The following is a 56687-nucleotide window of genomic DNA, read 5'->3' as shown; positions in this document are numbered from 1 at the left end:
GCGTCACCGAAGGCAGGTTGCGGATCTCCGCATACATCTGCTCCTTGCGGTGCTGCAACGCGACCGCCTCGGCGAAGGCCATCTGGATGTCTTCGGCCGGGCGGATGAAGACCTGCCCATGGTCGCCGTCGACGATCAGCTGGTCCAGCGGCTCGATCCGGTTCAGCGCGTCGGCCGCCTGCACCACCGGGATGTTCAGCGCGCGGGCGACGATGCAGACATGGCTGGCCGGCGACCCTTCCTCCAGCAGCAGGCCACGCAGCCGGGTGCGGTCGTAATCCAGCAGTTCCGCCGGCCCCATGGAGCGGGCGACCAGGATCATGTCGTCCGGCAGGGTGGCCCCGTCGGTGCCGCTGGTCTTGCCGGCCAGATGTTGCAGCAACCTGTTGGTCAGGTCCTCGAAATCCATCAGCCGTTCCCGGATATAGGGATCGGTCAGATGGCTCATGCGGGCGCGGGTGTCGTTCTGCACCTGCTGCACCGCCGCTTCCGCCGTCAGGCCGACGCGGATCGCCTCGCGGATGCGCGACAGCCAGCCGCGGTCCTCGGCGAACATCCGGTAGGTTTCCAGGATGTCGCGCGGTTCGCTCAAGCCCGCCAGCGACGCCGCTTCCAGCAGATCGTCGATGGCGCTGTGCATGGTCTGAAGCGCGGTGTTGAAGCGCTCCAGCTCGGCGTCGGCGTCCTCCGCCACCATCTGGCGGACGGTCAGCTGCGGCCGGTGGATGACGGCCAGCCCCATGGCCAGCCCGGCGCTCATCGCCGTGCCGGACAGGCGGGCGGGCAGCAGCACGGGATCGCCGGTGGTGGTGACCTCCACCGGGTTGACCAGTTCGCTCTGGGCCACCAGTTCGGCGACGACCATGGCGATGGTCTGGAGGGTTTCGACCTCCTCCTCGACATAGCGGCGGCGGTCCTTGTGCTGGATCACCAGCACGCCGCGCACCTTGCTGCCGCGCAGGATCGGCACGCCCGCCAGCGACTGGAACGGGTCCTCCCCCGTTTCCGGGCGGTAGGCGAAGCTGGGGTGGGAGGGTGCGTTGTCCAGCGCGACCGGACGGGCGTGGCCGGCGATGTAGCCGACGATGCCCTCGCCCACCCTGAGCCGGGTGTTGTGGACGGCGGTCTTGTTCAGGCCTTCGGTGGAGAACAGCTCCAGCACCTCGCCGGCCCGCATGATGTAGCAGGAGCAGACGTCGGCCTTCATCTCCGCCGCGATCAGCGTGACGATCTTGTCCAGCCGGTCCTGCCCCGACCCCGATCCGGCCATGATGTCGCGCAGCCGGGCGAGCAGCCGGCGCGACGAGGTGCCGTCGAACCGGGGATGCATGCCCCCGCCCATACCGCCGCCCATACCACCATCGCCGGCTGCCGTGTCGAGGGTGTCCGTCATATCGCTACAGCGCTCCCACGGGCGGCTCCGCCATCACTCCCGCCACTTCCCCCAACGATGCCTCATCACTCGCCCGCCGTGCCAGCGCCGATTCGGCCTGGGCGATCAATTCGGCAAGGATGTCCGCCACCGGTTGTTCGCGGGTGACCAGACCGACGCTCTGCCCGGCCATGAGGGAGCCGTTCTCCACGTCGCCCTCGATGACCGCGCGGCGCAGCGCACCGGCCCAGAAATGTTCGATCTCCAGCATGCCTTCGTCGCGGCTCATGACGCCGGAGTCGACCCTGGCGATGATGTCGCGCTGGAATTCCATGAAGCGCTTCGATGCCTCGTTCGCCAGCGCCCGCACCGGGATCACCGGAAAGCGCGGGTCGATCTGCACCGAGGGCTGGGCGTCGCGGGCGGAGGCCCGGATGAAGGCCTGCTTGAAATTGGGATGGGCCACGCATTCGGTGGCGCAGACGAAGCGGGTGCCGACCTGCACGCCGGCCGCCCCCAGTTCCAGATAGGAGAGGATGGCCTCGCCCCGGCCGATGCCGCCGGCGACGAACACCGGCACCTCGCGCAGGTCGGGCAGGATTTCCTGGGCCAGCACGGTGGTGGAGACCGGACCGATATGGCCGCCGGCCTCGGTTCCCTCGATCACCAGTGCGTCGGCGCCCTGCTTCACCAGCCGGCGGCCGGCCCCCAGCGTGGGGGCAAAGGCCATCGCCCTGGCCCCGCCGTCCTTGATGCGGCGCAGGGTGGCGCCGGTCGGCAGGCCGCCGGCGACGACCACATGGCCGACGCCCTGCTCGCGGCAGACATCGATCAGCTGGTCCAGCGCCGGGTGCATGTTGATGACGTTGACGCCGAACGGCTTGTCGGTCAGCGCCCGGGTGCCGGCGATCTCCACCGCCAGCTGGTCCGGGGCCATCGAGCCGCAGGCCAGCACGCCGAAACCGCCGGCGTTGGAGATGGCGGAGACGAGGTGGCGTTCCGACACCCAGCTCATGGCTCCGCCCATCACGGCGGTGCGGGTGCCGAGGAAGTCCCGGCCCCGCTGCCAGAGCCGGTCGAGCCGGGCCGATGCTGCCGCCGCGTATGATGTGGCGTCGGTCATGGCCGGCCCTTTCCTGCTGTTGCGGTCCCCGGCACCCGGGTCCCCACCTGCACTCAGGCGGCGTCCAGGCCGTAGGCGGTGTGCAGGGCGCGCAGCGCCAGCTCCGCATACTCTTCGGCGATCAGGACCGAAATCTTGATCTCCGAGGTCGAGATGACCTGGATGTTGATGCCCTTGTCGGCCAGCGCCTTGAACATGCGCTGGGCGACGCCGGCGTGGCTGCGCATGCCGACGCCGATGACCGACACCTTGACCACGTTGGCATCGGACACGATGCGCTTGTAGTTCAGGGTGGACTGCGCGTCCTCCAGCACCTTCACGCCGCGGGCCAGATCGGCCTTGCCGACGGTGAAGGTCATGTCGGTGGACTTGCCGTCTTCCGACACGTTCTGGACGATCATGTCGACGTTGACGGCGTTGTCGGTCAGCGGACCGAAGATGGCGGCGGCGACGCCCGGCTGGTCGGCGACGCCCACCAGGGTGATCTTCGCCTCGTCGCGGCTGTAGGCGATGCCGCTAACAACTTCCTTTTCCACGATCTCGTCCTCGTCAACAACCAGGGTTCCGGGAAGCGAGCTGCCCGCCGCCGCTTCGAAGCTGGACAGCACCTGCACGCGCACGCGGTGGTTCATCGCCATCTCAACCGAGCGGGTCTGAAGCACCTTAGCCCCCTGCGAGGCCAGCTCGAGCATCTCCTCATAGGTGATCTTGTCGAGCTTGCGCGCCTTGGAGACGATGCGCGGGTCGGTGGTGTAGACGCCGTCGACGTCGGTGTAGATGTCGCAGCGGTCGGCCTTCACCGCCGCAGCCAGCGCCACCGCCGAGGTGTCGGAGCCGCCGCGGCCCAGCGTGGTGATGCGGCCCTCGTTCGACACGCCCTGGAAGCCCGCGACCACGGCGACTTCGCCGGTCTGCAGGGACTTTTCCATCTCGCTGGTGTCGATGGAGACGATGCGCGCTTTGCCGTGCGTGTCGTCGGTGCGGATCGGAATCTGCCAGCCCGCCCAGGAGCGGGCGGGAATGCCGAGCGACTGCAGGGCGACGGCCAGGAGACCGGAGGTCACCTGCTCGCCGCTGGCGACGACCGCGTCGTATTCGCGCGCGTCATGCAGCTTGTCGATGTCGTTGCAATATTTGACGAGCTGGTTGGTCACGCCGGACATCGCCGACACGACGACGGCGACCTGATGCCCCGCCTTGACTTCCTGCTCGACCTTCCGGGCCACGTTCTTGATGCGGTCGATGTCGCCGACCGACGTGCCTCCGAACTTCAGGACGATCCGCGCCATACCTCACACCATGTCTGGCCGCCCGGTCATGCCATCTGGATCATGCCATCTGGATCATGCGGGTCGGCGGAGCGCACCCCCGCTCCACCGTTGCCGGCGCGGGGCGGCGTATCCATACTCCGTCAGTGGAAGCGAGGCAAGTTGCCCGCACCCGTCCCGCCACCCTGTTTACGGATTTTCACCATGACCGCCTCATCCTCCGCCTTCCCGCACGCGTCCGCAACCGCTCCGGCGGGTGGAGTCGGGGGTGGAACCGTGGACCCGGAGGATGTCGCCCGCTTCTCCGCCATCGCCGCCGAGTGGTGGGATCCGACCGGCAAGTTCAAGCCGCTGCACCGGCTGAACCCGCTGCGCCTGACCTACATCCGCGATGCCGTGTGCAAGCGTTTGGGCCGCGACCCCCTGGCGCCCAATCCGCTGGCAGGCCTGCGCGTGGTCGACATCGGCTGCGGCGGCGGCCTGCTGGCCGAACCGATCGCGCGGATGGGCGCCACCGTGGTCGGCGTCGACGCGTCGGAGAAGAACATCAAGACCGCCGCCACCCATGCCGCCGAGACCGGCACGACCGTCGACTACCGGGCCACCACCGCCGAGGCATTGGCGGCCAGCGGCGAAAAGTTCGACGTGGTGCTGGCGATGGAGGTGATCGAACATGTCGCCGACGTGAACCTGTTCGTGAAGTCGCTGTCCGACCTGCTGGCCCCCGGCGGCGTCCTGTTCCTGGCGACGCTGAACCGCACGCCGAAATCCTTCGCTCTCGCCATCGTCGGGGCGGAGTACATCCTGCGCTGGCTGCCGCGCGGCACCCACAACTGGCGCCAGTTCCTGCGCCCGTCCGAACTGAACGCCGCCGTACGCACGTACGGGCTGAGCGTACGCGACCTGACCGGCATCACGTACAACCCGCTGAGCGACGAGTTCCGCCTGAACGCGCGCGATCTGGACGTGAACTACATGGGCTGGGCGGAGCGGGGATGAGGACCGCCGCTCGACCAAAGACGATGCCTCCTCGCCTCGACCGTCATCCCCGCGAAGGCCGGAATCCAGCCGTCTCAGGGACTTGAACCGCAAGCCTGGATCCCCGCCTTCGCGGGGATGACGACCGAAGAGAGTGCGCTTTTATAGAGCGCGGCTTGCTTTCAGTCCTCGTACACAGATTCCAGAGGAACGGTCAGGTCCAGAGAGGCCAGCATGACCGGCCCGTCGCGCACCACGTCGACGGTCCAGCCGGCACCGTCGCGGCGGTACACCTCCACCAGGCGTTCGGTCTGCGAGACCAGGACGATTTCGCGCAAAGACGGAATTTTCTGGTAGTTGGTCCGCTTCTCGCGGCGGTCGATGGCCTCGGTGCTGTCGGAGAGAACCTCCACGACCAGCACCGGGTCCTTGACCACATAGGGATCGTCGTCGCCACCGGCGCAGGTCGCGACGAGGTCGGGATAGTAGAAGGCGTTCGCCGCCTCCACCCTGACCTTCACGTCATTGGCGTAAGCCTGGCAACCGCGGGCGCGGGCGGCCTGCCGCAGGGCGACGAACAGGTTGCCGACGATGGTCGCATGCCGGCGGCTCGCCCCGACCATGGCGAAGATCTCGCCGTCGACATACTCATGGCGGGCCTCAGCCGTCCGCTCGGCGGCGAGATAGTCCTGCGGCGAAATCCACGGCTTGCGCGATATGCCCGCCATGGCCTTGGCCCCCGTTGGTCGTGTCGGCTTGTCGGTATCCTACCAGCCCGTCCGGCCCCACACCACTTGGTGCATCCGACCCGAAAGAAAAAGGGCCGCGCACAGCCCGTGCAGCGGCCCTTTCGGCATCCTGTTCCCGCACTGGCGGCCGGTCAGTTGGACGGGCTCGGCTCGTGCTGGGTCAGAAGCGCGTACATCGCGTCGCCGGATTGGGCTCCGCGCAGCTTTTCGCACATGGACTGGTCCCGCAGAAGGCGCGAGACGCGGGCCAGAGCCTTCAGATGGTCGGCACCCGCCTGTTCCGGGGCGAGGAGGAGGAAGATCAGATCGACCGGCTGCTCATCGATCGCGTCGAAATCGATGGGCCGCTCCAAGCGGGCGAAGACGCCGTGGACGCGGTCCAGGCTGGACAGCTTGCCGTGCGGGATGGCGATGCCATGGCCCACGCCGGTCGTGCCCAGCCTTTCGCGCTCCAGAAGCACGTCGAAGATCGCCCGCTCGTGCTGACCGGTCAGCTCGGACGCTTTGCGCGCCATCTCCTGCAGGGCCTGCTTCTTGTTGCTGGCCTTCAGGTTCGGGAGGATGGCGTGCGGAGAGATGAGGTCGAGCATGACGCTTCTAGACCAGGGGTACGGGTCGGCGCCGTCAGGCGCCGGCCTTCTCCGCCGGATCGACCCAGCCGATGTTCCCGTCGGCGCGGCGATAGACCATGTTCAGGCGGCCATGCGCACCGTTGTGGAACATCAGGGCGGGGGCCTGCGCCAGCTCCAGGCGCATCACCGCCTCGCTGACCGACAGGGTGGCGATGCTCGTCTCCATCTCCGCCACGACCATCGGCTGATGGGCGCCGTCGGCAACCGTCTCGACCTCGTCATGCTGCTCGTCGGCGTCGGCCTCCAGCACGCGGTAGTTCGCGGGCATGGCGGCGCCGTTCTCGGCCGCGTGGTGGTCGCGCAGGCGGCGCTTGTAGCGGCGCAGGCGCTTCGCCAGCTTCTCGCAGGCGATGTCGAAGGCCGGATACGGCTCGGTGGCGTCACCGGCACTCTGCAGCATGATGCCGCGGCCCACATGGGCCTGGATGTCTGCCTTGTAGAGGTGCGCGTCCTTGGTCAGGATCACGGTCGCTTCGATCGGCTTGTCGAAGTACTTGCCGACGACGGCGCTCAGGCTATCGGCCACATGGGTGCGCAGAGCGTCGCCCACGTCGAGCTGCTTGCCTTTGACGGTGAGTTGCATGGTGGAACGTTTCCAAAAAATTGGTCCGCTGGGGACGGTGTAGAGACGACGTGTGGAGATGCGGTCCACCGCGTGCGGGCCGGGACGATAGGCAAGGGCTATCGGACTGTCAATCGAGCCCTCCCCCGCCCGACCTGCCTACATGCGTGACATCTTGGCACGGCGTCGCTGCACCGATGACGGTATTTTCATCGCTTCACGATACTTCGCGACCGTCCTTCGCGCAATGTCGATCCCTTCGGCACGGAGAATCTCCACCAGTTTGTCGTCCGACAGCACGTCGTCCGGCTTCTCGGCATCGATCATCGTCTTGATGCGGTGCCGAACCGCTTCGGCGGAGTGGGAGGCTTGGCCGTCAGCACTCTGGATGGCGGAGGTGAAGAAGTATTTCAGCTCGAAGACGCCACGCGGAGTCGCCATGAACTTGTTGGTGGTGACGCGGCTGACGGTGCTCTCATGCATGCCGATGGCCTCGGCGATGTCGCGCAGGATCAGCGGCCGCAGGTGTGAGACGCCATGGATGAAGAAGGCATCCTGCTGGCGGATGATCTCGCTCGCCACCTTCAGGATGGTGGTGGCGCGCTGGTGCAGCGACTTGACCAGCCAGTTCGCCGACTGGAACCGCTCGGAGAGATACTCCTTGTCGGCCTTCGACTTGGCGCTGTCGGAGATGCGGGCGAAATAGCGGTGGTTGACCAGCACCCGCGGCAGCGTGTCCGGGTTCAGGTCGATCAGCCAGCCGCCGCCGGGATTGGCGCGCATCAGGATGTCGGGGGTGACCAGCTGGGCCGGGGTATGGTCGAAGGCCAGCGCCGGCTTCGGGTTCAGCTTGCGGATGTCGGCGACCATGTCGGCGACGTCCTCGGCATCGACGCCGCAGACCTTCATGATGGCAGGCAGGTTGCGGGCGGCCAGAAGCTCCAGGTTGTCGAGCAGCGCCGCCATCGCCGGGTCCAGCCGGTTCTTCTCGCGCAGCTGGATCGCCAGGCATTCCTTCAGCGACCGCGCGAAGATGCCGGGCGGGTCGAAGCGCTGGCAGGCGGCCAGAACCCGCTCCACCCGGTCCGCCCCGCAGCCCAGCTGCTCGGCCAGCGCCTGGGCGTCGAAGCCGACCAGCCAGCCGGCCTCGTCCAGCATGTCGATCAGGGCCAGCCCGATCAGCTGGTCGCCCAGGTCGGGCAGGTCGATCTTCAGCTGCTCGGTCAGGTGGTCGCGCAGGTTCTTTTCGCTGGTCAGCGTCGCTTCGAGGTTGCTGTCGTCATCGTCGAAGCCGCTGCGTCCGCCGCGCTCGCCATAGGCCCCGTAGACCTCGCTGCCGCCGTCCGACCCGTCGGAAAAGCGGTCGTCGCCGTAGACATTCTCGAAATCGGTGTCGAGCGGCGCCTCCGACGAAGAGGCCAGCGTGTCGGAGGACGTCATCTCCACCGTGTCGCGGGTGCGCCCGTCGGACGGGGCCAGACCCGGCCCGTCGTCGCGGCCGTTCAGCCCGTCGATGCTGAGGCCGTTCGCCTCCATGCCGCCGGGACCGTCGAGCCCACCCGGCGCCTCGCCGCCGGCCCCGTCGCCCACAGGGTCGCTGCCGCCGTCACCGGGGCCGCTGTCGCGCTCCAGCAGAGGGTTCTGCTCGATCTCGCGGTCGACGAAGTCCGACAGTTCGATGTTCGACAACTGCAGCAGCTTGATCGCCTGCTGCAGCTGCGGCGTCATCACCAGGGTCTGGGCTTGTCGAAGGTCGAGACGTTGAGCAAGCGCCATGGCTGTTGAACCGGGACCAGTGGAAACGGAGGGCTACAGACTGAACCGGTCGCCGAGATAGACCCGACGCACGCCCTCGTGCGCCACGATCTCGTCCGGTTGTCCCTCCATTAGTACCACACCATCGTGCAAAATATATGCCCGATCGACGAGGTCGAGCGTTTCACGCACGTTGTGGTCGGTGATCAGCACGCCGATGCCGCGGTCGCGCAGATGTCCGACCAGTTCGCGGATGTCGTTCACCGCGATGGGGTCGATGCCGGCCAGCGGCTCGTCCAGCAGAATGAAGTGCGGCTGGCCGGCCAGGGCGCGGGCGATCTCCACGCGCCGCCGCTCGCCGCCCGACAGCGCCAGTGCCGGCGAGCGGCGCAGATGCGTCACCGAGAATTCGGCCAGAAGTTCGTCCAGCATCGCCTCGCGCGCGTCGCGGTCGCTCTCCACCACCTCCAGCACGGAGCGGATGTTGTTCTCCACCGTCATGCCGCGGAAGATCGAGGCCTCCTGCGGCAGATAGCCGATGCCGAGCCGGGCGCGGCGGTACATCGGCAGCGCGGTGATGTCCTGGCCGTCCAGCGTGATCGTGCCGGAGTCTGCGGCGATCAGGCCGGTGATCATGTAGAAGCAGGTGGTCTTGCCGGCGCCGTTGGGGCCGAGCAGCCCCACCGCCTCGCCGCGCTGGACGCTGATCGAGACGTCGCGCACCACCGGCCGCTTCTTGAAGGACTTGCCGAGATGCTGCGCCACCAGCCCTTCGACCGGGACGGATGCTGCGGGAGTGCTGCCGGCGGGGGCGGCGCCGGGTCCGTTGGCGGTCAGCACGGTCACGGCTTCTTGCCTGCCGCGCCGGGCTGGTCGCCGGCCTTCTCGGCGGGGATCAGCAGGCCGCTGACCCGGCCGCCGGCATCGCGGCCGGCAATGACGCGGTTGATCTTGGTGTTCATGTTCATCTCGGCGGCTTCGCCGTTCAGCTGGTTGTCGCCGCGGGTGATGCGGACATTGCCGATCAGCACCGCGACATTGTCGGCCACCGAATAGACCAGCTTGTCCGACAGCGCCACATCGCTGGGCGTGGTGACGATGACGCTGCCGGAGCCGTCGATCCGCTCCATCTGGGTGGTGCCGTCCGGCAGCTTCTTCAGCCGGCCGATCAGCACGTCGGCGCGCAGCCGGTCGGTGCCGCGCACCGCCACCGCGTCGCCGCGCGCCACCGTCAACTCGCGCGCCTCGTAATATTCCAGGCTGTCGCGGGCGGTGATCACGTCCTTGGTGGTGACCAGCTTCAGATCCTTGCCGGTGACGACGGCGACCTGCTTGTCGACGTCATAGACGCCATGGTCGCCGAACACCTGCTGGGTCGGGCTGACGATGCGGACATTGCCGTCGGCCACCAGCTGGAACACCTCGTTCCCCTTGCCGGGCACCTCGCGGTAATAGGCGGTCAGCACGTCGGCGAAGACGGTCGAGTCGTTGCGCTTGGCCGAGGCGTTGCCGCGCGCCACATAGGCGCGCACGTCCTGGTGCCATTCGATCGCCTGGTCGGCGTTGATTTCCACCGGCTGCTTGCCGCCCATGCCGGGCAGGCCCTGGGCCATGGCGGGAGCGGCGAGCAGCAGCCCGGCGGCCAGCGCCGCGGCGGCCGGGATCGCCGACAGGGAGAAAACGGTTCTGGACGGCGACCGTTTGGACGTCACGGCTTCTTGCTCCCTGGGCGTTCGGCGGCCTGGACCTCGGCCTTCGACTGGTTGAGGAAGACGACATTCTTGCCGCGGTCCGTCATGCGGAAGCCCTTGGCGTTGATTTCGCCCTGCGGACCCTGGCCGGCCACCGCCTGATCGCCCCAGGCGTTGCCCTTGCGGATGTCGGCCTCGGCCTCGCTGGTGGTGAATTCGTTGCCGTCGTCGCGCAGGACATGGACGTTGCCGCGCATCAGCAGGATGCCGGTGACCTGATTGTACCAGCCCTTGTCGGACCGCATGGTCACCCAGGTGCCGGTGCTCTCGGTCATCTCGGCCTGCGGGTCGTCCAGCAGGACGATGTCGGGCTGGTCGGTCGATTTGTCGGCCTTGGCCGCCACCAGCGAGAAGGGCTGGTTGTGTTCGTCCAGACTGAAATAGCGCGGCTTCAGCATCTCGCTCTGCCCGGCATCGGCGGAAATGCGCGGAGTCGGCGGACTGTTCAGGGACGGCCAGGCGGCCAGCAGTGCCATCATCGCCAGCGCCGCCGCCGGAAGCGCGAACTTCAAGGCCGAGACGAAACGGCTGTGGAACCGGCTGACCGGGCGCGTGTCGCGCCGCCGGTGCGCGCGCAGCACGGCCGGCGGCTCCGCCGGGCCCTGGGCGGGAGCGGACGCGCGGCGGTCCTGCCCGGTTGCAGACGGTGCTGCAGGCGGGGCGGTTCCGGTGCGGTCGGGGCTGCGCAGGTCGTCCAGGCTCAACTCTCTGTCCCTCCGGCTCGGCGCTTGGCTTCCATAATGGACAAGAACGCGGTCAGGCGGCACCTGCGCGCAGGCAATCGTGGATGTGCACGATGCCCAGCGGCCGGTCGTCCTCGATCACGAACAGGGTGGTGATCTTCTTCTCGTTCATCTCCCGCAGCGCCTCGACGATCAACGCCTTCGGGCGGATGGTCTTTGGCCGCGGCGACATGATGCTGTCGGCGCGCTCTGCCAGAAGCTCCGGCGTCAGATGACGGCGCACGTCGCCGTCGGTGATGATCCCGACCAGCGCGCCCGCCTCGTCGGTCACCCCGACGCAGCCGAGCCGCTTGGCCGTCATCTCGAAGATGACGTCGGACAGCGGCGAGTCAAGGCGGCACAGGGGCAAATCGGTCCCCTTGTGCATGATGTCCGTCACCTTCAGCAGGGCGCGGCCCAGCTGTCCGCCGGGGTGGAACTCCCGGAAATCGGCGGCGGAGAAGCCGCGCCGTTCCAGCAGCGCCACCGCGATGGCGTCGCCCAGCGCCAGCATCATGGTGGTGGAGGTGGTGGGCGCCAAACCCAGCGGGCAGGCCTCCGGCACCGGCGGCAGGATCAGCGCCACGTCCGACTGCTCGGCCAGCGAGGAGGCGGCCCGGCGGGTCATGCCGATCAGCGGGATGCCGAAGCGGCGGGTGAAGGCGATGATGTCGGCCAGCTCGTGCGTCTCGCCCGAATTGGACAGCGCCACCACGGCGTCGTTCTTCGCGATCATGCCGAGGTCGCCGTGGCTCGCCTCGCCCGGATGGACGAAGAAGGCCGGCGTGCCGGTGGAGGCCATGGTCGCGGCGATCTTGCGGGCGACATGGCCCGACTTGCCCATGCCGGTGACGACCACCCGGCCTTCGATGCCGTTCAGCAGGTCGAGCGCCCGCAGGAAGGCTCCGTCGAGGCTGTCCGCCAGCGCCACCAGCGCATCCGCCTCCGTCCGCAGGACGCGGGTGGCGCAGGCGAGGTCGCGGTTCTCCAAGGCACTCGTTTCGGTCGAAGCGGCGGTCAGGCTGGACGTGATAGCGCTGGTCAAGGCGGTCATGCCTTCCGTTCAAAGGCCCGATAGGCAGGCCGTTCACAAACACGCGCCCGCCCGGATGGCTCCCGGCAGGCGCGTCGTGCAGTATGCCCGCCGGGGGACGCCGGGTCAAATCCACGCCTGGTCAGGGGAGGGGGCGCTCTCCCTCTCCCCCCCGGAGAGGGTCGGGGTGAGGGGGATGCACGGGGTGGACTCTCGGTGATGGGCTGCCGCGCGTCCCCCTCACCCTAACCCTCTCCCCGCTTTCGGCGGACCGGAGGTCCGCCTGTCGCGTCAGCGCAAACGTCGTTTGCGCGAGAGCGGGGGAGAGGGGACTTTCGCGTCACCGGGCGCTCAGTGCGCCAAAATGTCCGGGGTTTCCCAGCCGCCGAGGTCCAGTTCGCCGCGGGCCGGCAGGAAGTCGAAGCAGGCCTGGGCCAGATGGGTGCGTCCCTCGCGGGCCAGCATGACGTCCAGCTTCGCCTTCAGGTCGTGCAGGTGCAGCACGTCCGACGCCGCGTACTTCATCTGGTCGGTGGTCAACTCGGGCGCGCCCCAGTCGGAGGACTGCTGCTGCTTGGAGATTTCCACCCCCAGCAGGTCCTTGCACAGATCCTTCAGGCCATGGCGGTCGGTGAAGGTGCGGACCAGCTTGGAGGCCACCTTGGTGCAATAGACCGGCCGGCAGTCGACGCCCAGATAGGCCTTCATCACCGCCACGTCGAAGCGGGCGAAGTGGAACAGCTTGGTCACGCCGGGATCGGTCAGCAGTCGCTTCAGGTTCGGCGCCTCATACTGGCCGGGACGGAACTGCACCAGATGGACCGCACCGTCGCCTGCCGACAACTGCACGAGGCACAGGCGGTCGCGGTGGGGGTTCAGCCCCATGGTCTCGGTGTCGATGGCCACGCAGTTGTCGCGGGCGCCGGCGGCGAGGTCGAGGCCGTCGGGGAGGTCGCCGTCATGAAGGTCGATGGGCATGGTCGTTTCCCGGTGGTCAGGCCCCCGGCCACGGACCCTAGAAACGACGAACGCCGCTCTGCACTGCCTCCCTCTCGATCGAAGGAGCTGTGCATGCGGCGCAGCCGGGTAGAAAGAAATGGTGCCCAGGAGAAGACTCGAACTTCCACGACATTTCTGCCACAGGTACCTGAAACCTGCGCGTCTACCAATTCCGCCACCTGGGCTCGGTGCTCGGTGTGTGGGCGGTTGTTTAATGATCCGGCCGGGGGGCGTCAACAGCTTTTTTCCGACCCCTTCATTTTTTTGTCGCATCGCGGGTTTTCACCCCATCGCCGGCCGGCGCGGCAATGCAGTCCCTAGATTGGCGGCGGCCCATTCGCTATAAGCATGCCCGCAGTTCCAGCAGTCCTCATGGCGACACACAGTCGGACGACGCGCGGGGGCGCGCGGAAGCGGGTCAGCCGCCGCGTGAAAGCCCCGGTTACGGCGCGCAACGACACGGGAGACGGTCGATGTCCTATCGCACTCAGGTTATCACGGTGTTCGGCGGTTCGGGCTTCATCGGCCGCCACCTGATCCGGCGCCTTGCCAAGTCCGGCGCCCAAATCCGCATCGCCACCCGCAATCCGGGCAAGGCTACGTTCCTGAAGACGGCCGGCGCCGTCGGCCAGATCGTCCCCTTCGCCACCGACTGCACCAAGGACGAGTCGGTCGCCCGCGCCGTGCAGGGCGCGGACGTCGTCATCAACCTGCTGGGAGTGCTGTACGAGCGCGGGAGCCAGAGCTTCCAGGGCGTGCATGTCGATGCCGCCGCCCGCATCGCCCGTCTGGCCGCCGCCAACGGCGTCAACCGGCTGATCCACGTCTCCGCCATCGGCGCCGACGCCAATTCCCCCTCCTCCTACGCCCGTTCCAAGGCGGCCGGCGAGCAGGCGGTGCTGTCCGCCTTCCCGGCGGCGACGATCCTGCGCCCTAGCATCGTCTTCGGACCGGAGGACAACTTCTTCAACAAGTTCGCCGCGATGGCGCAGAAAGCCCCCGCCCTGCCGCTGATCGGCGGTGGCAAGACCCGTTTCCAGCCGGTCTATGTCGGCAATCTGGCCGACGCCGTCGTCGCCTCGCTGGAGAACGACGCCAGCCGCGGCAAGACCTACGAGCTGGGCGGTCCGCGCGTCTACACCTTCCGGGAACTGCTGGAGCTGACCCAGCGGGACATCCAGCGCCACCGCCCGCTCGTGACCATCCCCTGGGGTGCGGCCGAATCGCTGGCCGGCATCCTGGAGAAGGTGCCGGTGCTGGCCCCCGCCCTGACCCGCGACCAGGTGGCGCTGCTGAAGCAGGACAACGTCGCCTCCCCGACCGCGCTGGGCTTCAAGGACCTGGGCATCACCGAGCTTGCCACCTGCGAGGTGATCCTGCCGACCTACCTGTCGCGCTTCATCGTCGGCGGCAAGTACAGCGGCCTGACCGGCAACGCCCACTGAGCGGCGGAGCCCCTCCCGTGACTTCCGAAAGCCCCGGCCCCTGCGCCGGGGCTTTCGCATTGGAGCTTTTGCCTTGAACGGGCTGCGCGCGCTTGCCTCCTTCCTCAGCGGCGCCGTCATCGGCACGCTGGGCGGCCTGATCGGGCTGGGCGGGGCCGAGTTCCGGCTGCCCCTTCTGGTCGGCGCCTTCCGCTTCGCGGTGCTCGACGCCGTCATCCTGAACAAGGCGATGAGCCTCGTCGTCGTCGCCGCCGCCCTTCCCTTCCGTGCCGGCGCGGTCCCGCTCGGCCTCGTCGCCGCCAACGGGACGGTGATCGTCAACCTTCTGGCCGGCAGCCTGCTGGGCGCCTGGATCGGTGCGGGCTGGGCGGTGCGGATGGACGCCGCCCGGCTGCACCGGGTGATCGCCCTGCTGCTGGTGCTGATCGCCGGCGTCCTGCTGTTCGGCCATGGCGCGGCGGGCGGCGGGGCGCCTGCGGTGGGCGGTTTGGCGCTGGTCGCCGCCGGGACCGCCGCCGGCTTCGCCATCGGCGTCGTCGCCTCCATCCTGGGCGTGGCCGGCGGCGAGCTGCTGATTCCGACGCTGGTCCTGCTGTTCGGCGTCGACGTCAAGCTGGCGGGCAGCCTGTCCCTGGCGATCAGCCTGCCGACCATGATCGCCGGCTTTTCCCGCTACGCCCGCGACCGCAGCCTGTCGGTGCTGGCCCGCAACCGCGGATTCGTGCTGCTGATGGCGGCGGGATCGCTGGCCGGCGCCTTCATCGGCGGCCGGCTGCTGGGCGTCGTGCCGGAGTCGGTGCTGCTGCCGGCCCTGTCGGCGATCCTGCTGCTGTCGGCCGCCAAGATGTGGCGGCACTGAGAGTTTCGTGGCAGCACGTCTGCGGAGTTCCGCCCGCTTGCGGCATGGCACGCCTGCCGCTTCCCTGCTTGATTTCCCCGCCGTCCGCCGTCATGTCGGCAGTTCAACAGAGACGGGACGGGCGATGACAGGGGCAGAGGATATCCGCGGCGGCGCGGGTCGGGTGGTGGAGCAGGCCGCCGCCGCGCGCTGGGCGACCGTCACCGCCTTCTTCCTGAACGGCACCGTCTTCGGCGTCTGGGCGACACAGATCCCGCTGCTGAAGAACCGGCTCGACCTCAGCCCCGCCATACTGGGGGTGGCGCTGCTCTGCCTTGCCGTCGGCGCGCTGACCGCGATGATCGCCAGCGGGCCGCTGCTGGGGCGGCTGGGCAGCGCGCCGGTGACGCGGGTGACCGCCCTGCTGTTCGCCGCGTTCCTGCCCCTGCCGGCACTTGTGCCCGACGTGGTGACGCTGTGCATCGTGCTGGCGCTGTTCGGCGCGTCGGGCGGCACCATGGACGTCGCCATGAACGCCCAGGGCGCGCTGGTGGAGCGGCGGCTCGGCCGGCCGATCATGTCCTCGCTGCATGGGATGTGGAGCCTCGGCGGGCTGGCGGGTGCCGGCTTGGGCGGGCTGCTGCTGCCGCTGATGGCGCCGGCGGCGCAGGCCGCGCTGGTGTCGGTCGGGCTGGTCGCGCTGTTCCTCGCCTTGCAGGGCCGGTTCCTGCCCGACCGCAACGCCTCGTCCGGCGGGTTGGTCCTGCCCGACCGCAAGACCCTGCTGCTCGGCCTGCTCGCCGCTCTGTCCTTCATGAGCGAGGGCGCCATCCTGGACTGGAGCGCCATCCATCTGCGCGACGATCTCGGCGCCCCGGCCTCGCTCGCCGGCATGGGCTTCGGCGTGTTCTGCGCCGCCATGGCCGCGGGACGCTTCAGCGGCGACCGGCTGCGCCACCGCTTCGGCGGGGCGACGCTGATGAGCGGCGGCGGGCTGCTGGCCGCGGCCGGGCTGGGGCTCGTGCTGGCGGCCGGTGTGGTGGCGGACGGATCGCCGCTGCTGGCGATGGCCGGGTTCGGGCTGACCGGGATCGGCCTGTCGAACATCGTCCCGGTGCTGTTCAGCACGGCGGGCGCGGTGGACAGCGGCCGCGCCGACCATGCCGTCGCCGCGGTGTCGACCATGGGCTACACCGGCGTGCTGGCCGGCCCGCCGCTGGTCGGCTTCATCGCCCAGGCGACCAGCCTCGCCACCGCCTTCGCGCTGATCGCGGTGCTCGCCCTGTTCGTGGCCGTCGCCGCGGCGCGGGCGGTGCCGCGGTCGCACTGATCCGAGGGGCCGAGGCCGCGACAAAAGTAAAGTGGCAGCGTTGCCTATTTGACAGGCGGCGACACCATTTCCTATTGTTTGGGAATCACCCGCATTTCGGAGCGGCTCGGCCGACGTGGTGTTTTGAACGCCCGATATCCGCATCTCATAGGGAGTTGGCAGTGGTTCGGAACAAGCAGCTGCGCGACGAGATGATGCTCTGCTTCCAGGGAAGCCCGACCGGCCACGAAAGCTCGGACACTCGGGATGAATGCGGTTCGTCGGCACCGACGCTTGTCCGTCCCTCGAAGCCGCTGAAGGCCCAGCCCCTCGTTCTGCGCAAACGCAGCCCACGTTCGATACCGGACGGCTCCCCCGCAGTTCCTCCCGGCTACCGTTTGGCCACGCGGGAGGAGCTTTACGATACCGGCCGCGGTCACTTCGACCCGAGCGAAGTGAGCGTTTGTCCGCCGCAGAGCCGCGAAGAGATCGAGGCACTTGACCGTGTTGTCGCCATGCTTGAGGCGCAGCCTCGCTGAACGAGGTGTGAGCGGAGTCGTCTCTCAGTGCCGTCTCTTGGTTCCGGCGGCACGTGGGGCGTGCAGAGCGCGGCTTGGATGCGGCCCTTCGTCGCCAAGGCCAATGCCCATTGCAATCGGCGGAGACTTCCGGAAGAGTCCTTGCAAGACTCCGGCAATCCGCATGCATGATGATCAGACCTGTCCTTGTAGACTACAACGGCATCGCGTTTCCGGCGGACGATGACGACGCGGCGGCGCTTCATGCAGTTCTGCTGAAAGCGGTTCGCAGTCCGATGCACCCGGACGATGTCCGGCCGATTGCCGGAGAGACGGTGCTGATCATGTCGGTCAATCACGGCAGACGTACGGCCGGCGTCGCTTACCGCTGTGCCGTCATATCGCCGCCTGCGGGGACGGTCTACCGCATCGGCAACCGGCTTACGGATGAGCCATACATCCTCTTGTCGATACGGCACATGGTGGTCGGGAAACGCTGAGCCCGGCAGTTTCCCGCCGGGCGACGTCGCAGGACCATCCGCCGCATCACAGATACAGGAAGGCCAGCATGCCGGTGCCGATGGCGATGCGGTACCAGCCGAAGGGGGTGAAGCCGTAGCGGCCGACGAAGTCGACCAGCGTCTTCACCACCAACGCCGCGGCGATGAAGGCGGTGACGAAGCCGACCAGGATCAGCAGGCCGCTGTCCAGGCTCATCACCGACCAGTTCTTGTAGAGGTCGTAGGCGGTGGCGCCGGCCATGGTCGGCACCGCGAGGAAGAAGGAGAACTCGGCCGCCGCCTTGCGGTCGACGCCCATCAGCAGGGCGCCCAGGATGCTGGCCCCCGACCGCGACACGCCCGGCACCAGCGCCAGGCACTGACAGAAGCCGATCTTCAGCGCCAGCGGGGCGGAGAAATTCTCGATCTTGTGATAGCGGGCGACCGGGATCAGCCGCTCCACCAGCAGGATGGCGACGCCGCCCAGGATCAGGGCGATGCTGACCACCGTCGGGTTGAACAGCAGCGTCTTGATGACGCCATGCAGGGCGGCGCCCAGCACCATCGCCGGCAGGAAGCCGATCAGCACCGCCATCACGAAGCGCCGCGCGCCAGGATCGTCCTTCAGCCCCGTGGCGACATGCCACAGCCGCTGGAAATACACCACGCAGATCGCGAGAATGGCGCCGAGCTGGATCACCACCTCGAACACCTTGCCGGGCGGCCCCTGGAAGCCCAGCAGTTCGTCCAGCATGATGAGGTGACCGGTGGAGGAGACGGGCAGGAACTCGGTTAGCCCCTCCACCAGACCCATCAGGGTGGCGTCCAGATATTGATCGATCATCATCGTGGCACGGAGCCTTCGGCACGGTTGGATGTTGCGGTGCTTATAGCAGGCGGGGCCGGTGCTTGGCGACGGCGAGGGGTCGGTACCCCTATTTGCGAGATAGTCTCATTTGTGGACTAATTTTCTGTCTCGTTTTTGTGACGCTATGCCGCACCGCTCATGCATTCCAGCCTTGCGGGAGAAAAGGTCAACAAAACGGACCTATCGGTTCTTTTGTGCTTCCGCCGTCCCCGCGCATGCGTTATATGACGAGCGTCCGCCACTTTGCGGACGTTCGATTTCAACCCAGCCGGTCGGTGTAGGCCAACGCCGCAGCCCCCGGTCAGGCCCAGCAAGGCGATGTCCCCGCAGCAGACGACGGGGCCGCGAAGCGAAGGAGCAGACGTCATGGCGAACCAGAAAATGTTGGGCTTCGTGCACACCGCGCAGAAGATGCCCGACAAGCGGTCCGCCGCCGACCGTCGCCAGGACTTCGCCGAGATCTACGCCCGCTTCAGCGACGAGCGCGCCGGCGAGCAGGCCAACCGCTGCTCGCAGTGCGGCGTTCCCTTCTGCCAGGTGCATTGCCCGGTCTCCAACAACATCCCCGACTGGCTGAAGCTGACCGCCGAGGGCCGCCTTGAGGAAGCCTACGAGGTCTCCCAGGCCACCAACAACTTCCCCGAAATCTGCGGCCGCATCTGCCCGCAGGACCGCCTGTGCGAGGGCAACTGCGTCATCGAGCAGTCGACCCACGGCGCCGTCACCATCGGTTCGGTGGAGAAGTACATCAACGACACCGCCTGGGAGAACGGCTGGGTCAAGCCGCGCAAGCCGGCCCGCGAGCTGGGCCTGTCGGTCGGCGTGATCGGCGCCGGCCCGGCCGGCCTCGCCGCCGCGGAGGAGCTGCGCGCCAAGGGCTACGAGGTCCATGTCTACGACCGCTACGACCGCATGGGCGGCCTGCTGGTCTACGGCATCCCCGGCTTCAAGCTGGAGAAGGACGTCGTCGCCCGCCGCGTCCAGCGTCTGGCCGATGCCGGCGTCATCTTCCATTCGAATTTCGAGGTCGGCCGCGACGCCTCGCTGGCCGAGCTGCGCGAGCGCCACGTCACCATCCTGGTCGCCACCGGCGTCTACAAGGCCCGCGACATCGAGGCTCCCGGCGCCGGCCTGAAGAACATCGTTCCGGCGCTGGAATACCTCACCACCTCCAACCGCGTCGGCCTGGGCGACTCCGTCGAGGCTTACGAGAATGGTTCGCTGAACGCCGCCGGCAAGAAGGTGGTGGTGCTCGGCGGCGGCGACACCGCCATGGACTGCGTGCGCACGGCGATCCGCCAGGGTGCGACCTCCGTCAAGTGCCTGTACCGCCGCGACCGCAAGAACATGCCGGGCTCGCAGCGCGAAGTGGCGCATGCCGAGGAAGAGGGCGTCGAGTTCGTCTGGCAGGCCGCTCCCGAGGGCTTCACCGGCGGGGACGTGGTGACCGGCGTCCGCGCCGTGCGCATCCATCTGGGTGTCGCCGACGCCACCGGCCGCCAAACCCCGCAGGTGATCGAGGGCTCCGAGTTCACCGAGCCGGCCGACCTCGTCATCAAGGCTCTCGGCTTCGAGCCGGAGGATCTGCCGGGCATGTTCGGCGCGCCGGACCTCACCGTCACCCGCTGGGGCACGCTGCTGGTCGACCACCGCACCAAGATGACCAGCCTGGACGGCGTCTTCGCCGCCGGCGACATCGTCCGCGGCGCCTCGCTGGTGGTCTGGGCCATCCGCGACGGCCGCGACGCCGCCGAGGCGATGCACGCCTACGCCCAGACCGTCGGCGCCCCGAAGCTGGCGGTTGCCGCCGAGTAAGTCCACCCAGTCGCAACGCCGCCCGCCCCCTCCCCGACCCTCCCCCGCTTCGCGGGAGAGGGAGTTGAGCGCAAAAGCGGCGGAGTTCCCTCTCCCGCAAAGCGGGGGAGGGTTAGGGAGGGGGCAAGCGTCCCCCATCCCAAGTTCGTCACCAGAACCACCGTCTACCCCAGGGGGCCATCCCTTCCGCCCCCCAGGTCAACGTCCAGACTGTGAAAGGGTCGTTCCATGACCGCCGAGTTTAACCAGGGCTCGTTGAACCAGGGTGAGCAGTTCGTCGCCGATTTCCGCGCCAACGCCGCGGCGCTGACCACTGCGCACGCCTACAATCCGGCCGACGAGCACGACGCCTGCGGCGTCGGCTTCATCGCCGCGATCGACGGCAAGCCCCGCCGTTCGGTGGTCGAGAAAGGCATCGAGGCCCTGAAGGCGGTCTGGCACCGCGGCGCGGTCGACGCCGACGGCAAGACCGGCGACGGCGCCGGCATCCATGTCCAGGTGCCGCAGAAGTTCTTCAAGGACCACGTCAAGGTCATCGGCCACACCCCGCCGGAGAACAACCTGGCGGTCGGCCAGGTCTTCCTGCCGCGCATCAGCCTGGACGCCCAGGAAGCCTGCCGCTGCATCGTCGAGACCGAGATCCTGGCCTTCGGCTATTACATCTACGGCTGGCGTCAGGTGCCGATCAACGTCGACATCATCGGCGAGAAGGCCAATGCGACCCGGCCCGAGATCGAGCAGATCATCATCGGCAATTCCAAGGGCGTGTCCGACGAGCAGTTCGAACTCGACCTCTACATCATCCGCCGTCGGATCGAGAAGGCGGTGCATGGCGAGCAGATCAACGACTTCTACATCTGCTCCCTGTCGGCCCGTTCGATCATCTACAAGGGCATGTTCCTGGCCGAACAGCTGTCCACCTTCTACCCGGACCTGACCGACGACCGCTTCGAGTCGTCCTTCGCCATCTACCACCAGCGCTATTCGACCAACACCTTCCCGACCTGGCCGCTGGCCCAGCCCTTCCGCATGCTCGCCCACAACGGCGAGATCAACACGCTGAAGGGCAACGTCAACTGGATGAAGGCGCACGAGACCCGGATGGAGCATCCGGTGTTCGGCACCCACATGGCGGACCTGAAGCCGGTGATCGGCGTCGGCCTGTCCGACTCGGGCGCGCTCGACACGGTGTTCGAGGTTATGGTCCGCGCCGGCCGCAGCGCGCCGATGGTCAAGATGATGCTGGTGCCGCAGGCGCTGACCAGCTCGCAGACCACGCCGGAAAACCACAAGGCGCTGATCGCCTACTGCAACTCGGTGATGGAGCCGTGGGACGGCCCGGCCGCGCTCGCCATGACCGACGGCCGCTGGGTCGTCGGCGGCATGGACCGCAACGGCCTGCGCCCGATGCGCTACACCATCACCACCGATGGCCTGATCATCGGCGGCTCCGAGACCGGCATGGTCAAGATCGAGGAGAACCAGGTGGTCGAGAAGGGCCGCCTCGGCCCGGGCGAGATGATCGCCGTCGATCTGCAGGCCGGCAAGCTGTTCAACGACCGTGAGCTGAAGGACCATCTGGCCAGCCAGAAGCCCTGGGGCCAGTGGGTCAAGAACACCACGCACCTGGACGAGCTGGTGAAGTCCGCCGCCTTGAAGGGCGAGCCGTCGGAGATGGAGAAGGAGGAGCTGCGCCGTCGCCAGATGGCCTTCGGCCTCGCCATGGAAGACATGGAGCTGATCCTCCACCCGATGGCGGAGGACGGCAAGGAAGCCGTCGGCTCGATGGGCGACGACAGCCCCATCGCCGTGCTGTCGGACAAGTACCGCGGCCTGCACCACTTCTTCCGCCAGAACTTCTCGCAGGTCACCAATCCGCCGATCGACTCGCTTCGCGAGCGCCGGGTGATGAGCCTGAAGACGCGTCTGGGCAACCTCGGCAACATCCTGGACGAGGATGAGAGCCAGACCCGGTTGCTGCAACTCGACAGCCCGGTCCTGACCACCGCCGAATTCCACGCCATGCGGGAATACATGGGCGACACCGCCGCGGTGATCGACGCGACCTTCCCGGTCGATGCCGGTCCGGACGCCCTGCGCGATGCCCTGCGCCGCATCCGCCAGGAGGCGGAGGACGCCGTGCGCGGCGGCGCCAACCACGTCGTCCTGACCGACGAGGCGATGGGTTCGGCCCGCGCCGCCATTCCGGCCATCCTGGCGACCGGTGCGGTCCACACCCACCTGATCCGCTCCAACCTGCGCACTTTCACCTCGCTGAACCTGCGCACGGCGGAATGCCTGGACACCCATTATTTCGCGGTGCTGATCGGCGTCGGCGCCACCACCGTCAACGCCTATCTGGCGCAGGAAGCGGTGGCCGAGCGCCAGCGCCGCGGCCTGCTCGGTTCGCTGTCGCTGGAAAAGGCGATGACGAACTACAAGAAGGCCATCGACGACGGCCTGCTGAAGATCATGTCCAAGATGGGCATCTCGGTCATCAGCAGCTACCGCGGCGGCGGCAACTTCGAGGCCATCGGCCTCAGCCGCGCCCTGGTCGCCGAGCATTTCCCGGCGATGGTCAGCCGCATCTCCGGCATCGGCCTGAACGGCATCCAGAAGAAGGTTCTGGAGCAGCATGCGCTGGCCTATGCCGGCGAGGCGCTGCCGCTGCCGGTCGGCGGCTTCTACCGCTTCCGCAAGTCGGGCGACCGCCATGGCTGGGAGGGTGGGATCATCCACACCCTGCAGCAGGCCGTCACCAACGACAGCTACACCACCTTCAAGAAGTATTCGGAGCAGGTGAACAAGCGGCCGCCGATGCAGCTGCGCGACCTGCTGGAGTTCCGCACCACCAAGGCCGCCGTTCCGGTGGACGAGGTGGAGAGCATCACCTCCATCCGCAAGCGCTTCATCACGCCGGGCATGTCGATGGGAGCATTGTCGCCCGAGGCGCACGGCACGCTGAACGTCGCCATGAACCGCATCGGCGCCAAGTCCGACTCGGGCGAGGGCGGCGAGGATCCGGCGCGCTTCCGTCCCGACAAGAACGGCGACAACTGGAACTCCGCCATCAAGCAGGTGGCGTCGGGCCGCTTCGGCGTCACCGCCGAGTACCTGAACCAGTGCCGCGAGCTGGAGATCAAGGTCGCCCAGGGCGCCAAGCCCGGCGAGGGTGGCCAGCTGCCCGGCTTCAAGGTGACGGAGATGATCGCGCGGCTGCGTCATTCGACGCCGGGCGTCATGCTGATCAGCCCGCCGCCGCACCACGACATCTACTCGATCGAGGATCTGGCTCAGCTCATCTATGACCTGAAGCAGATCAACCCGGACGCCAAGGTCACGGTGAAGCTGGTCAGCCGGTCGGGCATCGGCACCATCGCCGCCGGCGTGGCCAAGGCCAATGCCGACATCATCCTGATCTCCGGCAACTCCGGCGGCACCGGTGCCTCGCCGCAGACCTCGATCAAGTTCGCCGGCCTGCCCTGGGAGATGGGCCTGTCGGAGGTGCATCAGGTCCTGACGCTGAACAAGCTGCGCCACCGTGTGCGGCTGCGCACCGACGGCGGCCTGAAGACCGGCCGCGACATCGTCATCGCCGCCATGCTGGGCGCGGAAGAGTTCGGCATCGGCACCGCCAGCCTGATCGCCATGGGCTGCATCATGGTCCGGCAGTGCCATTCCAACACCTGCCCGGTCGGCGTCTGCGTCCAGGACGAGAAGCTGCGCGAGAAGTTCGTCGGCACGCCGGAGAAGGTCGTCAACCTCTTCACCTTCCTGGCCGAAGAGGTCCGCGAGATCCTGGCCCGCCTGGGCTTCCGCTCGCTGACCGAGGTGATCGGCCGCACCGACCTGCTGCATCAGGTCAGCCGCGGCGGCGCCCACCTGGACGACCTCGACCTCAACCCGTTGCTGGCCCAGGTCGATCCGGGCGAGAACGCGCGCTACTGCACGCTGCAGGGCCGCAACGAGGTGCCGGACACGCTGGACGCCCGCATCGTCGCCGATGCCCGCCCGCTGTTCGAGGAAGGCGAGAAGATGCAGCTCGCCTACAACGCCCGCAACACGCAGCGCGCCATCGGCACGCGGCTGTCCTCGATGGTCACGCGGAAGTTCGGGATGTTCGGGCTGCAGCCCGGCCACATCACCGTCCGCCTGCGCGGCACCGCCGGCCAGTCCCTGGGCGCCTTCGCGGTCCAGGGCATCAAGCTGGAGGTGATGGGCGACGCCAACGACTATGTCGGCAAGGGCCTGTCGGGCGGCACCATCGTGGTCCGTCCGGCGACCAGCAGCCCGCTGGAGTCGAACAAGAACACCATCATCGGCAACACGGTGCTGTACGGCGCCACCGCCGGCAAGCTGTTCGCCGCCGGCCAGGCGGGCGAGCGGTTCGCGGTGCGCAACTCCGGCGCCACCGTGGTGGTGGAGGGCTGCGGCTCCAACGGCTGCGAGTACATGACGGGCGGCACGGCTGTCATCCTGGGCAAGGTCGGCGACAACTTCGCCGCCGGCATGACCGGGGGCATGGCCTACCTGTACGACCCGGAGGACTCGCTGCCGCTGCACATCAACGAGGAAAGCGTCATCTTCCAGCGGATCGAGGTGCCCCATTACGAGGCCCAGCTCCGCGCCCTGATCGAGGAGCACGTCGCCGAGACGCAGAGCCGTTTCGCCGCCGAGATCCTCAACGATTGGCAGCGTGAACTCGGCCACTTCTGGCAGGTGGTTCCGAAGGAGATGCTGCACCGTCTGGCCGTGCCGGTGACCCTGCCGCGCGCCATCCCGGCGGAGTAAAGCCCTCTCCCACAAGCAGCGGACCATCCCCTCTCCCCCCCGGGGAGAGGGTTAGGGTGAGGGGGATGCACGGCGTGTCTTTTCCGGGTGACCGACACCTCGCATCCTTGCCGATCCTCGCAGTGCCTCCCCCTCACCCCGACCCTCTCCCCGGGGGGGAGAGGGGGAATTGAGGAGCGGACATGAAAACGGCGCGCCATCCGGCAGGACGGCGCGCCGTTTCTCATTCGGGGTTGCGTCAACCGGTGGGTGGAGTCAGCTCCAGTACCATGACGATGCTGTCGAACTGGACGCCGGGCGCCAGGATCACCGACCGCTTTCCAACCGCGCGGAAGCCTGCCGACTCATAGAACCGCTCGGCAACGAGGCTCGACAGGCACTCCAGCCGGCGAACGCCGGCAACCCGCGCTTCCTCGATGCAGCGGCCGAGAAGGGCGCTGCCGACGCCGCGGCGCAAAACATCGGGATGGGTGGCGAAATGCCGGATATGCCCGACCGTTGGATCGACCGGCTGGCAGGGCGCTCCCGGCGGTTCGCGGGTCCAGCCGCCGCAGCCGATGACGGCGCCGCCCTCTGACACCGCCAAATGATAGGTGCCCGACCGCAGCAGCAGCGGGTTGGCCTTCATCATCGCCGGCAGGGCGCGCTCCAGCACGTCCGCCGGATAGCCCGCGGCCATCAGCGGCGGGTATGAGGCCCGGAGCAGCGCGCCGACCGCCTCGGCATCCTCCGGCCCCGCCGGCCGGATGGTGAAGCCGGCATTGCTCAAGGCTCGAACTCCCAAGGCTCTTCCTTGGCCGCCGCGATCCATTCCCGCATCGCCGGCAGCGCCAGCACGGCATCCATGTAGGCCCGCGACTCCGGCGACTCCGCAACGCCATAGGTCTCCAGCCGCGTCACCACCGGGGCGAACATGGTGTCGGCGATGGTAAAGGCTCCGAACAGGAACGGCCCGCCCGCCGGGATGCCGAAGCGCGCGCGCATATCGGCCCACAGCGCCTCGATGCGGGCGATGTCCGCGGCGGTCGCATCCGTCATGCCCTGCCCTTTGCGGTCGCCCTTCAGGTTCATCGGCATGCTGGTGCGCAGCGACACGAAGCCGGAATGCATCTCCGCCGACACCGCCCGCGCGACCGCCCGCGCCGCCCGGTCCGCCGGCCACAGCCCGGCCTCGGGCGCCAGTTCCGCCACATATTCGCAGATCGCCAGCGAATCCCACACGGTCAGCCCGGCATGGATCAGGGACGGCACGCGGCCCGACGGCGAATGCTCGGCGATGCGCGCGGCGGTGTCCGGCTGGCGCAGGGGAATGACGGTCTCGGCAAAGGCAAGACCCGCCTGCTTCATCGCCAACCAGGGGCGAAGCGACCACGACGAATAAGCCTTGTTTCCCATCACCAGAGTCAGGTCGGACATCGGGCTGCACCTTTCAGGACATGCAATCTGCGGGGGCGTGAGCATGACCCGGCACCGGGACCGGAGCAAGCCTTCGGGTTGCGCCGGAGCAAGCATCTGCCCCATCCGCGCGACAACGCTTTTCCGGGCATTTCATCGAGACCGGTCTATTATATGGCCGTGTGGGCGGGCGGACTGTCCATCCGCGACACAAACCGATCCGTTACGTTGCGCGAGGTTCTCCATGACCCGGAAGATGTTCTGGGACGATCCCTACCGCACCCGCCTGGATAGCCGCATAGCCACGGTCGACGGCGACGAGGTGACGCTGGAGGCCACCATCCTCTATGCGCTCTCCGGCGGGCAGGAGAGCGATGCCGGCACGATCGGCGGCCTCGAGGTGCTGGAGGCCCGCAAGGACGGTCGCGAGATCCGCTACAGGCTTGCGCCCGGCCACGGCCTCGGCCCCGGCGAAGCCGTCGCTCTGGAGATCGACTGGGAACGCCGCTACCGGCTGATGCGCCTGCACTTCGCAGCCGAGATCGTGCTTGAACTGGTGATGGGCCGCCTGCCCGGCATCCACAAGGTCGGCGCCCATATCGCCGCCGACAAGGCGCGCATCGACTTCGCCTGGAACGAGCCGCTGACCCCGCTGCTGCCCGAATTCGCCGCCGAGGCCGCGCGCATCGTCGCCGCCGACACCCGCATCCTGAGCGGCTTCAGCGACGAGGCTGCCGAGCGCCGCTTCTGGGAGATCCCCGGCTTCGCCAGGGTGCCCTGCGGCGGCACCCACCTGCGCCGGACCGGCGAGATCGGCGCGCTGACCCTCAAGCGTCGCAACACCGGCAAGGGCAAGGAGCGGATCGAAATCGCGCTGGCCGACGTTCAACCGTCTCCCGTGCCTCAGACGGGAAGCGACTAGCTCCCTGGTCGGCAAGAAGCACTGGCGGCTTCCTCTCCCTGTGTTAGGATATTTTACCTACGAAATTGGGAGGGTCGCGGCATGTCCCCGATGCGCCGTTCCATTGCAGCAGATCGTCCCACGCCGTTCCGGCAGGATCGCCCAACCGCGACCCGCCCGGCACAGGGAACAATGGAACATCGCCGGAAGCCTGTTTCACATTGTTTCATCCGTTCCATCCTGACCCGTCGAAAGGGAGGCATGGCCGGACCGGGACGGCCGGATGGAACACTGGAACATGCCCGGAAAACCGTTCCACTCTGTTCCATCCGCCGACTTTCACAGCCCGCCCATGCCTGCCCGGCGCATCGCACCCCTTTCCAGCCGGGGCCGGCCGCGCCATCCTTGGAGGATGGGCATCCGCATCGGATGCGTGACGTGATCTCGTGAGAAGGATTCCCCAGTCTTGCTCGCCACCCTGCTTGCCGTCGACGGCCCCGACACCGTCGCCCTCACCCCCGTGACCAAGGCCGGGCTGCCCGACTGGCTGGCCGCGCAATCGCCGGCCACAGCATCCTGGGTCAAGGCGGTCGGCTTCACCGGCGAGGCCGGATCGACCGTCTTCCTGCCGGGACCGGACGGGGGCGTCGCCCATATGCTGGCCGGCGTGTCGGCCATCGACGATTTGTGGGCCTTCGCCGGGATGCCCGCCTCGCTTCCGGCCGGCTCCTACAAGATCGACGCGGCACTGGACGCGCGGGCGGCGACACGGGCCGCGCTGGGCTGGGCGCTCGGCAGCTATCGCTTCACCCGCTACAGGAAGCCGCCGGAGAAGGGCTTCGCCAATCTGGTCTGGCCGGCGGAGGCCGACCGCGGCGAGGTGGAGCGGGCGGCGACCGCCACCTGGCTGGTGCGCGATCTGGTGAACACCCCGGCCTGCGACATGGGTCCGGCCGAACTGGCCCAGGCGGCGCAGGATCTGGCGGCGGAGTTCGATGCGGCGGTCGAGGTGATCGTCGGGCAGGACCTGCTCGACCGCGACTATCCGGCCATCCATGCCGTCGGCCGCGCCAGCCCGCGCGAACCGCGGCTGATCGACCTGCGCTGGGGCAACCCGCAGCATCCGAAGGTCACCATCGTCGGCAAGGGCGTGTGCTTCGACACCGGCGGGCTGGACCTGAAGCCGTCCTCGGCCATGCTCATCATGAAGAAGGACATGGGCGGGGCTGCGCATGCGCTGGCGCTCGGCCGGATGATCATGATGGCCGGGCTGCCGGTTCGGCTGCGCGTGCTGGTGCCCGCGGTGGAGAATGTCGTGTCCGGCGACAGCTTCAAGCCGCAGGACGTGCTGAAGACCCGCAAGGGCCTGACGGTGGAGGTCGGCAACACCGATGCCGAAGGCCGCCTGATCCTGTGTGATGCGCTGGCGGAGGCCGATTCGGAGAAGCCGGAGCTGCTGATCGACTTCGCCACCCTGACCGGCGCCGCCCGCGTGGCGCTGGGGCCCGACCTGCCGGCGCTGATGTGCAACGACGACGCGCTGGCCAACGACCTGACGGAGGCCGGGAGCGCGGTGGACGACCCGATGTGGCGGCTGCCGCTGTGGGCGCCCTACCGCAAGGGGTTGGACAGCAAGGTGGCGGACATCAACAACGTCACCACCAACGGCTTCGCCGGCGCCATCACCGCCGGGCTGTTCCTGCAGGAATTCGTGTCGAAGGGCACGCCTTGGGCGCACCTGGACACCTATGCCTGGAACGGTTCCGCCCGTCCCGGCCGTCCGGAAGGCGGCGAGGCGCTGGGCCTGCGCGCCGCCTATGCCGTGATCGCCAAGCGGTTCGGCTGAGGTTACAGCCGGCGGGGGCAAGGGGCGGCAGGAAGGGTGGGGGAATTGGTTGAATTCGTCCCCACCCCTCTCCCCTGAAGGGATGGAATGCGCAAGCGGATCGTATTAAAACGGAAGAATAGGAAACCTGACGTGTAAGAATGAACCGCCCGCCTCCGGCGCGAGGTGGGCGGATCGGTGGAGGCGGACAGATGGCGTTGAAGGTTCGCGAGGATTACCGGACCCTCACCGGCCCGGAAAAGGCCGCCATCATGATGCTCGCGCTGGGCGAAGAGCATGCCACCAGACTGTTCTCGCTGATGGACGACGAGGAGATCAAGGAGCTGTCCCAGGTGATGGCGAACCTGGGCACGGTGTCGGCCAACCTGATCGAGCGCCTGTTCGTCGAGTTCGCCGAGCAGATGTCGGCCACCGGCTCGCTCGTCGGCTCCTTCGATTCGACCGAGCGGCTGCTGCTGAAGACCCTGCCCAAGGACAAGGTCGACCAGATCATGGAGGAAATCCGTGGTCCGGCGGGCCGTACGATGTGGGACAAGCTGGCGAACGTCAACGAATCGGTCCTGTCCAACTACCTGAAGAACGAGTACCCGCAGACCGTCGCGGTCGTCCTGTCCAAGATCCGTCCCGAACATGCCGGCCGGGTGCTGACCCAGCTTCCGGAAAGCTTCGCCATGGAGGTCGTCATGCGGATGCTGCGCATGGAGGCGGTGCAGAAGGAGGTTCTGGACGATGTTGAGCGCACGCTGCGCACGGAGTTCATGACCAATCTCGCCCGCACCAGCCGCCGCGACAGCCACGAAATGCTGGCGGAGATCTTCAACGGACTGGACCGCACCACCGAGCACCGCTTCATGGCGGCCCTGGAGGAGCGCAACCGCGACAGCGCCGAGCGCATCAAGTCGCTGATGTTCACCTTCGAGGATCTGTCGAAGCTCGACCCCGGCGGCGTCCAGACCGTCCTGCGCACGGTGGACAAGCAGAAGCTGGGCACCGCGCTGAAGGGCGCGTCGGAGTCGCTGAAGGATCTGTTCTTCTCCAACATGTCCGAGCGCGCGGCCAAGATCCTGCGCGAGGACATGGCTGCCATGGGCCCGGTCCGCGTCCGCGACGTGGACGAGGCGCAGATGTACATGGTCCAGCTGGCCAAGGACCTCGCCGCCCGCGGCGAACTGGTCATCTCCGAAGGCGGCGGCGAGAACGAGCTGATCTACTGACCGACGATCCGGCAATGGGGGTGCCGCATGGGACGCATGGCGGACGGCAAGCAGGACTGGGTGGCGGTCCGCCGCGACGCGGAGACCGGCATAGAGACCATCCGCGCCCATTTCCGCGGCCATGCCTATGACCTGCACGACCATGACGAGCTGCTGGTCGGCGTCACCGAACAGGGGGTGCAGGCCTTCCGCTGCCGGCGGCGGCTGCACACCAGCACCCCCGGCCGCGTCATCCTGATCGAACCCGGCGAGGCCCATGACGGCCATAGCCCCGCTGAGGACGGCTTCACCTACGCCATGCTCTACCTGCCGGTGCCGCTGCTGACCGCGCGCACCGATGCCTTGAACGATCTGATGCCGCGTGCCACCGGCTGTTTGGGCTTCCGCGACACGCTGGCCGACGATCCCGGACTTGCCGCGGCGATCCTGTCCGCCTTCCTGGCCCTGCACCGCGGGGAGGGGCGGCTTGCCCGCGACCTGTCGGTGGACCGTCTGGCGGCGAGGCTGACCGGTCATGTTGCCCCACCGCCGGACCGCCAGCGCCTGCGCCCCGACCGCGCCGCCGCCCTGGCGCGCGACCTGCTGCACGCCCGCATGGCCGAGGATGTCGGGCTGGACGAGCTGTCGGCCGCCGCCGGCGTCGACCGCTTCCGTCTGAACCGCGCCTTCCGCGCCGCCTTCGGCCTGTCGCCGCATGCCTATCTGGTCCGGCTGCGCCTGCGCGCCGCCCGGCGGCGGCTGGCCGGCGGCGAGGCCCCGGCCCTGGTCGCGGCAGAGGTCGGGTTCGCAGACCAGAGCCATCTGGGCCGCTGGTTCCGCCGCGCCTACGGCATGACGCCCGCCGCCTACCGCGATCTGTGCACGAACGTTCCAGACTGAGACGCGATCATCCGGCATCTGGATGGGCGAAGGAGACTACCGCCATGCCCGATACCCAGATAGCCGAACCCATCGCCCCTGACGCACCCATCCGCTTCGACACCAAGGTCGCGCTGGTCATCCGCGCTGATCTGCCGGTGTGGCAGAAGCTGAACGTCGCCGCCTTCCTGGCCACCGGCATCGCCGCCGCAGCCCCCGAAGCGCTGGGCGAGCCCTATGTCGACGGTGCCGACCGACGCTATGGCCGGATGCTCGGCCAGCCGATCATGATCTTCGCAGCCGATGGCGACCGGCTGCGGGCGGTCCGCGACGGCGCCTTGGAACGGGGGCTGACACTGGTGCCCTACGTCGCCGCCATGTTCGCCACGGGGCACGATGCCGCCAACCGTGCCGCTTTCCGGGCCGAGGATCCGGCCGCCCCCGATCTGGTCGGACTGGCCCTGCGCGGGCCGAAGAAGGCGGTCGACAAGACGGTGAAGGGGCTCGCCCTGCACGGGTAGAAGGCGACGGCGGCTTCCGCCCTCACAGCTCCTGCGGCAGGGTGATCGTCACCGTCGTGCCGGCCCCCGGCGCGCTGTCGAAGGCGACCCTGCCGCCGAGCGGGCCGGTCACCGTGTTGAAGACCACCGCCAGACCCAACCCCTTGTGGCCGCGGCTGCGGGCGGTGGTGAAGAAGGGATCGGTCAGGAGCGGCAGATGCTCCGCCGGAATGCCGGCGCCGCGGTCGCGGACGATCAGGTTCCAGGCCGGCACCGCATCCAGCGTCGCCGGCTCCACCGCCACCTCGGCGACGCCGGGACCGCCGGCATAGCCATGGGCGGCGGCGTTGGCGAACAGGTGGTGCAACACTCGCTCCAGCGGTTGGGTGCAGCCGATCCAGGGACAGGGGGCGCCCGGCATCACCCGCAAGGCCAGCGGCAGCTCCGGATGCTGGACGGCGAACAGCGCCGCGATGTCGGCCGCCGTCTGGCGCAGGTCCAGCGCCTCCAACGGTTCGGCGTTCTGGCAGGCGGCGATGGCGGAAAACGCCTCCACCAGCTCCACCGCGCGCGCGAGATTGGCATCGAGCAGGGCGGCCGGCTCGCGCAACTCCTCGGTTGCGAGCGGGCCGTTGCCGGGACGGGCCATCTCCTGCAGGTGGCTGGCGGCGGTGACGCAGACGCCGAGCGGCGTGTTCAACTCATGCGCCAGCCCGGTCACCGCCTGGGTGATGGCGCGCTGGCGGGCCAAAGCCGATTCGGCGATGCGGGTGCGGCGCTCCAGATCCTCGCGCACCACCCGTTCCGACACCTCGCGGATCATCCGGCTGAGTTCGCGCAGCAGCTTCGCCAGCAGATCGGGCGAGGGGGAGATCAGCGCCAGGAACAGCTCGCGTTCCAGCTCGAACACCGTCACCGGCGTGGCGGCGATCACCGAGGCGGAGCGGGCGCCGCCGTCGATCAGCGCCATCTCGCCGAAACAGTCGCCGGCGCGGCGGAATCCGACCTCCACCTGACCGCCGAACTGGTCGTTGCGCACCACCCGCACCGTGCCGTCCAGCAGCACATAAAGCGAGCTGGCGCCGTCGCCTTCGCGCATCAGCACCGTGCCGACCGGTGCATCGAACACCCGCCCGCGCGAGGCCACGGCCGCGCGCTCCTCCGGCGAGAAGGCCTCGAACAGCACGATGCCGTCGAGGATTCCGCCGGGCGTGGTGGTGCCGGTGGCTGCGCTGGTCATGGCGGACGGATGCTCCGAAAGGGCTAATCCCGGCAGCATAAACCAAGCAACCGGGTCACAGCGAGACGTTAACCGATGCGTTCGCGAATCGGAAACTTGCTTTCGCGCATCAGGCGGTCCAGCAGGCCGTGCGACCCGGCCTCGCACAGGTCCAGCACCTCTTCGAAACCGTCCGGGCCACCATAATAAGGATCGGGAACCTCGCGGCCCTCAAATCCCGGCGCGTCGTCCAGGAACAGGCGGAGCGATGCGGTGGTACCCGGCGGAGCGATGCGGCGCAGCTGGGCCAGATGGCCGTGGTCCATCGCCAGGATATGGTCGAAGCGGGTGAAGTCGGCCGCCGCCACCTTGCGGGCACGCAGAGCCGACAGGTCGACACCGCGGGCCAGTGCCGCGTATTGCGTGCGCAGGTCGGGTGGCTCGCCGACATGATAGCTGTGGGTGCCGGCGGAATCGGCGATCACATGCGGCCCGAGACCGGCGCGCTCGGCCAGATGGCGGAACACCCCCTCGGCGGTCGGCGAGCGGCAGATGTTGCCCGTGCAGACGAACAGGACCTTGACCACCTGCGGTATCCCCCTTCCTTCTTTTCAGCGGCTTTACTTCCGGGCGCGACGAGCGTACGCCGCAGCAGTTTTCCACATGACCGGTTTCCGAACCGTTAGATCGGATCGCGTAAAATCGGACTCGATTTGAAGCGTGAATCCGATCGCCAGACATCAAGGGGATGCCATGCCCTCACCCGCGCTGACCAACCGCCTGCGTCCGACCGACTCGATCGTCATCCTGACCGGGGCCGGGATTTCCAAGGAATCGGGGCTGGACACCTTCCGCTGCGCCGGCGGCATCTGGAGCCAGGTCGATCTGGAGGATGTGGCGACGCCGCAGGGCTTCGCGCGCAACCCCGACCTCGTCCACCGCTTCTACAACGACCGTCGCCACGGCCTCGCCGACCCGGCGGTGCAGCCCAACGCCGCGCACCGGGCGCTGGCGGAGCTGGAGCGGCGCTGGAAGGGCGATGTCCTGCTGGTGACCCAGAACATCGACGATCTGCACGAGCGCGGTGGGTCGACGGCGCCGCTGCACATGCATGGCGAACTGCTGAAGGCCTTTTGCCTGCATTGCCGCACGGTGGTGGAGGTGCAGGGCGACCTGTCGGTGCACGACCATTGCCTGACCTGCGGGCGCAAGGGCGGCATGCGGCCGGACGTGGTGTGGTTCGGCGAGATGCCCTACCAGATGGAGCGCATCCAGCGGGCGCTGGAGGAATGCGACCTGTTCGTGTCGATCGGCACATCGGGCCATGTCTACCCCGCTGCCGGATTTGTGGCAGAGGCGCGGTCGGCCGGCGCCTATACGGTCGAGCTGAACCTGGAACCCTCGGAAGGCGCGTCCTATTTCCACAGCTCGATCAACGGCCCGGCGACCCAGGTGGTGCCGGCCTTCGTCCAGGATTTGCTATCGATTGTCCGATGACATGATTGAAGGCGGTTCCGACCTGGACCGCCTGTTCGCGAGGGTGCGCGCCTGCACGCTGTGCGCGGGCGTCCTGCCACACGGCTGTCGCCCTGTCCTGCGCGGCACCCCCGCCGCCCGCCTGCTGATCGTCGGCCAAGCGCCCGGCGCACGGGTGCATGCCAGCGGCATCCCCTGGGACGACGCCTCCGGCGACCGGCTGCGCAAGTGGCTGGCGATGGACCGGACCGCCTTCTACGACGAATCCCGCATCGCCGTGGTGCCGATGGGGCTGTGCTATCCCGGAACCATGCCGAAGGGCGGCGATTACCCGCCAAGACCCGAATGCGCGCCCTTGTGGCACCCGCCGGTGCTCGACGCGCTGTCGGGCGTCCGGCTGACCCTGCTGATCGGGCAGTACGCCCAAACGCGCTATCTGGGCGACCGCCGGAAGGCGACGATGACGGAGACGGTGGCGAACTGGCGCGACTACGGACCGGCCTATATCCCGCTGCCGCACCCGAGCTGGCGCAACACCGCCTGGCTGAACCGGAACCCCTGGTTCGAGGAGGAACTGGTGCCGGCCCTGCGCCGCCGGGTGGCCGACGCGCTGGAGGGCTGAACGCCCTCCCCCTCCACCTACTCCATCGTCTCGATCCGCTCCATGTCGTCGTCGGAGAAGCCGAAATGATGGCCGATCTCATGGATCAGGACATGGCGGACGATGGCCGGCAATTCTTCGCCCGTCTCGCACCAGTAATCCAGGATCGGCCGGCGGTAGAGGAAGATCATGTCCGGCCCGCCGCGCAGGTCGGCGACGCTTTGCCGCGTCAGATCCACACCCCGGTACAGCCCCAGCAGATCGAATGGGCTTTCCAGCTCCATCTCCCGCTCGGTATCCTCATCGGGAAAATCCTCGACATGGATGACGAGGTTTCCGACCGGGGCCAGAAGCTCCGCCGGGATGGTTTCAAGCGCTTCTTCGGCCATGCGCTCCAGGTCTTCGACCGTGGGCGGAACCGTATGGGGACCTGAAGGTTTCCGTATCATGCCGCAGAAGGTAGCGGACCGCTGCCCGTTCGCCAAGAAGCTGCGGGCGGCAAAAGAGGGACGAAAGAAAGGGAGGTTATCATGTCCGATCGTTTGGTTGGCGCGCATCGCCAGACGGCACTGAAGGAACTGCACGGCTGGTCGGAGGTGCTGGAACGCGACGCCATACGCAAGACCTTCCATTTCGCCGACTTCCCGGCCGCCTGGGGGTTCATGAACCAGGTCGCCCTGCTGGCCGAGAAGACCGGCCACCATCCCGAATGGTTCAACGACCTCGGCCGGGTGGAGGTGATCCTCTACACCCGCAGCGCCGATGCCGTGACCCAGTCCGACATCGACTTCGCCCACCGCCTGGATCAGATGGCCCCGCTGCACGACCGGTAGGCTCGCTCACCGGGAAAAAGACCTTCTCCCTTTTCGCGGGGGAAGGTCCGACCGACGGCACTAAGGCGCCACCCACCAGCTTTCCACCATCGGTCCATACAGCGGTGTGAGGGCTGGGCGCCGCAAGGTCGCCCAGCGGGCGATCCGGTCCACCGGGCTGTGGAACAGCGGGACCATGTAGTGTCCCCACAGCAGCACCCGGTCCAGCGCCCGCACCCGGCCGACCAGCTCCGCCCGCGTGGTGGCCGCGGCGATGGAGCGGGCAAGTTCGTCGACCACCGGGTCGCGGATGCCGGCCAGATTGCGGCTTCCCTCCTGCCCGGCCGCGTCGGACCCGTAGTAATAGAGCTGCTCGTTTCCGGGAGACAGGCTGGACGCCCACCAGCGCATAGTCATATCGAAATCGAAACGGTCCAGCCGCCCCTGGAACTGGGCACTGTCCACCGTCCGGACGCGCGCTTCGATGCCCAGCGGCTCCAGCGAACGGGCAAATTCCAGCGCCACCCGCTCCTCCGATGGATCGGAGAGAATGATTTCGAAGGCGAAACGATTCCCGGCCGCATCGGTCAGCCGGCCGTCGCGCACCCGCCAGCCGGCCTGCTCCAGCAGCCGCAACGCCTCGCGCCGGCTGGCGCGCAGGCCCGCCGGGCCGTTGCCGGTCCCGCCATCCGGCAGGGCGAACGGGTGGGTGAACAGCTCCGGCGGCAACCGGTCGCGGAATGGCTCCAGCGCCCGCAACTCCTCCCCCTCCGGCAAGCCGCGAGCGGCAAGGTCGGAGTTGGGGTAATAGCTGGCGGTGCGGGTCAGCAGCCCGTGGAACAGGCTGCGGCCGATCCAATCGAAGTCGGTCGCCATCCCCAACGCCCGGCGCACCCGCAGATCGGCGAAGATCGGTCGGCGGGTGTTGAAGATCAGACCGCGCGCCGGCTCCGGCCGCCGGTTCGGCAGTTCCTCCCGCACAATGCGGCCGTCGCGCAGGGCCGGGCCGTCGTAGCCGGTGGCCCATTTGGCCGGATCGCTCTCGTAACGAACATCGCCCTGCCCGGCCTTGAAGGCTTCCAGCGCCACGGAATCATCGCGGTAATAGTCGAATTCCAGCCGATCGGCGTTGAACTGCCCGACACGGGTAGGCAGGTCGCGGCCCCAATAGTCGCGCACCCGCTCATAGACGATGCGCCTTCCCGGATCGACGGCGGCGATACGGTAGGGACCGCTGCCGACGATCGGCTCCAGCGTCGTGCGGTTGAAGTCGCGTCCGGTCCAGAAGGCTTTCGAATGGATCGGCATCAACCCCATCAGCAGCGGCATCTCGCGGTCGATGGCTCCGTCCGGGTTGGAGGCGAAGGCGAAGCGGACGGTCTGCGGATCGGGCGCTTCGGCTGCCGCGACCTTGGCGTAGAACAAACGACGGTTGGGCGTGCCGTGCCGCCGCTGCATCTCCAGGGAGAACAGCACGTCGTCGGCGGTCACCGGCGTCCCGTCATGCCAGCGCGCCTTGGGATTGATGCGGAAGGTGACGGCGGAGCGGTCGCCGGCCACCTCCACCCGGTCGGCCAGGAGACCATAGAGCGAGAAGGGCTCGTCCCACGACCGCGTCAGCAGCGCCTCGAACACATAGCCCAGGCCCAGCGCCGGCACGCCCTTGACGATGTGCGGGTGGAGACTGTCGAAGCTGCCGGTCACTGCCTGCCGGATGGTCCCGCCCTTCACCGCGGCCGGGTCGACATAGGGGAAGGCGGTGAAATCCGGCGGCAATGCCAGATCGCCGTGCATGGCTATGCCATGCGTTACACTGACATGCATGGCGATGCCGTGCGTCGGCGTTTGGTGTTCGGGGGCCTCCGCCCATGCCGGACGGAGCGCCGGCAGAGCCAGAAGGATGAGGAGCAGGATGATCGGGCGGGCCATGCCCGGCAGGGTTGCCCCTTTGCCGCACCTGCGCAAGAGCCCACGCAAGTTCCTTGGCCTTGATCGGCGTTCCGCCTAAACTCCGGCCCCGCGTGGCGCCGGACCGGGCATCGGCGCCGAAACAAGAACGTGCCCTGAATACGCCAGTCGAAGGAACGCGATACATGGATCTGAGCAAGCTCGCCGCGGGTAAGAATGCCCCCTGGGACGTGAACGTCGTCATCGAGATTCCGATCGGCGGCCAGCCGGTGAAGTACGAAGTCGACAAGGAATCGGGCGCGGTGTTCGTCGACCGTTTCCTGCACACCGCGATGTTCTATCCCTGCAACTACGGCTTCATCCCGCACACCCTGTCGGGTGACGGCGATCCGGTGGACGTCTGCGTCGTCGGCCAGCACGGCGTCGTCCCGGGTGCGGTCCTGCGCTCGCGTCCCATCGGCGTCCTGTACATGGAGGACGAGGCCGGCGAGGACGAGAAGCTGCTGGCCGTTCCTGTCGACAAGCTGCACCCGTTCTACACCGACGTGAAGGACTACACCGACCTGCCGTCGATCGTGATCGAGCAGATCGCTCACTTCTTCGAGCACTACAAGGATCTCGAAAAGAATAAGTGGGTGAAGGTCCGCGGCTGGGGCAACGCCGAAGAGGCGGCCAAGAAGATCGAGGAAGGCCTGGCCCGCGCCCTGGAAGCCAACAAAGGCACTCCGGGTCCGGTGGTCTGAGGATTGGTTTGAACCGTGTGGTCTCAGCCCATACGGCGAGAGGCCACGCGGTCGGGTATGCATCTCCCTGCCTCCGGCGTTTCCGCCGGCAGTGCGGGGAGATGCCCCAGCTTGAGATATTCCAAACCGGCAAGCGTCCTGCGCACTGCCGGATCCAGCGGGGTGTGCGGTTCCTCGCCCAGGAAGGCCAGCAGGCGGCGGTTGTCGAGCCGCACCGGTTCCTGCCACAGATAGCGCATCTCGCTGAGTTCGCGAAACAGCGGCACCGCCGGACCGGCCAGCCGCAGCACCCACCAGGGCATCCGCCTCACCGGCAGGCTTGGCTCGCCCAGTGCGCGGAGGATGGCCGAGACCATCCGGCCGCCATCGGCATCCCAGTGTCCATCCATGTGGAACATCGCGTCGTTGCCCAACTCCGCCTCGCGGTCGAGCAGACGCATCGCGGTTTCCGCCACGTCGGGCAGATAGGCCCATTGATGGCCGATCCCCGGCCGGCCCGGCTGGTTGATCCGGGTCGGCGGCTTGCCGGGCGTCAGCAATCCTTGGCTGAACCAGCTGTTGCCCGCCTGCGGACCGAAGAAGTCGCCGCAGCGCAGGATCAGCAATCTCGCCCCCTGCCCCACCGCGCGATGCAACCGACGCTCCATCTCCACCCGGATGGCACCCTTGCGGGTGAGCGGGTTCTGCGCCGCCGTCTCCGGGATCAGCGGGAAGACGTCGGGGCCATAGTTGTAGACGGTGCCGGGCAGCAGGATGCGGGCACGGTTGACGCAGGCTGCGGCGATGCTGTTGTCCAGCATGGGTAGAACCAACCGGTCCCAATGACGGTATCCCGGCGGATTCACCGCGTGGACGATCAGCGCTGCGCCCTCGGCCGCCGCCGCCACGTCGGCGGCATTCATCGCGTCGCCGAACATCCACTGAATTCCGTCCTGTCGCAGCCGCTCCGCCGGTTTGCGGCGCAGACCGCGCACCGTCCAGCCTCGCGCCGCCAGCGCCCGCGCCATCTCGCCGCCGACTCCGCCGGTCGCACCCAGAACCAGGGCGGTCCTGTCCGTGCCGGTCGCCTGCCGTTCCATTGCTGCCCCCATCGCTTTTCGCTTCATGACGGCGGAAGGATGGGCCGGGGAACGGATGAACGGAATTGTCGAACTGTGGCGGGTTGCTATACTGAAATCGATGAACCCGCCACCACCCAGCTGGGACCTCTACCGCAGTTTCCTTGCGGTGATCCGTGAAGGGTCGCTGTCTGCGGCGGCACGCGCCCTGGGGTTGACGCAACCCACCCTCGCCCGCCATATCGCCGCGCTGGAGGAGGCGGTCGGCGGCTCCCTGTTCGTGCGCTCTCCGCGCGGGCTTGATCCGACCGACGCGGCGCTGGCCTTGCGTCCGCAGGCGGAGGCATTGGATGCGGCGGCGGCCAGCCTGTGGCGCACGGCGTCAGGATGGGGAGCGGAGGTACGCGGCACGGTGCGGGTCACCGCCAGCGAGGTGGTGGGCGCCCGCATCCTGCCGGCGATCCTGGCCGGCCTTCGGAGCCGCCATCCGGCGCTGGAGGTCGAGCTGGTGCTGTCCAACGGCATCGACAATCTGCTGCAACGCGATGCCGATGTCGCCGTGCGGATGGTGGAGCCCGACCAGCAGGCGCTTCTGGTGCGGCGGGTCGGCAGCATCGCGCTGGGTCTGCACGCCCACCGCCGCTACCTGGAGCGCCACGGCACGCCACGCAGCCTGGAGGAGTTCGACGGCCACAGCCTGATCGGCTTCGACCGCGAGACGCCGGACATCCGCGCGATGATGCAGCGCGTGCCGGGCCTCACCCTGCCCCGCTTCGCCCTGCGCACCGACAGCCATCTGGCGCAGCTGGCAGCGATCGAGGCCGGGTTCGGCATCGGCATCTGTCAGGTCCCGCTGGCGCGGCGGAACCCCGATCTGGTCCGGCTGCTGGCCGACCGCTTCGAGTTGCCCATGGGGGTGTGGGTCGCCATGCACGAGGATCTGCGCTCCACCCCCCGCTGCCGCGCCGTCTTCGACGGGTTGGCGACGGGCCTGGCGGATCACGTGAAGTAGCGTCAACTGGTCCAGCCCATGCGGCGCTCCACCCCGTCGGCGGCTTCCTTCAGGATTTCGGCGCTGCGGCGCAGGGCCGCCGCCTCCTCCGCCGACAGGTTGGGCAGGACGGTGTCGAGCACGCCGCCGGCGCCGATGACGCGCGGCAGCGACAGCACCACCTGCGGCACCCCGCAGACATCGTCGGTCAGCATGGCGCAGGTCGCCACCATCCGTTCGTCGGCGCCGATGGCCGACACCAGCCGGGCCAGCCCGCCGGCGATGCCGAAGGCGGTGTGGCCCTTGCCGTTGATGATGCGGTAGGCGGCACGGCGCACCCCCTCGTCGATGGCGGCGCGGTCCTCCGCCGTCAGGTTGCGGCGGAGCTGGTCGGCCGCCTGCTCGACAGGCAAGCCGGCGACGGTGGCGCTCGACCACAGCAGAACCTCCGAGTCGCCATGCTCGCCGACGACATGGGCATGGACGGACCGCGGGGTGACTGCCAACTGCTCGGCCAGCAGGGCGCGGAAGCGCGCGGTGTCGAGAACGGTACCCGACCCGATGACCCGGTTGCGCGGCAGACCGCTGATCCGCGTCGCGATCTGCGTCATCACGTCCACCGGGTTGCTGGCAACCAGCAGGACGGCGTCGGGGGCGGCCTTCAGCACCTCCGGAATGATGGCGCCGAACACCTTGGCATTGCGCTCCAGCAGCTCCAGCCGGGTTTCCCCCGGCTTCTGGGCGACGCCGGCCGACAGCACGACCACGCCCGCCCCCTCCAGCGCGGCATAGGAGCCGGCGCGAACGGTGACCGCATGGGTGAAGGGCACGGCATGGGCGATGTCCTGCGCCTGGGCTTGGGCCAGCGCCTCGTTCATGTCGACCAGCACGACCTCGCTCGCGGCGCCGGTGGTCACCATGGCGAAGGCCGCGGTGCTGCCGACGAACCCCGCCCCGACGATTCCGACCTTCATGAACAGGCTCCTTTGCGCAAGTTGGCGTCCGGTGGGCCGATAGCTTGGCGACGCCCGGCCTCCCGCCGCAAGTGCGCATCCTGTCAGTTGGGCGGTTTTGCATAGGCGCGACGAAACGCCCCTTGCCCAATGGTCATACCAGCCCGTAATGTTGCGGCGCAGCAAATGGCGGGGATGAAAGTCCGGGCCGGCGCTGTTCGTCATCAAAACCGTCGGCGACCCGTGGCAGACTGGGGCCGGCGCCCTATCCCAGCACCGGATCCGGTCATGACCGTTCGCAACCTCGACAAGCTGTTCAAGCCCGCCTCCATCGCCCTGATCGGCGCCAGCCGCAAGCCGGGCACGGTGGGGGCCGTGGTGGCCCGCAATCTGTTCCAGGCCGGATTCGACGGGCCGGTGATGCCGGTCAACGCGACCGAGCGTGCGGTGGAAGGGGTGCTGACCTACAAGACTGTGGATAGCCTGCCGATCACGCCGGACCTGGGCGTCATCTGCACGGCCCCCGACACGGTGGCGGCGACCATCGACGCGCTGGGCAAGCGCGGGACCAAGGCCGCCATCGTCATGACCAACGGCATGTCCGCCGACCAGACCCAGGCGATGCTGGACGCGGCGAAGCCCTATCTGATGCGGGTGCTGGGCCCAAACAGCCTGGGCGCCATGGTGCCGGGCCGCGGCATGAACGCCAGCTTCGCGCCGGTGGCGCCCCGCAAGGGCGACGTGGCGCTGGTGGCGCAGAGCTCGATGGTGCTGACCTCCGTCGCCGACTGGGCGACCTCGCGCGGCATCGGCTTCTCGCATCTGGTGTCGCTGGGCGACCGCGGTGACGTCGATTTCGGCGATCTGCTGGACTATCTGGCCTCCGACGTCACGGTACGCGCCATCCTGCTCTATATCGAGAGCATCACGCAGGCCCGCAAATTCATGTCGGCCGCCCGCTCCGCCTCGCGCCAGAAGCCGGTGATCGTCATCAAGGCCGGCCGCTCCGACGAGGCGCAGGAGGCCGCGGCCTCGCACACCGGCGCCTTGGCGGTGTCGGACGCGGTCTATGACGCGGTGTTCCGCCGCGCCGGCGTGTTGCGGGTGAACGATCTGGCCGAACTGTTCGACGCCGCCGGCACGCTGGGCACCGGGGTGCCGATCACCGGCGACCGGCTGGCGATCCTGACCAATGGCGGCGGCATGGGCGTCATGGCCACCGACAAGCTGATCCAGGCCGGCGGCCAGCTCGCCGCGATGGCGCCGGAAACGCAGGAGGCGCTGACCAAGGCTCTGGGTCCGCAGCCGGGTGGCGCCCCCTTCCGCAATCCGTTGCGCATCGGGGCCGACGCCACGCCCAAGCGCTATGCCGAGGCGCTGAACGCGCTGATGCAGGACACCAGCAACGACGCGGTGCTGGTCCTGCACTGCCCGTCCGCCCTGACCGACAGCGAGGCCATCGCCCAGGCGGTGGCGGAGACGGTGCAGGCCAACAAGGCCCGCCGCCATCCGGTGCTGACCAGCTGGATCGGCGACCAGTCGGCGGTGGAGGCGCGCAAGCTGTTCGCCGACGCCCGCATCCCGACCTACAACGGCCCGTCCGACGCGGTGCGCGCCTTCATGCATCTGGTGCGCTATCGCCGCAGCCAACAGCTTCTGATGGAGACCCCGCCGTCCGTGGCGGAGGATTTCCAGCCCGACGAGATCACCGTGAAGAAGGTGGTCTCCCGCGCCATGGCCGAGAAGCGCGAGTGGCTGAGCGAATATGAGGCAAAGCGCGTGCTTGCCGCCTACGGCATTCCGGTGGTCGACACCCGCGTCGCCGAGACGCCGGAGGAGGCGGCGAACGCCGCCCGCGTCATCGGCGGCCCGATCGCGCTGAAGATCCTGTCGCACGACATCACCCACAAGTCCGACGTCGGCGGCGTGGCTCTCGGCCTGACCAGCCCGGAGGACGTGAAGGCGGAGGCCGAAGCCATGCTGGCCCGCGTCGCCGAACTGGCGCCCGAGGCGAAGATCGAGGGCTTTACCGTGCAGGAGATGGCCGTCAGCCCCGACGCCTACGAACTGATCGTCGGCATGACCGAGAACGAGATGTTCGGCCCGGTCCTGCTGTTCGGCGAGGGCGGCATCGGCGTGGAGGTGGTGGAGGATTACGCGCTGGCCCTGCCGCCGCTGAACATGAAGCTGGCCGCCGAGCAGATGAGCCGCACCCGCATCCACCGGCAGTTGCAGGGCTTCCGCTCCCGCGCGGCGGTCGATCTGGATGCGGTGGCGCTGACGCTGAACAAGGTCAGCCAGCTGGTCGTGGATTTCCCCGAGATCGCCGAGATGGACATCAACCCGCTGCTGGCAGACGCCAACGGCGTGATGGCGCTGGATGCCCGCATCAAGGTCGGCGTGCCGGCCTTGGCCGGCGCGGCGCGGCTGGCGATCCGCCCCTATCCGAAGGCGCTGGAGGATCGCATCACCATCAAGGACGGCCGCCAGTTCTTCGTCCGCCCGATCCTGCCGGAGGACGAGCCGCTGGTGCACCATCTGGTGGAGAATCAGACGGCCGAGGACCTGCGCCTGCGCTTCTTCGCGCCGCTGAAGCGGCTGTCGCACCAAGCGGCGGCGCGGCTGACCCAGATCGACTACGACCGCGAGATGGGGCTGATCGCCGTCGGTCCCGATCCGCAGACCGGCGACACCATCATGTACGGCGTGGTTCGCATCACCGCTGACCCCGACAACCGCCGCGCCGAATATGCGGTGATGGTGCGGTCGGACATGAAGGGCCAGGGGCTGGGCTATATCCTGATGAACAAGATCCTCGATTACGCCCGCTCGCGCGGCATCCGGGAAGTCTATGGCGAGGTTCTGCGCGAGAACACCAACATGCTGAACATGTGCCGCGCGCTCGGTTTCGTCCGCAAGGAGAACCTGGACGAGCCCGGCGTGGTCGAGGTCCGCATCGAACTGGGTGGCGGGCTGGCGGCGTGAGTCGTCCTATACCGGCGATTGACTACGAGCGTGGATGAGGCAATATCAGGCTTGGCGGGCAGGGGCGCCTCTCCCCTGCCCGCCGGCCCGATCCTTACCGGTAGAGGTCAAGCAGCCGCTTGACGATCTCCAGCACGAGGATCAGGAGCTTGAGGATTTGCATCATCCTCTTCACTCCTCGTAAGCGGCGGGGATGGCGGCCAGTCCGCCATCCCGTCCGCGCCGCCACTCTGGCGCACGCATAGGTATTGCGGAAGAGCTTCCACTCTCAAAATCGGAAATCTCAGCAACTGCGACGCGCCGTCGCGGGCGCACCCCACCGGCGTCGAGTTCGGTGAAGAGCGCGGCCAGCCTATCCTTGACTTACAGCCAGCCGCGCCGGCGGAAGTACCAGAGCGGAACCACCGCCGACAGCACCATCAGCAGGATGGCCAGGGGATAGCCGAAACTCCACTCCAGTTCCGGCATATGCTTGAAATTCATGCCGTAGGCGGACGCGATCAGGGTCGGCGGCATCAGCGCCACCGAGACGACCGAGAAGATCTTGATGATGGCGTTCTGCTCGATGTTGATCAGGCCCAGCGTGGCGTCGAGCAGGAAATTCGCTTCGTGCGCCAGGAAGCCGGCATGCTCGGTCAGCGACCGCAAGTCGCGCGTCATCGTCTTCAGCGCGGTCTTCTGTTCCTTGTTCAGCCGGCCGCCGCTGACCGAGGTCATGAACACCACCAGCCGATCGAGCCCGGCCAAGCTGTCGCGCACCTTGTGGGTCAGGTCGCCGGCCCGGCCGATGCCGCGCAGCACGTCCTGCAACTCGTCCGGCTTCTTGGCCGCCTTGCCGAAGCCGCCGCCATCCAGCGAATCGTCGAAGATGCGGGCCGACAGTTCGTCGATGCGGCCGCCGACCAGTTCCAGCACGTCGGCCACCCGGTCGATCACGGCGTCGAGCAGGCCGAACAGCGCGCTCTCCCCCGTCGCCAGCAACTCCGGCTGGCGGACGCAGCGGGCGGCGAAGGTGATGACCGGCAACGGTTCGGTGTAGCGCAGCGTGATCAGGTGGCGCGGGGTCAGGACGAAGGTCAGTTCGCCCTGCTCGGGATGGGGCGAGGTCGCGCGCGAGATGATGGGAGAGGTCATGTAGATCCCCTCCCCTTCCACATAGAGCTGGCTGGAGGCCTCGATCTCCTTCATCTCCTCGCGCGTCGGGAGATCGAAGCCGGTCAGCGCGCCGACATGGGCACGCTCCGCTTCCGTCGGGCGCAGAAGGTCGATCCAGACCGCGCCGACCGGCAGATCCTCGCCGAGTTCGAGCGGCTGGCGCACCACCCGCCCGTCTTCGGCACGGGCATGGACGGTGATCAAAGGGCCGCCTCTTCCGGCACCGGCGCGCCGGCGGCGCGGCAGGCGGCGGCCAGCGTGTTCAGCATCAGGCAGGCGATGGTCATCGGGCCGACACCGCCGGGCACCGGCGTGATGGCACCGGCGACCTTCACCGCCTCGTCGAAGGCGACGTCGCCGACCAGCTTGGTCTTGCCGGGCTCCGCCGCCGCGACGCGGTTGATGCCGACGTCGATCACGGTGGCGCCGGGCTTGATCCAGTCGCCGCGCACCATCTCCGGCCGGCCGACCGCCGCCACCAGGATATCGGCGCGACGGCATTCCTCCGGCAGATCCGCCGTGCGGGAATGGGCCATGGTCACCGTGCAGTCGGCCTGCAACAGGAGCTGCGCCATCGGCTTGCCGACGATATTGGAGCGGCCCAGCACAAGGGCGCGCTTACCCTTCAGGTCGCGGCCCAGCGTGTCGCGGATCAGCAGCAGGCTGCCCAGCGGGGTGCAGGGCACGATGGCGCCCGGCTGGCCGGTGGCGAGCAGGCCGGCATTGACCACATGGAAACCGTCGGCGTCCTTTTCCGGCACGATGCGGGCCAGCACCTTCTGGCTGTCGATGTGCTTGGGCAGCGGCAGCTGGACCAGGATGCCATGCACGGCCGGATCGGCGTTCAGGCGGTCGATCAGAGCCAGCAGGTCGGATTCGACCATGTCGGCCGGTTCGTGATGGTCGAAGCTGTTCATGCCCAACTCGACCAGGGCCCGTTCCTTGGAGCGGACATAGACCTGGCTGGCCGGATCCTCGCCCACCAGCACGACGGCCAGACCGGGGGTGACGCCATGGCTGGCCTTCAGCGCCGCCACACCGTCCGCCACCCGCGCGCGCAGGCCGGCCGCAAAGGCCTTGCCGTCGATGATCTTCGCGTCCGCCATGCTACTCTCCACCCTCGGTGCCCACATCGTCGATCAGGGCCGACAGCCGCGGCAGCAGAGCCGCCGGGTCGCCGGCCACATGCAGTATCTTGTTCCGGTCGGTGGCGCCGGCCACCACCGTCAGGCTGGTCTTGGGCAGTTTCCATGCCTTCGACAACAGTTTTATGACAGCCTCGTTGGCTTTGCCGTTTTCCGGCACCGCCGTGACCGCCAGCTTGAGAACCTTCCCGCCTCCGGCGGTCTCGGCAGTGCCGGTCACCGCGTTGCGCGACGCCTTGGGCGTCACCCGGAGTGCCACCCGCAGGCCGTCGGCCACCGCCTCGAACGGAGAGGACGCCGCCACGGTCAGAAGCGCGGCCAGTACTGGGCCATCAGGTTCTGGATGAAGGAGATCGCCAGCAGAACCACGATCGGCGACAGATCCAGCCCGCCCATGTTGGGCAGGACGCGGCGGATCGGGCGCAGCACCGGTTCGGTGATGCGATACAGGAAGTCGCCGATCACATAGACCGCGCGGTTGCGCGTGTTCACCACGTTGAAGGCCACCAGCCAGCTGAGGATCGCCGACAGGATGAGGACCCAGAAGAACAGGTCCAGAATGGTGTTGATGAGCATATACAGCGCGATCATGCCGGCCCAGCTCCATAGCAGTTCTTTGGGATGGCCGCACGCAACGCAGTGCGAAGCGAGCGCCAGCCTTTTCCGGGCACCCTAAGCATAAGCGGAGAGACCTGTCCAGTACGGCGGCCCGCCGATAGGCCGGGTGGCCTGCGGCGCATAGACCGGTACGCCGCCGACGCAGGGGTCGGGCCAGGCCCTTGCGCCGGCGCTTCATTTTTTCTGAATCAAGCGCTTGACAGCACCCCCCGTCATGGACAATATCCGCGCCACGCCGGGGCAACGAAGACGCCACGGTGTGAGTGTGGGGCCGTAGCTCAGCTGGGAGAGCGACGCGTTCGCAATGCGTAGGTCGGGAGTTCGATCCTCCTCGGCTCCACCATTTTCCCCTTCGCTGGAAGGGGGACAGTATTGATTGATCGTCAGCGGGCGTTGCCGGGAACGGCATCTTGCCCGCTTTTTTGTTTTTGCAGATTGCGTCCGCCCCGACAGTGTTCCCTACGGCAAGCCGATGCCTCCGCGCTTCCCATAAGCTTCCCCACCGGTGGTCCGGCCCATGCCTCAGTGCGTGTGGACGTGGTGCGCATCGGGGTAATGGGGGTGCCGGTGCCTCAGACGCGCGTGACGATGCCGGTGGCTGTGCGGCTCGGTCACCGGGCCGTCGTGACCATGCTGGTGATGCTCGTCATGGACATGCGGGTGGTCGTGCTCGATCTCCTCATGGACATGCTCATGGTCGTGGTCCTCGGTCAGGTGCAGCCAGACACCGATTCCCATCAGGATCGCCGCAATGACCAGCCCCGCCGTCAGCGGCTCGCCGAACATCGCCAGCGAGGCGATGCCTCCGACGAAAGGGGCGGTGGAGAAATAGGCACCGGTCCTGGCGGTGCCGATGTACCGCAGAGCGAACACGAACAAGACAAGGCTGACGCCGTAGCCCAGCAGCCCGACCAGCATGGCCGCGATCATCGTCGGCGCGGCGGGCATGCCGTCGCCGAGGGCAAGGGCGATCCCGACATTGACGCCACCGGCGACCAGCCCCTTGATCGTGGCGATGTCCATGGGGTCGGCCAGCGAGACCTTGCGGGTCAGGTTGTTGTCCACCGCCCACATCAGGCAGGCGGCGGCGACCGCGGCCGCCCCCCAACCACCGGCGATTTCCACCGGCCCACCCCAGGACAGCACAACCGCCCCCGCGACGATGGCGACCATGCCGGCGACGAGCCGCCGGTCGAAGCCTTCATGGAAGACGAACCACGCCAGGAGAGCGGTGAACACTCCTTCCAGATTGAGCAGAAGCGAAGCGCTTGATGCCGGCGTGGCCGCCAGGCCGGACATCAGCAGCACCGGTGCGGCGATCCCCCCGGCCAGGACGGCGCCCAGCAGCCAGAACCACTCGGTGCCGCGGATGCTCCGTTCGCCCCGCTCCGCCGAGACCACCAGCCCACGGACCAGCCGGACCAGCCCCAGGCCGGTTCCGGAGCCGAGATACAGCAGGCCCGCCAGCATCCAGGGCGACAGGTCATGGACCAGCAGCTTCGCCATCGGCGTGCTGACGCCGAAGAGCACGGCAGCCAGAATCGCGGTCGTCGAACCCGTTCGAACCATGGGAGCTTCCCCCCGTCCGGTGGCTGGAAAAACCCGCCTCCCGACAATGACGGATCTCAGCCGTTCTCCGCCAGCACCGTGCCGGCAAGATAGAGGGAGCCGCAGATCAGGACGCGCGCCGGTCCCGGACGATTGGCCACGAGATCTGCCAGGGCGGACTCCACGCAGTCGGCGGCCGCATGGTCGCGGATGCCGCAGAGTTTGGCCGTCTCGCAGGATTCCTCCGCGGTGAAGCTGGCTTCCTCGCCGGGGATCGCCACTGCGCGCAGGGAATGGGTGAAAGGAGCCAGCGGGCCCAGGAACTCGAACGGGTCCTTGCTGGACAGCATGCCGTAGATCACGAACAACGGCAGGGCAGGAGAGTCCTCCGATCGACCGTTGCCGGGCTGACCGCGCGACCAGTCGACCGCCTGCCGGGCCAGCACCTCACCCGCCGAGTCGTTGTGGCCGCCGTCCAGCCACAGCTCCCAGCCCGGCGGCAGGCTTTCGGCCAGCGGGCCGCGGGTCAGGCGCTGCAGCCGGGCCGGCCATTCGACGGTGGCGAGACCCTTGCGCACCGCCTCGTCGTCGACGGCCAGCGGCAGGTGGTCCAGGCAGGCGATGGCGACGCCGGCATTGGTGATCTGGTGGACGCCGGCCAGGCCCGGCATCGGCAGGTCGAGCTGCCGCTTGGCGCTCTCGAAACGGAAGCCGTCCGGCCGCTCCTGCACAGACCAGCTCTGGATGGGGGCGGCGATGGCGTTGGCGCGCAGCTTCAGCGCCCTGAGCGCGTCGGCCTCCGGCTGTGGGGCCAGCACGACCGGGACGCCCGGCTTGAAGATGCCGGCCTTCTCGCTGCCGATCTCCAGCAGCGAGTCGCCCAGGAACTGGCGGTGGTCGTAGGAGATGCGGGTGATCGCCGTCACCGCCGGCTTCGCCACCACATTGGTGGCGTCCAGCCGCCCGCCCAGCCCGGTCTCCAGCAGGACCACGTCGGCCGGCACGCGGGAGAAGGCAAGGAAGGCGGCGACCGTCGTCACCTCGAAGAAGGTGATCGGGTTGCCGGCATTGGCGGTCTCGCACTCCTCCAGCAGGGCGGCCAGATGTTCGTCGTCGATCAGCCGCCCGGCAAGCCGGATGCGCTCATGGAAGCGCACGAGGTGCGGAGAGGTGTAGACATGGACGCGGTAGCCGGCCGCCTCCAGAATCGCGCGCAGGAAGGCGACTGTCGATCCCTTGCCGTTGGTGCCGGCGACATGGACCACCGGTGGCAGCTTCCGCTCCGGATGGCCCAACGCCGCCAGCAGCCGATGCACCCGGTCCAGCGACAGGTCGATGACCTTGGGGTGAAGCCCCTTCAACCGGTCCAACACCGGGTCGGAACGGGTCGCGGCCGGCCGGGCGGGCGGATTGGCCAGCGGAAGGGAGGCGTCGGTCATGATCGTCTCTGGTCGGATGAGCTGAGGGGTGCCGGTCAGTCGTCGCCGGCCTGGACCGGAGCCGCCGGCTGGGAAGACGCCTGCTGCGTCGCGACCGGATGGGCCGCAGTGGCCTGCGTCGCCGTCTGGGGCATCTGGGCCGGCTCGCCGTCGGCCGCCTCGGCGGCGGTCAGGTCGATGTCCTCCACCACCGCGTCGATGCGTGGCGTCATCAGCAGGCCGATGGTGCGGACCAGCGTCGGCCGCAGGTCGCGGCGGTGGACGACCATGTCGACCATGCCGTGTTCCAGCAGATATTCGGAGCGCTGGAAGCCTTCCGGCAGGGTCTCGCGGATCGTGCTCTCGATCACGCGGGCGCCGGCGAAGCCGATCTGCGCGCCCTTCTCGGCGATGTGGATGTCGCCCAGCATGGCGAAGCTGGCGGTGACGCCGCCGGTGGTCGGGTCGGTCAGCACCACGATGTAGGGCAGGCCGGCTTCCTTGACCATCTCCACCGCGATGGTGGTGCGCGGCATCTGCATCAGCGACAGGATGCCTTCCTGCATGCGGGCGCCGCCCGACGCCGGAACCACGATCAGCGGCGCGTTCTTCGCCACCGCCAGACGGGCAGCGGTCAGCAGCCCTTCGCCGACGGCGATGCCCATCGACCCGCCCATGAAGCCGAAGTCGAAGGCGGCGACCACGGCGGCATGGCCGCCGATGCGGCCCTCGCCCACCACGATGGCGTCGGTGCGGCCAGTCTTGGTCTGGGCTTCCTTCAGGCGGTCGGTATAGCGCTTCTGGTCGCGGAACTTCAGCGGGTCGGCGACCGACTTCGGCAGCTCGACACCCTCATAGGCGCCGTCGTCGAACATCGACTCCAGACGCTTGATGGGGTCCAGCCGCATGTGGAAGCCGCAATGCTGGCAGACGTGCAGGTTCTCTTCCAACTCGCGGTGGAACAGCATCGACTCGCAGCTCGGGCACTTGTGCCAGAGGTTGTCGGGCACTTCCTTGCGGGCGTAGAGCGCGCGGATCTTGGGGCGGACGTAGTTGGTAAGCCAGTTCATGGAACGCCTTTCAACGACATGGCGGTACGCCGAAGCTCGGCGGCGGCCGGACATCGGGTCCGTGCCGCACCGGGCTCTTCAGCCGTTCGTCGCCATGAGCGATCGTGTTGCAGGTGTCGTAAAGCGGTTTGCCGTCGTTGTAAACCGTCCGTCCCTCAGCCTCGCGCGGCGCGCACGCCCTTGGCCAGTTCGCCGACGAAGCCAAGCACGTCCTCGACCGCGGCCGCCCCGTCGACTCCGGCGGCCAGGCTGTCGGCCAGACGGGTGACGATGGCGGAGCCGACCACGGCGGCATCGGCGACGCGGGCGACCTCGGCGGCCTGATCCGGCGTCTTGATGCCGAAGCCGACGGCGACCGGCAGGTCGGTGTGGCGCTTCAGCCGGGCGACCGCCGCGTCGATGGCGGTGTTCGACGCGCTGGCGGTGCCGGTGATGCCGGCGATCGACACGTAATAGACGAAGCCCGAGGTGTTGCGCATCACCATGGGCATGCGCGCCTCGTCGGTGGTCGGCGTCGTCAGGCGTACGAAGCTGACGCCGGCCTGCAGCGCCGGGATGCACAGCTCCTCGTCCTCTTCCGGCGGCAGGTCGACGACGATCAGGCCGTCCACCCCGGCCGCGCGCGCGTCGGCCAGGAAGGGTTCCACCCCATAGGCGTGGATCGGATTGAAATAGCCCATCAGGATGATCGGCGTGTCGGCATCCTGCTTGCGGAAGCCGCGCACCATCTCCAGCGTCTTGCGCACCGTCATCCCGGCCTTCAGCGCGCGCAGCGAGGAGGCCTGGATCGCCGGGCCGTCGGCCATCGGGTCGGTGAAGGGCATGCCGAGTTCGATCAGGTCGGCACCGGCGGCCGGCAGGCCGTTCAGAACCGCCTGCGACACGGTGGGATCGGGATCGCCGGCGGTGATGAAGGTGACCAGACCGGCACGTCCCTCCGCCTTCAGGGCGGCAAAACGGCGGGCGATGCGGCCTTCGGCCAGGACATCGGCACTCTTCATGTCGGCACTCACAGTTCCACTCCCAGATGCTTGGCGACGGAGAAGATGTCCTTGTCGCCGCGGCCCGACAGGCACAGCACCATCAGGTGGTCCTTGGGCAGTTTCGGTGCGCGCTTGATGACCTCGGCAAGGCCGTGGGCGGATTCCAGCGCCGGAATGATGCCCTCGGTGCGGGCGCAGAGCTGGAAGGCGTCCAGCGCCTCCTGGTCGGTGGCATAGGCGTATTCGACCCGGCCGACGTCATGCAGCCAGCTGTGCTCCGGCCCGATGCCGGGATAGTCGAGGCCGGCGGAGATCGAGTGGCCTTCCAGGATCTGGCCGTCCTCGTCCTGCAGCAGGTAGGTGCGGTTGCCGTGCAGCACGCCCGGACGCCCACCGTTGATCGAGGCGGCATGGTCCAGCGGCCCCTTCTCGATGCCGCGGCCGGCGGCCTCGACGCCGATCATCTGCACCGTGGAATCGTCGAGGAAGGGGTGGAACAGGCCGATGGCGTTCGACCCGCCGCCGACGCAGGCGACCAGGCTGTCGGGCAGGCGGCCTTCCAGCTCCTGCATCTGGGTGCGGACCTCGTCGCCGATCACCGACTGGAAGTCGCGGACCATGGCGGGATAGGGATGCGGGCCGGCGGCGGTGCCGATGATGTAGAAGGTGTCGGCGACGTTGGTGACCCAGTCGCGCAGCGCCTCGTTCATCGCGTCCTTCAGCGTGCCGCTGCCCGAGGTGACCGGGCGGACCTCCGCCCCCAGCAGCTTCATGCGGAAGACGTTGGGCTGCTGGCGGGCGATGTCGGTCTCGCCCATGTAGATGACGCAGGGCATGTTGTAGAGCGCGCAGACCGTCGCGGTCGCCACGCCATGCTGGCCGGCGCCCGTCTCGGCGATGATGCGGGTCTTGCCCATGCGCCGGGCCAGCAGGATCTGGCCGATGCAGTTGTTGATCTTGTGAGCGCCGGTGTGGTTCAGCTCCTCGCGCTTGAAGTAGATCTTGGCGCCACCCAGCTGCCCGGTCAGGCGCTCGGCGTAATAGAGCGGGTTGGGACGGCCGACATACTGCTTCAGCTGCTGGCGCATCTCGCCTTCGAAGGCGGGATCGGCCCGCGCCTCGCGATAGGCCTTCTCGACCTCCAGGATCAGGGGCATCAGCGTCTCGGCGACGAAACGGCCGCCAAAGATTCCGAAATGCCCGCGCTCGTCGGGACCGGAGCGGTAGGTGTTCAGTTTGGTCATCGTCTGCGGCACTGCCTGAAGTCGAAGGAAAGCCGGGATAGGGCTCGGTCTTGCGGGCGGCATCGGATCCGGACGCCGGCCAAGCGCGCCACCATACCGGTGGGACGCGCCGATTTGAAGCGCCGGGCCACGGAAATCGGTGATTTCCACCCGTCCGCAAACATGGAGCGGGGCTTTGCATGGACAAGGCCGCGCCCTTACACTGGCGCCTCCTTTATTGCGGAGCATGCTTCCGATGACGCAGCGGACGCCGCCGTCGCTTCTCCCCACGGATCTCCAGCCGGTTCCCCGCCGGATTCTGGTGGTGGAGGACAGTCCGCTGAACCAGATGCTGGTCACCGCCATCCTTGCCCAGGCCGGCCACCGCGCCGACACCGCGAACAATGGATTGGAAGCGGTGATGGCGGCGCAGGCCGGCGGCTATGACCTGATCCTGATGGATTTGTCGATGCCGGAGATGGACGGGCTGACCGCCACGCGGCTGCTGCGCGACCTGCCGGGGCCGGCCGGCCGGGTGCCGGTGGTCGCCATGACCGCCGACACTGAGGAGGCCGACCGCGTCCGCTGCCAGGACGCCGGCATGAACGACCATGTCGCCAAGCCGGTGGACCGGGCGCTGCTGCTGGAGACCGTGGAGAAATGGCTGCGCGCGTCCCAGCGCTCCGAGCCGTCCGCCGACGCATCGGCCGGTTTCGGCCCCTGCGCAGCGGCAGCTCCGGAAGCGGCGGGCGAGGCGCTGGACCGCGAGGTGCTGGCCCAGCTGGCCCAGGATTTGGAGGCGGAGCTGCTGGCCGACGTGCTGCGGCAGTTCGTGGAGGAAACGCGGGAACGGGTGGCGCGCATCGCGGCGGAGACCGACCGCGCCGTGCTGACGCGCGAGGCGCACACGCTGAAAAGCACCGCCGGGACCTTCGGCGCCCGTGCCCTGTGCAGCGCCGCCCGTGCGTTGGAGATGGCCTGCCGGGCCTCGCTTGGGGCGGAAGGGGCGGAAAGGGCGGAAGGCCAAGGGGACGGGGAGGGAGACGGGGCGGCGGACACGGTGGAGGGGCTGCGCGGCGAAATTCCCCGGCTGGCCGGGGACGCCATCGCGGCCTACCGCGCCGCCGGGTATCCGGTCTGACTCAGCGGGGACCCGTCACTCGACGACGCTGATGTTCACCGCGGAATCCTTGCCGTTGTTGCCGCGCTCCACCTCGAACTGAACGCGCTGGCCTTCCGACAGGGCATGCAGCCCGGAGCGCTGGACCGCGGTGATGTGCACGAACACGTCCTTCGAACCGGCCTCCGGCGCGATGAAGCCGTACCCTTTGGTGGTGTTGAACCATTTTACGGTGCCGTTGGTCATGAGCCTCCCCCTGGTCACTGCGAGACAAGTCTTCAGCAAAACGGATTGGTCCGGAATCGCCGGCATCGGCCGCGCCATGAGGTCTGCCGGGCAAGCGGAACCAAGACATTGTGCGGGGAGGCTAGCCGCATGCTGTGGTTGCGGGCAATTCCGTCTCACGGCATAGGACAAAGGATGACGAAATCCCGAGTGGAATTACGACCAAGGCGACGGAACTTTGTCGAAGGGTATTAGTCCATTTCTTGGCAGATTCCGCACTTCGCCAGGAAATCATTGCCGAAATAATGGGTTAGAGCTTCCCTTCGGCCTGCCAAGCCAGACGTTTGCGGTAGATCGTGGACGCACTGATCTGCAACAGGGCGGCGGCGCGCGGGATGTTGCCCTCGCAGGCGGCGATGGCATCCTCGATGGCGTCCTTCTCCACCTCCCACAGGGGCTTGATGGAGTCGGGGGAAGGGGGAACATGCGGGCGCGGCGCCGGGGCGGCACCGGCCGCCGCCAGGGCGGGTACTGCGGCGGGAACCAGCGGCTGCGGCGCGCCCAGCGGCGGCGGCAGCATCTCCGGCGTCACCGTGTCGCCATCATGCAGGACGGCGACGATGCGCACGACATTCTGCAGTTGCCGGACATTGCCCGGCCAGTGGTAGTGGCGCAGCGCCTGTTGCGCTTCGGGGGAGAAGCTGGTGAAGCCCTTCTTCTCCTCCTTCGCGAATTCCGCCAGATAATGGCGGGCGATCTCCAGCACGTCGTCCTCGCGCTCGCGCAGCGGCGGCAGGTGGATGGGGATCACATGCAGGCGGTAGTACAGATCCTCGCGGAACCGTCCCTCCTCCACCTCGCGCAGGGGGTCGCGGTTGGTGGCGCAGACGATGCGCAGATCGACCTTCTCCAGCTTCGACCCGCCGACGGGGGTGAAGGTGCCGGTCTGGATGAAGCGCAGCAGCTTGGTCTGCAGGTCGGGCGCCAGTTCGCAGATCTCGTCCAGGAACAGAGTGCCGCCATCGGCGCGTGCCGCCGCGCCCTCGCGGTCGGACACCGCCCCGGTGAAGCTGCCCTTCACATGGCCGAAGATCTCGCTTTCCATGAGATCCTTCGGGATGGCGCCACAGTTGATGGCAATGAAGGGCCTGGCCGCCCGCTGGCTCTGGCGGTGGATCGCCTCGGCGCAGACCTCCTTGCCGGTGCCCGACTCGCCGGTGATGAAGACGGTCGCGCGCGAAGAGGCGGCGCTGTCGACGATGCGGTAGACTGCCTGCATCGCCAGCGACGAACCGATGAAGCCGTGATAGCGGGCGCGGTTCAGGTCCTTCTCGAAGGTGTCGACCAGCTGGGCCAGCCGCAGCCGCTCCATGGCATTGCGGACCGTCACCACCAGCCGGTCGGCGGAGAAGGGCTTCACCAGGAAATCATAGGCGCCGTAGCGCATCGCCTCCACCGCCGCCTTCACCGAGCCGTGGGCGGTAATGACGATGACCGCGCAGGGCAGGGCCTGGGTGTCGATGCGTTTCAGCACCTCCATCCCGTTCATGTCCGGCAGCTGCAGGTCCAGCAGCACCACCTTGGGCGCGCCGTCGTTCAGCTGCGCCAGCGCGTCGGCCCCCGTTTCCACCGATATGACGGTGTGGGATTCCTTCTTCAGGTATTCCGCATAGACACGGGCCAGCGACGGCGTG

52 protein-coding genes and 2 tRNA genes (2 of these 54 running past the window's edge) are annotated in these 56687 nt (G+C 68.1%); 21 read left to right on the top strand and 33 right to left on the bottom strand.

Annotation, left to right across the window (positions count from 1 at the left end):
• The 3 genes in view from ptsP to FZ983_RS12505 are tightly spaced (at most 55 nt apart) and all read right to left on the bottom strand, a layout consistent with a single transcriptional unit that may run on beyond the window.
• Positions 1-1342 carry the 5' portion of a phosphoenolpyruvate--protein phosphotransferase gene (ptsP, locus tag FZ983_RS12515; RefSeq protein WP_149224046.1) on the bottom strand. It extends 938 nt beyond the left edge of the window, so 1342 of the gene's 2280 nt are visible here — the first part of the coding sequence; it begins with the start codon at positions 1340-1342; its stop codon lies off the left edge, out of view.
• Between the two features lie 55 nt (positions 1343-1397).
• Entirely contained in the window at positions 1398-2495 is a 1098-nt protein-coding gene (locus FZ983_RS12510) for a nitronate monooxygenase (RefSeq protein ID WP_149223864.1), read from the bottom strand.
• Between the two features lie 53 nt (positions 2496-2548).
• Positions 2549-3784, bottom strand: coding sequence for an aspartate kinase (locus tag FZ983_RS12505; RefSeq protein WP_149223863.1), 1236 nt, complete (start codon positions 3782-3784; stop codon positions 2549-2551).
• A 183-nt stretch (positions 3785-3967) separates the two neighbouring features.
• On the opposite strand from FZ983_RS12505, the gene ubiG reads away from it, so the two are divergent.
• Complete coding sequence (ubiG, locus tag FZ983_RS12500; RefSeq protein ID WP_247883729.1) at positions 3968-4762, top strand: bifunctional 2-polyprenyl-6-hydroxyphenol methylase/3-demethylubiquinol 3-O-methyltransferase UbiG; 795 nt, start codon at positions 3968-3970, stop codon at positions 4760-4762.
• Between the two features lie 161 nt (positions 4763-4923).
• On the opposite strand, the gene FZ983_RS12495 is transcribed toward ubiG, so the two are convergent.
• From FZ983_RS12495 to FZ983_RS12440, 10 genes are all read right to left on the bottom strand, one after another.
• Positions 4924-5469, bottom strand: coding sequence for a Uma2 family endonuclease (locus FZ983_RS12495; RefSeq protein WP_149223862.1), 546 nt, complete (start codon positions 5467-5469; stop codon positions 4924-4926).
• A 152-nt stretch (positions 5470-5621) separates the two neighbouring features.
• Positions 5622-6080: a PTS IIA-like nitrogen regulatory protein PtsN gene (gene ptsN / locus FZ983_RS12490; protein ID WP_014249030.1), complete on the bottom strand. Its 459-nt coding sequence runs from the start codon at positions 6078-6080 to the stop codon at positions 5622-5624.
• Positions 6081-6114: 34 nt separating this feature from the next.
• Positions 6115-6705 (bottom strand): ribosome-associated translation inhibitor RaiA, encoded by a 591-nt coding sequence (gene raiA, locus FZ983_RS12485; RefSeq protein WP_014249031.1) that lies wholly within the window; start codon positions 6703-6705, stop codon positions 6115-6117.
• A 138-nt stretch (positions 6706-6843) separates the two neighbouring features.
• Positions 6844-8460 carry an RNA polymerase factor sigma-54 gene (gene rpoN / locus FZ983_RS12480; RefSeq protein WP_149223861.1) on the bottom strand — a complete coding sequence of 539 codons (1617 nt, stop codon included), beginning with the start codon at positions 8458-8460 and terminating at the stop codon, positions 6844-6846.
• A gap of 33 nt (positions 8461-8493) precedes the next feature.
• Positions 8494-9285 (bottom strand): LPS export ABC transporter ATP-binding protein, encoded by a 792-nt coding sequence (gene lptB, locus FZ983_RS12475; RefSeq protein ID WP_149223860.1) that lies wholly within the window; start codon positions 9283-9285, stop codon positions 8494-8496.
• Complete coding sequence (locus tag FZ983_RS12470) at positions 9282-10151, bottom strand: LptA/OstA family protein (protein WP_149223859.1); 870 nt, start codon at positions 10149-10151, stop codon at positions 9282-9284. The genes lptB and FZ983_RS12470 overlap by 4 nt, the downstream gene beginning before the upstream one ends.
• Positions 10148-10894: an LPS export ABC transporter periplasmic protein LptC gene (gene lptC, locus FZ983_RS12465; RefSeq protein ID WP_149223858.1), complete on the bottom strand. Its 747-nt coding sequence runs from the start codon at positions 10892-10894 to the stop codon at positions 10148-10150. The genes FZ983_RS12470 and lptC overlap by 4 nt, the downstream gene beginning before the upstream one ends.
• Positions 10895-10946: 52 nt before the next feature.
• A complete protein-coding gene (locus tag FZ983_RS12460) occupies positions 10947-11966 on the bottom strand; it encodes a KpsF/GutQ family sugar-phosphate isomerase (RefSeq protein ID WP_149223857.1) in 1020 nt (339 codons plus the stop codon).
• Positions 11967-12296: 330 nt separating this feature from the next.
• Complete coding sequence (locus tag FZ983_RS12445; RefSeq protein WP_149223856.1) at positions 12297-12923, bottom strand: ribonuclease D; 627 nt, start codon at positions 12921-12923, stop codon at positions 12297-12299.
• Between the two features lie 119 nt (positions 12924-13042).
• Positions 13043-13129, bottom strand: a tRNA-Leu gene (locus FZ983_RS12440).
• A gap of 288 nt (positions 13130-13417) precedes the next feature.
• Between FZ983_RS12440 and FZ983_RS12435 the strand changes: the two genes are divergently transcribed.
• The 5 genes from FZ983_RS12435 (at position 13418) to FZ983_RS12415 (ending at position 17554) form a co-directional block, all read left to right on the top strand.
• The gene (locus FZ983_RS12435) at positions 13418-14389 is read left to right on the top strand and encodes a complex I NDUFA9 subunit family protein (protein WP_149223855.1); all 972 of its coding nucleotides are present in this window, start codon (positions 13418-13420) and stop codon (positions 14387-14389) included.
• A 73-nt stretch (positions 14390-14462) separates the two neighbouring features.
• The gene (locus FZ983_RS12430) at positions 14463-15248 is read left to right on the top strand and encodes a sulfite exporter TauE/SafE family protein (protein ID WP_149223854.1); all 786 of its coding nucleotides are present in this window, start codon (positions 14463-14465) and stop codon (positions 15246-15248) included.
• Positions 15249-15372: 124 nt separating this feature from the next.
• On the top strand, positions 15373-16557 hold the full coding sequence (locus tag FZ983_RS12425; protein WP_149223853.1) for an MFS transporter: 1185 nt from the start codon (positions 15373-15375) through the stop codon (positions 16555-16557).
• A 161-nt stretch (positions 16558-16718) separates the two neighbouring features.
• Entirely contained in the window at positions 16719-17075 is a 357-nt protein-coding gene (locus FZ983_RS12420) for a hypothetical protein (RefSeq protein ID WP_149223852.1), read from the top strand.
• Positions 17076-17242: 167 nt separating this feature from the next.
• Positions 17243-17554, top strand: a complete 312-nt coding sequence (locus FZ983_RS12415) for a hypothetical protein (protein ID WP_149223851.1) — start codon at positions 17243-17245, stop codon at positions 17552-17554.
• A 46-nt stretch (positions 17555-17600) separates the two neighbouring features.
• On the opposite strand, the gene FZ983_RS12410 is transcribed toward FZ983_RS12415, so the two are convergent.
• Positions 17601-18401: an undecaprenyl-diphosphate phosphatase gene (locus FZ983_RS12410; RefSeq protein ID WP_149223850.1), complete on the bottom strand. Its 801-nt coding sequence runs from the start codon at positions 18399-18401 to the stop codon at positions 17601-17603.
• A gap of 387 nt (positions 18402-18788) precedes the next feature.
• On the opposite strand from FZ983_RS12410, the gene FZ983_RS12405 reads away from it, so the two are divergent.
• Both FZ983_RS12405 and gltB read left to right on the top strand, forming a co-directional pair.
• Positions 18789-20237 carry an NAD(P)-dependent oxidoreductase gene (locus FZ983_RS12405; RefSeq protein ID WP_149223849.1) on the top strand — a complete coding sequence of 483 codons (1449 nt, stop codon included), beginning with the start codon at positions 18789-18791 and terminating at the stop codon, positions 20235-20237.
• Between the two features lie 228 nt (positions 20238-20465).
• On the top strand, positions 20466-25028 hold the full coding sequence (gltB, locus tag FZ983_RS12400; protein ID WP_149223848.1) for a glutamate synthase large subunit: 4563 nt from the start codon (positions 20466-20468) through the stop codon (positions 25026-25028).
• A gap of 238 nt (positions 25029-25266) precedes the next feature.
• Here the strand turns inward: gltB and FZ983_RS12395 are convergent, their stop codons facing one another.
• Together FZ983_RS12395 and FZ983_RS12390 are read right to left on the bottom strand one after the other, a co-directional pair.
• Positions 25267-25797: a GNAT family N-acetyltransferase gene (locus tag FZ983_RS12395; RefSeq protein WP_247883728.1), complete on the bottom strand. Its 531-nt coding sequence runs from the start codon at positions 25795-25797 to the stop codon at positions 25267-25269.
• Positions 25794-26444: a glutathione S-transferase family protein gene (locus FZ983_RS12390; RefSeq protein WP_149223846.1), complete on the bottom strand. Its 651-nt coding sequence runs from the start codon at positions 26442-26444 to the stop codon at positions 25794-25796. Before FZ983_RS12390 ends, FZ983_RS12395 begins: the two co-directional genes overlap by 4 nt.
• 223 nt (positions 26445-26667) lie before the next feature.
• On the opposite strand from FZ983_RS12390, the gene FZ983_RS12385 reads away from it, so the two are divergent.
• The 5 genes from FZ983_RS12385 to FZ983_RS12365 all read left to right on the top strand — a co-directional run bounded on the left by FZ983_RS12385 (position 26668) and on the right by FZ983_RS12365 (position 31763).
• The gene (locus FZ983_RS12385) at positions 26668-27345 is read left to right on the top strand and encodes an alanyl-tRNA editing protein (protein WP_149223845.1); all 678 of its coding nucleotides are present in this window, start codon (positions 26668-26670) and stop codon (positions 27343-27345) included.
• Positions 27346-27790: 445 nt separating this feature from the next.
• Positions 27791-29170: a leucyl aminopeptidase family protein gene (locus tag FZ983_RS12380; RefSeq protein WP_149223844.1), complete on the top strand. Its 1380-nt coding sequence runs from the start codon at positions 27791-27793 to the stop codon at positions 29168-29170.
• Between the two features lie 191 nt (positions 29171-29361).
• Entirely contained in the window at positions 29362-30384 is a 1023-nt protein-coding gene (fliG, locus tag FZ983_RS12375; RefSeq protein ID WP_149223843.1) for a flagellar motor switch protein FliG, read from the top strand.
• A 27-nt stretch (positions 30385-30411) separates the two neighbouring features.
• Complete coding sequence (locus tag FZ983_RS12370) at positions 30412-31263, top strand: AraC family transcriptional regulator (protein WP_149223842.1); 852 nt, start codon at positions 30412-30414, stop codon at positions 31261-31263.
• A 44-nt stretch (positions 31264-31307) separates the two neighbouring features.
• Positions 31308-31763, top strand: a complete 456-nt coding sequence (locus FZ983_RS12365; RefSeq protein ID WP_149223841.1) for a DUF2000 domain-containing protein — start codon at positions 31308-31310, stop codon at positions 31761-31763.
• Positions 31764-31785: 22 nt separating this feature from the next.
• Here FZ983_RS12365 and FZ983_RS12360 read toward each other — a convergent pair whose 3' ends face one another.
• On the bottom strand, positions 31786-32982 hold the full coding sequence (locus FZ983_RS12360) for a cyclic nucleotide-binding domain-containing protein (RefSeq protein ID WP_149223840.1): 1197 nt from the start codon (positions 32980-32982) through the stop codon (positions 31786-31788).
• Positions 32983-33050: 68 nt separating this feature from the next.
• Entirely contained in the window at positions 33051-33548 is a 498-nt protein-coding gene (locus FZ983_RS12355; protein ID WP_149223839.1) for a low molecular weight protein-tyrosine-phosphatase, read from the bottom strand.
• Positions 33549-33714: 166 nt separating this feature from the next.
• Between FZ983_RS12355 and FZ983_RS12350 the strand changes: the two genes are divergently transcribed.
• Together FZ983_RS12350 and FZ983_RS12345 are read left to right on the top strand one after the other, a co-directional pair.
• On the top strand, positions 33715-34458 hold the full coding sequence (locus tag FZ983_RS12350) for an NAD-dependent deacylase (RefSeq protein WP_149223838.1): 744 nt from the start codon (positions 33715-33717) through the stop codon (positions 34456-34458).
• A gap of 1 nt (position 34459) precedes the next feature.
• Positions 34460-35059, top strand: a complete 600-nt coding sequence (locus FZ983_RS12345) for a uracil-DNA glycosylase family protein (protein ID WP_188092312.1) — start codon at positions 34460-34462, stop codon at positions 35057-35059.
• 17 nt (positions 35060-35076) lie between these two features.
• Here the strand turns inward: FZ983_RS12345 and FZ983_RS12340 are convergent, their stop codons facing one another.
• Positions 35077-35427 (bottom strand): metallopeptidase family protein, encoded by a 351-nt coding sequence (locus tag FZ983_RS12340; RefSeq protein ID WP_014249055.1) that lies wholly within the window; start codon positions 35425-35427, stop codon positions 35077-35079.
• A 141-nt stretch (positions 35428-35568) separates the two neighbouring features.
• Between FZ983_RS12340 and FZ983_RS12335 the strand changes: the two genes are divergently transcribed.
• On the top strand, positions 35569-35871 hold the full coding sequence (locus FZ983_RS12335; RefSeq protein WP_149223836.1) for a 4a-hydroxytetrahydrobiopterin dehydratase: 303 nt from the start codon (positions 35569-35571) through the stop codon (positions 35869-35871).
• A 60-nt stretch (positions 35872-35931) separates the two neighbouring features.
• Here FZ983_RS12335 and FZ983_RS12330 read toward each other — a convergent pair whose 3' ends face one another.
• Positions 35932-37779 (bottom strand): extracellular solute-binding protein, encoded by a 1848-nt coding sequence (locus tag FZ983_RS12330; RefSeq protein WP_149223835.1) that lies wholly within the window; start codon positions 37777-37779, stop codon positions 35932-35934.
• A gap of 164 nt (positions 37780-37943) precedes the next feature.
• Between FZ983_RS12330 and ppa the strand changes: the two genes are divergently transcribed.
• Positions 37944-38501: an inorganic diphosphatase gene (ppa, locus tag FZ983_RS12325; protein ID WP_149223834.1), complete on the top strand. Its 558-nt coding sequence runs from the start codon at positions 37944-37946 to the stop codon at positions 38499-38501.
• 23 nt (positions 38502-38524) lie between these two features.
• On the opposite strand, the gene FZ983_RS12320 is transcribed toward ppa, so the two are convergent.
• The gene (locus tag FZ983_RS12320) at positions 38525-39592 is read right to left on the bottom strand and encodes an NAD(P)H-binding protein (RefSeq protein WP_247883727.1); all 1068 of its coding nucleotides are present in this window, start codon (positions 39590-39592) and stop codon (positions 38525-38527) included.
• Positions 39593-39635: 43 nt separating this feature from the next.
• On the opposite strand from FZ983_RS12320, the gene FZ983_RS12315 reads away from it, so the two are divergent.
• Positions 39636-40571 (top strand): LysR family transcriptional regulator, encoded by a 936-nt coding sequence (locus FZ983_RS12315; protein ID WP_247883726.1) that lies wholly within the window; start codon positions 39636-39638, stop codon positions 40569-40571.
• Between the two features lie 2 nt (positions 40572-40573).
• On the opposite strand, the gene FZ983_RS12310 is transcribed toward FZ983_RS12315, so the two are convergent.
• Positions 40574-41524: an L-lactate dehydrogenase gene (locus tag FZ983_RS12310; protein WP_149223833.1), complete on the bottom strand. Its 951-nt coding sequence runs from the start codon at positions 41522-41524 to the stop codon at positions 40574-40576.
• A 267-nt stretch (positions 41525-41791) separates the two neighbouring features.
• Between FZ983_RS12310 and FZ983_RS12305 the strand changes: the two genes are divergently transcribed.
• The gene (locus FZ983_RS12305; RefSeq protein ID WP_149223832.1) at positions 41792-44488 is read left to right on the top strand and encodes a bifunctional acetate--CoA ligase family protein/GNAT family N-acetyltransferase; all 2697 of its coding nucleotides are present in this window, start codon (positions 41792-41794) and stop codon (positions 44486-44488) included.
• Positions 44489-44851: 363 nt separating this feature from the next.
• On the opposite strand, the gene FZ983_RS12300 is transcribed toward FZ983_RS12305, so the two are convergent.
• Genes FZ983_RS12300 through FZ983_RS12285 form a run of 4 tightly spaced genes read right to left on the bottom strand, consistent with a single transcriptional unit; the run spans position 44852 to position 47379 of the window.
• Positions 44852-45847 (bottom strand): magnesium transporter CorA family protein, encoded by a 996-nt coding sequence (locus tag FZ983_RS12300; protein WP_149223831.1) that lies wholly within the window; start codon positions 45845-45847, stop codon positions 44852-44854.
• Positions 45844-46749, bottom strand: coding sequence for a bifunctional methylenetetrahydrofolate dehydrogenase/methenyltetrahydrofolate cyclohydrolase FolD (folD, locus tag FZ983_RS12295; protein WP_149223830.1), 906 nt, complete (start codon positions 46747-46749; stop codon positions 45844-45846). The genes FZ983_RS12300 and folD overlap by 4 nt, the downstream gene beginning before the upstream one ends.
• Position 46750: 1 nt before the next feature.
• Positions 46751-47092, bottom strand: coding sequence for a DUF167 family protein (locus FZ983_RS12290; protein ID WP_188092305.1), 342 nt, complete (start codon positions 47090-47092; stop codon positions 46751-46753).
• A 2-nt stretch (positions 47093-47094) separates the two neighbouring features.
• Complete coding sequence (locus FZ983_RS12285; protein WP_149223829.1) at positions 47095-47379, bottom strand: YggT family protein; 285 nt, start codon at positions 47377-47379, stop codon at positions 47095-47097.
• Positions 47380-47673: 294 nt separating this feature from the next.
• Between FZ983_RS12285 and FZ983_RS12280 the strand changes: the two genes are divergently transcribed.
• Positions 47674-47749 (top strand) — tRNA-Ala (locus FZ983_RS12280).
• A 179-nt stretch (positions 47750-47928) separates the two neighbouring features.
• Here the strand turns inward: FZ983_RS12280 and FZ983_RS12275 are convergent.
• From FZ983_RS12275 to trpB, 5 genes are all read right to left on the bottom strand, one after another.
• On the bottom strand, positions 47929-48975 hold the full coding sequence (locus FZ983_RS12275; protein WP_149223828.1) for a DMT family transporter: 1047 nt from the start codon (positions 48973-48975) through the stop codon (positions 47929-47931).
• Between the two features lie 56 nt (positions 48976-49031).
• Complete coding sequence (locus tag FZ983_RS12270; RefSeq protein ID WP_149223827.1) at positions 49032-50393, bottom strand: folylpolyglutamate synthase/dihydrofolate synthase family protein; 1362 nt, start codon at positions 50391-50393, stop codon at positions 49032-49034.
• A gap of 35 nt (positions 50394-50428) precedes the next feature.
• Positions 50429-51442, bottom strand: a complete 1014-nt coding sequence (gene accD, locus FZ983_RS12265; protein ID WP_149223826.1) for an acetyl-CoA carboxylase, carboxyltransferase subunit beta — start codon at positions 51440-51442, stop codon at positions 50429-50431.
• 155 nt (positions 51443-51597) lie between these two features.
• A complete protein-coding gene (trpA, locus tag FZ983_RS12260; RefSeq protein WP_149223825.1) occupies positions 51598-52443 on the bottom strand; it encodes a tryptophan synthase subunit alpha in 846 nt (281 codons plus the stop codon).
• An 8-nt stretch (positions 52444-52451) separates the two neighbouring features.
• The gene (trpB, locus tag FZ983_RS12255; protein WP_149223824.1) at positions 52452-53669 is read right to left on the bottom strand and encodes a tryptophan synthase subunit beta; all 1218 of its coding nucleotides are present in this window, start codon (positions 53667-53669) and stop codon (positions 52452-52454) included.
• 235 nt (positions 53670-53904) lie between these two features.
• Here trpB and FZ983_RS12250 point away from each other — a divergent pair, with 235 nt between their 5' ends.
• Positions 53905-54789: a response regulator gene (locus tag FZ983_RS12250; protein WP_149223823.1), complete on the top strand. Its 885-nt coding sequence runs from the start codon at positions 53905-53907 to the stop codon at positions 54787-54789.
• A 15-nt stretch (positions 54790-54804) separates the two neighbouring features.
• Here the strand turns inward: FZ983_RS12250 and FZ983_RS12245 are convergent, their stop codons facing one another.
• Entirely contained in the window at positions 54805-55014 is a 210-nt protein-coding gene (locus FZ983_RS12245) for a cold-shock protein (RefSeq protein ID WP_109152670.1), read from the bottom strand.
• 289 nt (positions 55015-55303) lie between these two features.
• Positions 55304-56687: the 3' portion of a sigma-54 dependent transcriptional regulator gene (locus FZ983_RS12240; RefSeq protein ID WP_149223822.1), read on the bottom strand. 38 nt of this gene lie beyond the right edge of the window; 1384 of the gene's 1422 nt are visible here — the last part of the coding sequence; its start codon lies beyond the right edge, outside the window — the gene reads right to left on this strand; its stop codon occupies positions 55304-55306.

This window comes from Azospirillum sp. B21 (assembly GCF_008364825.1).
GTDB lineage: Bacteria > Pseudomonadota > Alphaproteobacteria > Azospirillales > Azospirillaceae > Azospirillum.
This window is presented reverse-complemented; position numbering and strand designations above follow the sequence as displayed.

Bases quoted from the DNA above. Each gene is read 5' to 3' on its own strand.
- gltB (WP_149223848.1), top strand. From the start codon at position 20,466: ATGACCGCCGAGTTTAACCAGGGCTCGTTGAACCAGGGTGAGCAGTTC.
- FZ983_RS12495 (WP_149223862.1), bottom strand. From the start codon at position 5,469: ATGGCGGGCATATCGCGCAAGCCGTGGATTTCGCCGCAGGACTATCTC.
- FZ983_RS12250 (WP_149223823.1), top strand. From the start codon at position 53,905: ATGACGCAGCGGACGCCGCCGTCGCTTCTCCCCACGGATCTCCAGCCG.
- FZ983_RS12425 (WP_149223853.1), top strand. From the start codon at position 15,373: ATGACAGGGGCAGAGGATATCCGCGGCGGCGCGGGTCGGGTGGTGGAG.
- FZ983_RS12285 (WP_149223829.1), bottom strand. From the start codon at position 47,379: ATGATCGCGCTGTATATGCTCATCAACACCATTCTGGACCTGTTCTTC.
- FZ983_RS12385 (WP_149223845.1), top strand. From the start codon at position 26,668: ATGACCCGGAAGATGTTCTGGGACGATCCCTACCGCACCCGCCTGGAT.
- FZ983_RS12415 (WP_149223851.1), top strand. From the start codon at position 17,243: ATGATGATCAGACCTGTCCTTGTAGACTACAACGGCATCGCGTTTCCG.
- FZ983_RS12245 (WP_109152670.1), bottom strand. From the start codon at position 55,014: ATGACCAACGGCACCGTAAAATGGTTCAACACCACCAAAGGGTACGGC.
- raiA (WP_014249031.1), bottom strand. From the start codon at position 6,705: ATGCAACTCACCGTCAAAGGCAAGCAGCTCGACGTGGGCGACGCTCTG.
- FZ983_RS12275 (WP_149223828.1), bottom strand. From the start codon at position 48,975: ATGGTTCGAACGGGTTCGACGACCGCGATTCTGGCTGCCGTGCTCTTC.
- FZ983_RS12350 (WP_149223838.1), top strand. From the start codon at position 33,715: ATGCCCTCACCCGCGCTGACCAACCGCCTGCGTCCGACCGACTCGATC.
- FZ983_RS12310 (WP_149223833.1), bottom strand. From the start codon at position 41,524: ATGAAGGTCGGAATCGTCGGGGCGGGGTTCGTCGGCAGCACCGCGGCC.
- accD (WP_149223826.1), bottom strand. From the start codon at position 51,442: ATGAACTGGCTTACCAACTACGTCCGCCCCAAGATCCGCGCGCTCTAC.
- fliG (WP_149223843.1), top strand. From the start codon at position 29,362: ATGGCGTTGAAGGTTCGCGAGGATTACCGGACCCTCACCGGCCCGGAA.
- ubiG (WP_247883729.1), top strand. From the start codon at position 3,968: ATGACCGCCTCATCCTCCGCCTTCCCGCACGCGTCCGCAACCGCTCCG.
- FZ983_RS12410 (WP_149223850.1), bottom strand. From the start codon at position 18,401: ATGATGATCGATCAATATCTGGACGCCACCCTGATGGGTCTGGTGGAG.
- FZ983_RS12335 (WP_149223836.1), top strand. From the start codon at position 35,569: ATGTCCGATCGTTTGGTTGGCGCGCATCGCCAGACGGCACTGAAGGAA.
- FZ983_RS12460 (WP_149223857.1), bottom strand. From the start codon at position 11,966: ATGACCGCCTTGACCAGCGCTATCACGTCCAGCCTGACCGCCGCTTCG.
- ptsN (WP_014249030.1), bottom strand. From the start codon at position 6,080: ATGCTCGACCTCATCTCTCCGCACGCCATCCTCCCGAACCTGAAGGCC.
- FZ983_RS12340 (WP_014249055.1), bottom strand. From the start codon at position 35,427: ATGGCCGAAGAAGCGCTTGAAACCATCCCGGCGGAGCTTCTGGCCCCG.
- FZ983_RS12305 (WP_149223832.1), top strand. From the start codon at position 41,792: ATGACCGTTCGCAACCTCGACAAGCTGTTCAAGCCCGCCTCCATCGCC.
- FZ983_RS12435 (WP_149223855.1), top strand. From the start codon at position 13,418: ATGTCCTATCGCACTCAGGTTATCACGGTGTTCGGCGGTTCGGGCTTC.
- ppa (WP_149223834.1), top strand. From the start codon at position 37,944: ATGGATCTGAGCAAGCTCGCCGCGGGTAAGAATGCCCCCTGGGACGTG.
- trpB (WP_149223824.1), bottom strand. From the start codon at position 53,669: ATGACCAAACTGAACACCTACCGCTCCGGTCCCGACGAGCGCGGGCAT.
- FZ983_RS12405 (WP_149223849.1), top strand. From the start codon at position 18,789: ATGGCGAACCAGAAAATGTTGGGCTTCGTGCACACCGCGCAGAAGATG.
- FZ983_RS12505 (WP_149223863.1), bottom strand. From the start codon at position 3,784: ATGGCGCGGATCGTCCTGAAGTTCGGAGGCACGTCGGTCGGCGACATC.
- FZ983_RS12510 (WP_149223864.1), bottom strand. From the start codon at position 2,495: ATGACCGACGCCACATCATACGCGGCGGCAGCATCGGCCCGGCTCGAC.
- FZ983_RS12390 (WP_149223846.1), bottom strand. From the start codon at position 26,444: ATGTCCGACCTGACTCTGGTGATGGGAAACAAGGCTTATTCGTCGTGG.
- rpoN (WP_149223861.1), bottom strand. From the start codon at position 8,460: ATGGCGCTTGCTCAACGTCTCGACCTTCGACAAGCCCAGACCCTGGTG.
- FZ983_RS12365 (WP_149223841.1), top strand. From the start codon at position 31,308: ATGCCCGATACCCAGATAGCCGAACCCATCGCCCCTGACGCACCCATC.
- FZ983_RS12445 (WP_149223856.1), bottom strand. From the start codon at position 12,923: ATGCCCATCGACCTTCATGACGGCGACCTCCCCGACGGCCTCGACCTC.
- trpA (WP_149223825.1), bottom strand. From the start codon at position 52,443: ATGAAGAGTGCCGATGTCCTGGCCGAAGGCCGCATCGCCCGCCGTTTT.
- folD (WP_149223830.1), bottom strand. From the start codon at position 46,749: ATGGCGGACGCGAAGATCATCGACGGCAAGGCCTTTGCGGCCGGCCTG.
- FZ983_RS12345 (WP_188092312.1), top strand. From the start codon at position 34,460: ATGATTGAAGGCGGTTCCGACCTGGACCGCCTGTTCGCGAGGGTGCGC.
- FZ983_RS12315 (WP_247883726.1), top strand. From the start codon at position 39,636: ATGAACGGAATTGTCGAACTGTGGCGGGTTGCTATACTGAAATCGATG.
- FZ983_RS12330 (WP_149223835.1), bottom strand. From the start codon at position 37,779: ATGGCCCGCCCGATCATCCTGCTCCTCATCCTTCTGGCTCTGCCGGCG.
- FZ983_RS12320 (WP_247883727.1), bottom strand. From the start codon at position 39,592: ATGGGGGCAGCAATGGAACGGCAGGCGACCGGCACGGACAGGACCGCC.
- FZ983_RS12360 (WP_149223840.1), bottom strand. From the start codon at position 32,982: ATGACCAGCGCAGCCACCGGCACCACCACGCCCGGCGGAATCCTCGAC.
- FZ983_RS12270 (WP_149223827.1), bottom strand. From the start codon at position 50,393: ATGACCGACGCCTCCCTTCCGCTGGCCAATCCGCCCGCCCGGCCGGCC.
- FZ983_RS12370 (WP_149223842.1), top strand. From the start codon at position 30,412: ATGGGACGCATGGCGGACGGCAAGCAGGACTGGGTGGCGGTCCGCCGC.